The following is a 57,671-nucleotide window of genomic DNA, read 5'->3' as shown; positions in this document are numbered from 1 at the left end:
ATCAATCAGAGCATTCAAATCGTTAAGAGTACCGACTAAGATGATCGAACCGGTGTTGTTGCCGTTAACCATCACAGTCGTCCCTGCTGGGAGTACTACATTCAATGTGCCGTAATCCACTGTCAGCGTGACTGTCATTAAGTCATTAGCATAGGAATCAACATAATCGGGGTCAGTGACATTAATGCCACTCAACAACTGACCGGCGTCTTCGTCAATTAAATTAGTGACGTTGTCACCATTAACAATAGGCGTATCGTTAACGCCTTGCACCACAACACTGATTTCTGCTGTATCCGTTAGGAAGTCATCAGCCCCGTTGGTTGTGCCATTGTCTTCCACGGTGTAAATGAATTTAACGTCGCCATTGTAATCATCGGCCGCTGTGAATACCCAATATGGGCCGTTGATCGAGTTGTCATCCGCACCACCGACATTTTCGAACTTCTGAATCTGTCCCTGACCTTGGTCGATAACGACTCCAGTTACGGTAATGGCATCGCCCTCAGGATCAGTCGTCGCTGCAATCAGGTCTTCAGCTTTGATGATCAATTGGCCTTCTTCAAGCATGGTACCCAAGTCAACATTGGTTGCCACTGGCTGATCATTCACTTCTGTCACCACAACGCTGATTTCTGCAGTATCCGTTAAGAAGTCATCAGCACCGTTAGTCGTGCCATTGTCTTCTACGGTATAAGTGAACTTAACGTCCCCGTTATAATCATCTGCAGCCGTAAATACCCAGTATGGGCCATCAATCGAGTTGTCGTCCGCACCACCGATATTTTCGAACTTCTGAAGCTGCCCCTGACCTTGGTCGATAACGACTCCAGTCACGGTGATGGCATCGCCCTCAGGATCGGTCGTCGCTGCAATCAGGTCTTCAGCTTTGATGATCAACTGACCTTCTTCAAGCATGGTACCCAAGTCAACATTGCTTGCTACCGGTTGGTCATTGACTTCTGTTACTACAAGGCTGATTTCCGCATTGTCTGTTAGGAAGTCATCCACACCGTTGGTGGTACCATCATCGATGATGCTGTAATCGAATTTAACGTCACCGTTGAAATCATCAGCAGCCGTAAATATCCAAAATGGGCCCGTAATCGCAGCGTTATCAGCACCACCAGCGTTTTCAAAGCGCTGTAATTGACCTTGGCCTTGAGTAAGGGTCACACCCGTTACGGTGAGGTTATGATTTTCAAGGTCAGAGCTTGCTGTAATTAAATCACCTTCAACGATAACAAGCTGGCCTTCCTCGGCAATCGAGCCCAGATCAACGTTGTTTGCCACCGGAGCATCATTCACTTCCGTCACCTTAATGGTGAAGGTAGTTTGATTGGTTTGAGCGGTATTCGGATCACCCGCGTCAATCAGACCGTTATTACCACCGTCATCGAGCGTTGCATTGATCGTCACTAACCCACCCTGACTAAGGTAATTCTGGTCTGGGTCTGGTTTGAAGGTCACCGCTCCATTGGTCAATGCCGTATTGATGTCGGCCTCTTTACCCGTAATCACCAGCGAGCCATCAGGTTGCAATACAAACGTCACATCTGGAGAGCTTGTAAACTCAAATACGCCCTGTGCTCCCGGCAATGTTTGGTCAATTTCCAACGTCAGTACATACGGTGCATCCGGGTTATCAAAATTAGCGTCTACGTCGTAGATGCTAAAGTTGTCAATCGCCACACCACTTGAGTCTTCTTGCGTTTCAATGTTGGTGACATTCACAAACGTTGGTTGATCGTTAATAGGATCAATCACTAAATCAACATCGAAGCTCGTTGGAGTACCTAAGTATTCCGTGTTATCAGCGTCCGTATCAACAGAGCGAACGGTAATCTGTAGTGGGCCATTAATGCCCAGCACATTACCTGTGTCACTGTTATGCTCACCGGAGTTAAATACGATCTTATCTAGCGACTGAGCCGGAACATCAAGAGTCCAGATCTGTGTCACTGAATCATAGCTAGCCAAGGTGGTTCCATCTAGATGGTAGATAGAGGCATCTTGAGGAACACCAGCAACTTCTACTCGAAGTGTCTCGGGCGCATTCTCGGTATAAGTGCCGCTTCCGGTTGCAGATAGCTCTTTATCCAAAATCGTCGCATTGATTTCGATATCAATGTTTTGACCTTCATTGCCTGTCACAGAATCGGTTGGGTTGGTATCTACATCATCGCCCACAGGTACCACATGCAGTTTGAAGCTTGGTAGATTTGCCGCCGCAGTAGGCACACCCAACAAAGATTCTTGAGTGAAGACCTCAACGCCAAACTCAGCGGTACCACTGAAATTTTTAGGAGGTAAAATCGACAACTCACTCAAGTCAAATGACAGCCCTGAGGCTTGCGGTAGTTGAACACTCCATTCACCTCCACCGTTGTTCTTTATCGTGTAAGCTGAACCCGAGTCTGCACTCATCAAGAAGCCGTCTGGCACACCTGTAAACTTAACCGAAACAAACTGCTCAGAGCCATCGAGGTCAGTCAATGCAATAGATACTGGCCCTGTTCCAGACAGTGAAATAGGCTGATCTTCATTACCCGTAATCTCAATCACATCAGGGTCACTGCCCGGCCCTGTGACAAGTACATCATCGACAACCGGAACAACATCAAAACTAACACTCGTATTGAAAGTGTCTGAGTCTGCTGCAGTGCCTACAGGAGAAGCAGGATCATTATAGGATGCTGTATCTGTCACTGTGCCGCTGACATTAATCTGCACTTGGTTAATATCATTTCCAGTTGGATAATTCGCTATTGCCCTAAAGAGCACGTTATCGAGTGCACCAGCCGCGATTTCAGCTTGATTAAACGTCACAGTTGTTCCTAATGACGCGCCCGTATCGTCATAGAATGCCCCTACCGAAGGATCATCCAAGGTCAAGGTAATGGACGTAAACTCTTCTTGACCACCTTCTAAACCTGAAACTTGATCCGAAATGGTCGAGTTGAAGTCGAGCTGAATATAGGTGTCTTCGTAACCTACTGGATCTTGTCCAGCCTGGCCGTCGTTATCAACAGGATTGAAGAGATCATCAAGAGAGCCTACAACATTAACTTCAATTGTTGGGTCCGTTTCTGCATCTGGTGCTACCTTAATAACCACCTCTGTGTCTAACGTCTTCTCATCACCCGATAGAAGGTCTTTAGTCACGATCGAGATTGGCAACCTAAAGTCACCAGAATAGTCTGCAGGTAAATTGAGCAGCAACCCAGCAAAGTCTGTTGAAACACCCTGTTCTACGGTTGTCTCAAATACATATTTTCCGTTAACGAAATCAATATCACTATTGCCAGATACGCTGATTGGGAATGTAACTTCATTTGGCGTTCCTGGATTTATAGTGATGCTGTCGTCGATAACAATCGTTACTTGGTCAGTCGAGTCGTCTTCACCCGAGAAGGTAATCAAGCTATTTAATGCTATACCAAGATCGAGTTGTGTATCTTCAATGGCATCAATAACACTGTCTGGCACTAGAGCAATGTCAGCAGCAACTTTATCTGGGGCTGTCAGCACTTCAGGATAAGAAAGCGTGACCTCTCCCGTACGTTGCACTTGAGCAGACGTCTCATTGTTAGCATCACCAGGATCTGATACCAAGGTGAAAATTGTCATCTTGATATCATTGAAATCAGTAACGACATCATCTGCATCATTGGCAGGGGTGAAATCTAGCCCACGAGGAGCACTGACGCTGAAGGCATCTTCATTGGTTACAACCCAACGGCCACCACCTTCGTATGCAGCCCCGTTAACGACGAGTTGTCCCAACACTTCATCAGACAGCGCACTTCCGTCGGTATTAGTTAACTGGACTATCACTTCATCGACTTGTTCTTCTACTGTGCTTAAATCTGTTTCTTGGTATCGGACAACGTATTCATCCGAAATTGATGTGTTATCACTGTTCGTTGTAAATTTAATTACGCCATTAGCATCAGCCGTAATCGTAGTGAGATCTCCAGTGCCATTTTCGTTTGAAACAACAATCTTGTTGTCGGCATCTCCAGGTTCAACAACCGGTCTTACACGCACATCAATCGAGCCCGTGATTGTGGCTGTTGCAATCCCCTGACCAGGATCAGTTGCATCAACATACTCATGATCTCTTTCTTCAATCATTACAACCGTATTAAGCGTAAAGTCGGTGCTCGAATCTTGAGCTGGCGTTATCTGGATAAAGTTATTGTTCAGCGCGATCTGAGTAAAGTCTTCTGCCGTCTGACCACTCTTCGGAGTGATGGTTAAAGTACCTGCAGCGGCATCGTAAGCCCATGTAACATCGCCATTAACCACAACACTTTCAACATCATTCGGAATGTCACTGATGACTATCGAGGTGAAATGTTCATCATCATCAATATAATCAGTGCCCTCTGGATGCCAATCAATGTTGATCGCGGTATCTTCATCACCATTAGTAACCGTGTTGTACGTCGCAGAAGTATCGATTTTAGGTTCGACTAGCACTCGAATTTCTTGATCGAACGTAAGCGTGTGACCATCGTTCTCAGTCACAATCACTTTACCTTGAATATGAATATTCTCAGTTGAAGAGTCCACAGGTCTGATACGGATCCCTGACGTTTTACCCGCCTCAGTAATATTAGCTTCATAGATAGGTTTAGATAAGTCAGGGCTACCACCCGGCCCGGTTTCGTAACCGACAAAGTTAAGGTCAATAACCGTACCGTCCCCATCCTCCAGAATTACGCCATCAGGAATACCCGAAAGGATAACGGTTATGGATTCTGAACCATCGTCCGGTAATGGTGTGGTGCCAGTCTCCGGTTTTCTCTCACCCGACAATACGGTGAAATCAAGCTCGGCATAGCTATCGCCATTTTGGCTCTCTTGAATCGTCGTTTGCACACCATTTACAGAGCCGTCTGTAATAGCACTCCAAGCCGTGCCATTCGTTCCGCCATAAGGAGTATCAGCAACACCTTTCACCTCAACATTAACCGTTTTAGTCCCCAGGATTTCTTCATCGACTTGAGCACCCGTTGATAGGTTTGCAGTGTCTTTGACTACGCCCGTTACATCGAAGGTGAAATCTACATTGCTGTGTTTGGTTGGAACAACCTCAACGTTTGCTAAATCGGAATACGCTATTTCTTGGTAATCGATACCATTAATAGTGACCGTTGGAACGACATTCGTGGTCCCTAGGAAATAGAGCACCGCACCTTCAGTAATATTGCTGATACGAACAAACAACTCTTCAGAGCCGTCAGCGTCCACCGAGCCGTTCATGGTGATCACTTCGTCCAGCGTGAAGGCATCTTTGTTAGCCAGAGGACCGATATAATCTGGATCATCAATGTTGTCTTCGTTAATACGAATCCTGTTAACACTGAAGGTTCCCGGATCGGCATCGGCAGTCACATCAATGATAATATTCTGTTCGACAGAGCGAGCAGTTGTCTTATCGTTTGCTCCACCATTCGCCGAGTCATCGTATGGGTTGTGTGCCTCTTCTGTAATGGCTGTCGCTTTGAATTCAATTTGCCCAGAGAAGTTATCGATTGGGTTAACCACAGTGCTATTAATATCTGCAGCAGCGATAACGTAAACACCATTAACTGGTGTTAAAACATTGCCGCTTTGATCAAGTAATTCAAACTTGCCGTCGCCTTGAACAGCTTCAAGCTCATAAGTGATGGTTTCCGTTTGGCTATTGTCTTGTGACTCTGCATTCAACTGCAGCGTGACATTGTCTTCATCTTCATTCACTTGATATTGATACGTGCTATTGGCGTCATCCCAAGTCGCGATGTCCGCCACCGCTTCAATTTCGATTCTGAAGTTTGAATTGATAGTGTGATCCAGTGAACCATTGTTATCAATTTCGAGTTCATAGCGAACTCGGCCACCAGTTTCATCTGAACTAGCGTGTTGATCAGGGACGAAAAATAGGTTTTCTATCGTCGCGATAGTTTGTCTTGGTTCATTCGGATTTGGAGCAAAGCTTTGTTCGAGTTGAGGAGGACCAAATATAATGCTCCCATTTGGCTGAGGCACTAATTCAATGTACTTAGAGCTAACACTATCAAAGTAATAAAAAGTACCTTGGTGACTGTCACCTCCATTCGGGCTTTTAATCGTCAACTGCCCAATAGATTCATTGTTATCTTGGTCGTATAAGTTAACTTGCAGAGCAACTTGCGCTGGCGCATTAGGCAGACCACTTTGGTTATCTTGATCATTCTCAAAAGCGGGTTCGTCACCCGATGCGTAAGGTATCGTTAAATCTCTACCCGCATCCTCAAACGTAGTCACTTTCAGCGAGATAGCTGACGAATTTCGATCTGTAATAGTGATATCTAATGGTGTTTCTGATGTATCTAAATCCCCATCTGTTGCAATCACATTAATAGAGAAATCTATTGTCTCACCGTTATGCTCTAGATAACTGTTAGCTCTAAACTCAACCTCACCATTTGAGTTAATACGCAATCGACCAAGTTCACGGGTATCAACACCTCCATTGGTCTGCTCGTATACTCGAACCTCTTGACTACCATTGTTTAAATCGAAACCATCACTGTAAGGCCCACTATTTCCTGTACGGAAAACGATATCAGCGCCATTGCTAGTAATACCTTCAATTCGACTCAGAACAGCACCATCAGCACCCACATCCGTCGCATTGGCAAACATGTCGACTTTGGAGTTACCATAGCCCTGACCTTCAAGACGAGTAATCGACTGGGTTGTCACCAGTGGAACATCATCAGTCACGGTAATTTTCAAATCGATAGCATTCGACTGGTCTTGGTCGAAATCTTCGGCCACGACAGAGAAATCAAGCTCTATGGTGTTTTCATCCGTGCCATCAGGGTGTTTAAGTGGTTTGAACAACTCAAATTGATAACTGTTATTTGAGGTATCAAAAATGATTTCAAACACAGGCTGATTGCTGGTTACCGTCTGAGCAACATAAGTGAAGGTTGTGCCGCTTTGTGAAACAGGCAGCCACTCTAAGCTTTCTCCATCAGAGGTTAAGCCCGCGATAACTAAGTCTTCATCGACCAGTTCATACTTAACAACGCCATCGGCACCTTCATCAACCGTGAATAGTCCGTTAATAAAGGTATCTTCGGATTGATCCGAACCAACCCCAGCAAGATCATCTTCATCAACAACCGTTTCACCTGTTGGCGCACTCATTACTGGCACATCATCGAGCACTTCGATTGGCAATACATATTGATTAGAGTCATCACCGTCACCATCAACCGCAACGACATCGAATGGAATCGTTAAGGTATTGGAATTCGGGCTTGTTGGATGGTTTAGAGGACCTAACAACGTAAACGTATAAGAGCCGTCATTCGCTAACGCGAGCGTGAAGATAGGAGTACCGCTTGTCGTCGTACCTTGATAGGTGGTTGTGTTCGCGGCTCCTGTGACTTCTGTAATAGAAATCGCTTCAGTTCCAGAGGTCAATGTCGCTTCAAGCGCAGAGATATTGCGCAGTTCGTAAACCTCTACTTGGTCAGCACCTTCTGTGGTAACAAATGCACCTGTCGCTTGTGAAACCACAGAGCCCAAGTCATCTTCATCAACCACAAACGTACTCGCAACCGTCGTATCAGTTATGACTGGCACGTCATCAGTAATAGTAACCGTAAGAGGTTTCATCACAGAATCGGTATTGTCTTGGTCGACTGCGATCACTGGTAAAGTGAAGATTTGATCGTTGTTGCCTTGCACAGGCAGATGATCGAGCTCTTCCAATAAAGTGAACGTGTATTCGCCTAGCACCACACTACTAAAAGTGATAGTGAAAATATCGGTTTGGACACCACCACTTTCAACGTAACCAATATAATGATCGCTATTTAGAGGATCTTCTTTTAACTGAACCACCAAACCATCCGCTTTCAAATCGCCCGACGTGTTGAACTGGGTGGTATCAATACGGAAATGACGCACATCATCACTTCCCGCTGTGAAAGTAATCGTTTCAGTTTGGCTCACAGGTAAGCTCGGAGATGAGCCATCCACAAGATTCGCTTCTTCCAATGCAACCGTTGGTACCGTATCAATTACCGGTGGAGCACCATCTGAAATCGTCAGTGTCACAGTCGAAGTGACACTATCGCCGTCTTTATCTTCTGATGTCACGGTAATGGTCTTAACGATGTCACCACCAGAATGATCCAGATTTCGATTCGGCTCAAAGCGCATATCACCTTCAAGCGTGATAAACAGCGAACCTTCCGTAAATACGAACTCTTGCTCACCAGTATTGCTTTGCACCAGAGATTCTTCAGGCTGACTACCATAAGTAAATTTGGTTATGGTGGCGCCATCGGCACTTTGTGCAGGCATCACATCAAATGTCGTTGTGGTAGGCGTGCCCGTACTTGGCTCTGTGATGCTAAGAGCACCAGATTGCATCAATTGAACGTCATCACTGATGGTCACAGAAAGCGGTTTAGACGTTGAAATATCGCCATCGGTGTCTTGTGCATACACAGACAAATCAAAGCTGAGATCGTTGTTTCCTAATCCGTCTACATGATCCAAACGCTCTAACAAAGTAAACGTGTACTCACTCGGGTTGGTGTTATCAAATTCTAGAGTGAAGATAACTTTCTCAATACCCGAGCCATCCGTTGTGAATGCTATGTAGTCACCTGAACCAGCAGGCTCTTCACGCAAGCTCAACTCAAGGCCATCAGACTTCAATACACCGCTGTTATTAAACAACCCTACTTCGACGACAATTTTCTCGATGTCATCACTGCTTGCAAGTGAAGTAATGGTTTGGGTCACGCTGACTGGGCTGCCACTCGGCGTTGAACCATCAGCCAGTAAGCTTTCAGACAAGCTAACACTCGGCACTACATTCAACGTTGGTCCATCACCATCAACGATAGTGAGTGTGACCGTTGAAGAGGAAATATCCTTATCAAAATCAGATGAAGTAAATTCAATCAGCTTAACAATGTCGCCTGCAGAGTGGTCAAGATTACGATTTGGTTCAAACCTCACATCGCCATCCAAAGTGACAAACAGCGAGCCTTCAGTGAAAACAAATTCCTGCTCACCGCTGATGCTTTGATCCAAAGTAATCGCAGCTCCACCGTCATAGGTGAACTGTGTAATAGTTGCCCCATCAGCACTTGGCGTAGGCAAAACATCAACGGTCGAGGTCGTTGGTGTGCCAGTATTTGGCTCTGTGATGGTTAACGTGCCATCTTGCATTTGTTGCAGGTCATCTTGAATGGTGACAACAACATCACGCTTAACTGAGTCATCACCATCAGTATCCACTGCATAAACAGGCAAGTTGAAGTTAAGGTCGTTATTGAGAGCGCCATCAACGTGATCGAGTGCCTCAATCAGCGTGAAGGTGAACTGACCTTTATTGACACTATCAAAATCAATGGTGAATACATTGGTTACGTTACCCGCCCCATCATCAGTAAATCCGATGTAATCGCCAGGTGAAGCAGGATCTTCTTTTAGCTGAACAACAAGACCATTTGATTTCAGAACATCACCAGGGTTGAATTCGTTGGTCGCAATTCTAAAGTGGCTTAAGTCATCACTACCCACGGTGTAGGTAATGGTTTGTGTTGAACTCACCGCAGAACCACTCGGCGTTGAGCCATCTGCTAGGTTCACTTCCGATAAGTTCACGCTAGGAACAACATCGATGACCGGATCAATCCCATCTTGGATCGTTAATGTGACATCCGCGGTATCAGTATCGTTGTCAAAGTCGCTGGTCGTTACAACAATCGTTCTAACAATATCACCCGCAGAATGATCCAGATTTCGATTTGGCTCAAAACGAACTTCGCCTTCAATCGTGATGTACAGTAAACCATCGGTTACGGTAAACACCTGCTCTGTCGATACATTCGGATCTAACGTGACGGCTGTACCACCATCGTAAATAAATTGGGTGACCTTTGCGCCATCAGCACTTTGAGTCGGCATTACATCGATGGTTGGCGTAGTTGGAGTGCCCGCCACGAGATCCGCCAGTGAAGGCTCAACAATATTCAATGAACCGTCTTGTACACCTTGTACATCATCGGTAATGGTCACTGTCATTGGTGACATCGCAGACTCATCACCATCGGTATCCACAGCTATCACAGGTACATCGAAGTTTAAGATGTTGTTCTGCAAGCCATCTGCATGGTCTAACGCTTCAAGCAGCGTAAACGTGTATTGCCCTAAATTGGTGGTTGAAAAGCTGATCGTGAAGACGTTGGTTTCTACGTTAGCACCGTCTTTTACAAATCCAATATAGTTCCCAGAGTTCGCTGGCTGCTCTTTAATCTCAACCTCTAAGCCATTCGACTTCAAAGCCCCCGAAGTATTGAACTGAGCAGGGTCAATTCTGAAATGACTAACATCATCACTACCCTCGGTATAGGTAATCACTTGAGTCATCGATACTGGATTGCCCGTTGGCGCAGAGCCATCAGCCAGATCGACCTCAGAAAGACTCACACCAGGAATGACGTTGATGATTGGTAGATCGCCATCGGTAATGGTTAGCGTTACTGTCGAAGTCACCACATCACTATCAGAGTCGCTTGAACTGACGACTATCGACTTGACGATATCCCCGCCCGAGTGATTAAGGTCGCGGTTCGGTTCAAAGCGCACATCGCCTTGCAGCGTGATATAGAGCGAGCCTTCAGCAACCACAAACTTCTGCTCTCCCGTATTACTCTGGTCAAGCGTAAACACTGTGCCGTTGTCGTAATTGATTTGGGTGATGGTCGTACCGTCTGCACCTTCTTGATCAAGAACATTCACAGTCGTGGTTGTCGGTGTGCCCGAGGCTAAATCAGCCACAGTCGGCTCTTCAATGCTGAGAGCGCCATCCACCATGACTTGAATGTCATCGGTAATCGTTACAGCCAGAGGCGACATCAGAGAGTCATCACCATCACTATCAACCGCGTACACAGGCAAGTTGAACGTTAGGTCGTTATTACCTTGAATTGGTGTGTGGTCAATCGCTTCTAAAAGAGTGAAGGTGTATTCACCTAAAGTCGTGCTGCTAAATGCAAGTGTGAAGACCGTGGTTTCTACATTTGAATTGTCGGTGGTGAAGCCAATGTAATTACCCGATCCCGCAGGCTCTTCTCGAATCTCAATCACAAAGCCATCAGATGTCAGGGTACCGCCAGTATTAAACTCACTCGGCTCTAAGCGGAACTTTTCAACATCATCACTTTGATTCGTGAACGTGATGGTTTCTGTTTGGCTAACCGCACTACCACTTGGTGATGAGCCATCAGCCAGATCCGCTTCTTCAAGTGCCACACTCGGAACAGCATCGATAGTCGGGTTATCGCCATCGGTTATGGTCAAAGTAACGGTTGCTGTCACCGGATCGTTATCAAAGTCATTGGATGTCACGACTATCGACTTAACAATGTCTTCACTAACGGAATGGTCTAAGTTACGGTTGGGCTCAAAGCGCATCTCACCTTGAAGGGTGATGTACAACTCACCTTCTGTGAAACTGAATTGCTGTTCGCCTACGATGCTCTGATCCAACGTTTTAACGATGCCACCAAAAGAAAACTCAGTAACCGTTGCACCATCAGCACTTTGGTTTGGCATTACATCAATGGTATTGGTTGTTACCGTGCCATCAACCAGATTTGGCTCAACGATATCTAGAGTGCCATCTTGCATGATTTGAACATCATCACCGATGGTTACATTAAGTTGAGACACCAAAGAATCATCGCCATCGCTGTCTACCGCATAAACCGGAAGATCAAAGCTCAGATCATTGTTTGCTAGGCCATCCACATGGTCTAACGCTTCCAATAAAGTAAAGGTGTATTCACCAAGGTTCGTGGTCGAGAAGCTAATCGTGAACACCGGAATTTCAGCATTTGAACCATCAGTAATGAAGCCGATATAAGTGCCAGGATTAGCAGAATCTTCTTTTATCTCTACCGCAAACCCATTCGATTTGAGAGCACCGCCGGCATTGAACTCGGTTGGTTCAATGCGGAAACTGGTCACATCATCACTTTGACTAGTAAAGGTAATCGTCTCAGTTTGACTTACAGCACTACCACTTGACGCTGAGCCATCAGCAAGGTTGCTTTCAGACAGAGTAACGCTTGGCACCGTATCAATGGTCGGGATATCACCATCGGTAATCGTCAGGGTGACGGTAGAGGTCACTGTATCCTTATCGAAATCGCTTGAGGTGACCTCGATCTGTTTCACGATATCTCCACTAGTATGGTCGAGATTACGATTCGGCTCGAAGCGAACGTCACCTTGGATAGTGATATACAGTGAACCTTCAGCAACAACGAACTTCTGCTCACCAGTATTGTTCTGGTCAAGCGTTAATACAGCCCCGCCATCATAAGTGAATTGCGTGATGGTCGCACCGTCTGCCCCTTCTTCATCAAACACATTAACGGTCGTTGTTGTCGGTGTTCCCGCCGCTAAATCAGCAACCGTCGGCTCGACAATATTTAGAGCCCCATCTTGCATGATTTGAACATCATCACCGATGGTCACATTCAACTGTGACACCAATGAATCATCGCCGTCGCTGTCTACCGCATAAACAGGAAGGTCAAAGCTCAGATCGTTGTTCGCTAAACCATCCACATGGTCTAACGCTTCCAATAAAGTGAAAGTGTATTGGCCTAGGTTAGCACTAGAGAAACTGATCGTGAACACGTTGGTTTCGACGTTCGAACCATCAGTCACAAAACCGATATAGCTACCTGGTGTGCTTGGGTCTGCTTTTAGCTCAACCACCAGCCCATTTGATTTGAGCGCCCCACCAACATTGAACTCTGTCGGTTCAATACGGAAACTCGCCACATCATCACTTTGATTAGTGAAGGTAATCGTCTCTGTTTGACTTACTGCAGCACCGCTTGGCGTAGAACCATCACTCAAATTAGTTTCGGATAAAGTAACACTCGGGACATTATCAATCGTTGGGATGTCACCATCAGCAATAGTCAACGTGACCGTAGAAGTAACAACATCATTATCTGAGTCGCTTGAAGTCACAACTATCGACTTAACGATGTCTCCACTTGTATGGTCGAGATTACGGTTTGGTTCAAAGCGCACATCACCTTGCAGCGTGACATAGAGCGAACCTTCAGCAACCACAAATTTCTGCTCTCCCGTATTGCTCTGGTCAAGCGTAAACACTGTGCCGTTGTCATAATTGATTTGGGTGATGGTCGTGCCGTCAGCCCCTTCTTGATCAAGAACATTCACGGTCGTGGTTGTCGGTGTGCCCGTGGCTAAATCAGCCACAGTCGGCTCTTCAATCGTAAACGCGCTATCTGCCATGACCTGGATATCATCGGTGATCGTCACTGCAAGAGGCGACATTAGAGAATCATCGCCATCGCTATCGACTGCGTACACTGGCAAGTTAAACGTTAGGTCGTTGTTACCTTGAATTGGTGTGTGGTCAATCGCTTCTATCAGCGTAAAGGTGTATTCGCCTAATGTCGTGCTACTAAATGCTAGTGTGAAGACTGTGGTCTCGACATTTGAATTGTCGGTGGTGAAGCCAATGTAGTTACCCGATCCCGCTGGCTCTTCTCGAATCTCAATCACTAAACCATCAGATTTTAGAGTACCGCCAGTATTAAACTCACTCGGCTCCAAGCGGAATTTTTCAACATCATCACTTTGGTTGGTAAAAGTGATGGTTTCTGTTTGGCTAACCGCACTACCATTCGGGTTCGAACCATCACTCAGATGAGTTTCAGATAAGCTAACCGTTGGAATAACATCAATGGTTGGGATATCGCCATCAGTGATGGTCAGTGTAACCGTTGAAGTAACCGAATCTTTATCGAAGTCACTTGAGGTCACCACAATCGACTTCACGATGTCTTCGCTCGTGGTATGGTCGAGATCGCGGTTTGGTTCAAATCGCACCTCACCTTGCAGCGTGATGAACAACTCGCCTTCAGTGAAACTAAACTGTTGCTCGCCAGTATCATTCTGGTCAAGCGTTCGAAGTTGACCGTCATAGGTGAACTGAGTAATCGTCGCGCCATCTGCACTTTGATCCGGCATTACATCGATAGTATTCGTTGTAACCTTACCGTCAGCCAGATTAGGCTCAACAATATCTAATGTGCCATCTTGCATGATTTGAACATCATCACCGATAGTCACATTAAGTTGCGAGACCAATGAGTCATCGCCATCGCTGTCTACCGCATAAACTGGAAGATCAAAGCTTAGATCGTTTTTATCTAGGCCATCCACATGGTCCAACGCTTCCAACAAAGTAAAGGTGTATTCACCAAGAGTGGTGGCCGAGAAGCTAATCGTAAACACTGGTATTTCAGTATTTGAACCATCGGTAATGAAGCCGATGTATGTGCCCGGATTCGCTGAATCTTCTTTTATCTCTACCACAAAACCATTCGATTTGAGTGTACCACCTACATTGAACTCGGTTGGCTCAATGCGGAAATTCGCCACATCATCACTACCAGCGGTAAAGGTAATCGTATTGGTTGTGTTTACTGTGCTTCCACTTGGTGTAGAACCATCAGCTAGATTCGTTTCAGATAAAGTAACAGGCGGAATCAGATTAATCGCCGGGTTTTGACCATCGGTAATGCTTAACTCAAGCGTTGAAGTATCAGTGTCCCCATCGCCGTCTTCTGCTAAGAATGAAAACTGTTTTACTATAGTTTCACTACTTGAGTGGTCGATATCACGAGCGACTTCAAAACTGAAATCACCGTTTAATGAGATAGTGACGACACCCTCAGTAAAACCGAAAGTTTGAGTAGCATCGAGGAGCAGGCTTTGATCTAGCGAGTAATCAACACCATCATAATTAAACGATTGAATTGTAGAGCCATCTGCACCTTCAAAGTTGAATAGGTTATACGAAACCACGGTATCGCCCGCTAAAGTCGGCTCAGTGACAGATTCAACCTTATCGACTAACTCAACAACATCATCTGTGACATTAACGAGAATCTCAGCAGCTTCTGGTGTGTTCGAACCTCCAGATAGTGCAGAGCGGTCGCCATCTGCATCAACGGCATAAATTGGCAATGCAAAGGTCAACAACGCGTCTTCAGCGCCTTGGTGAGAAAGCTCTTCATACAGATTAAATTCGTAGCTGCCTAATGAAGGGCTATCGACTTTAACGTCAAAGACTGTAATTCTCGAACCATTGACCTCAACATAACCTTCGTAAGTTCTTACACCGTTGGTTTCATCAATCAACTCAAGTAGCACAGCCTCGCCATTTGAAACCAAGCTGCCACCAGTATTAAACTCTGCTGGTTCAAGTTCATAATGGTCAATGATATCACTTTCAAAAATGTCCGCGGTGATACTGCCGCTGCCTGAAACTGGCGCCGTGCCCTCTTGTGAGCCGCCAACAATGCCCGCTTCATCAACATCAATACTGTCAACATTAGTGATAACAGGGCTATCACCATCAGTGATGGCAATGTTGATGGTATTGGTTACAACATCTTGGTCAAAATCGGTAACCGTGATTGGTAATGCAAACAAAAGAGTGTCGGAGCTCACTTCTTCGATTGGCTTAAACTGTTGGAAATTGTACGTGCCATCGGTATCAAGCGAGATAGTGAGAACAACCTCACCTCGGCCTTGGATGGACAGAGTAATCGTTGTTCCATCATCAGAAAGTCTGGCAAGCGTGTTTTGATTATCACTAAGCAACCCATCAAACTGGTCCAGAGCACTAACATCAAAGACTGCCGATTGAAGATGATCACTTCCAATAATCGAAAAGGTTCCTTCGATAGCTGCACTACTAGTTTCAACGTTAGTGATAGTCACGCTTTCTGCTGACGGGTCCTCCCAGTCAAACACCGTAACTTGTGCGCTGATTGGTGCTGCTATCGGGTTTCCTGCGGAATCTTCACCTTGAACATCAAAGGCAATATTAATTTGATCGCCAGTATAAGAAACCTGGCCACCACCAATAGAAGGCACATGGTCAATAGGTTGAGAAACTGTTGTGGTCAGCGATAGTTCAATGTTATTTCCAACACTGATAGCTTCAATATCAATGCGTAGTACTTCGTCCGAACCTAGAACACCGACGATAGAATTGGTCGCCGCATCATAAGTGAACGTAACGGGCTGACCACTTGAGGTAATATCACTGTTTAGTTCATTGAGTAGTGAAGCAAGGGATAGTGCTTCTGGAGCGAAGGAATCAGGAGAGAGAGCCAAACTACCAGCAACAATCGTTTCGATAATCGTTAAGGATTGAGGATAGGTATTGCCTGATATCGAGCCTTCATGGAGCTCTTCACTAATAGATTGACCACCAGCTGAACGGGTTATCGTTCTGAACTCTTCTCTGTCTTCATCAACGGTTTGTTCTGCTAGACCAGCGGTCTCAAAGAATGTCGATGGCTGAGTTTCGGTGTAGTTATAATCAATCGTCACAAAGCCAGCATTTGCAGAACCTAATCCGCCACCAGCAGCCGTTGCCTCTAAGATTTGAGTCGGATCCGCACCACCTAAAATGGCTTCTTGAATTGCAGCAAAGTCGTCTTCGGTGAAGGTTTCTGCGTCTGTTTGCTGTAAGTCAAAATTAACCTCACCGGCGACTGGAGCGTCTACCCATGCGGCAGTCTCATCAACACAGCCAACACAATTCTCTCCAACCGGAATCGAATCATTCTGAACGCCTAATACAAGCTCTGACTTGTTGGCCGTAATCACGATCTCATTTTCACGGATGATATCGCCAACTGAAATCTTTCTTGCGCTGCCGTCAGGCTTAACTACGACGACATCTCCACTAGTTGCTTCAACTACCGCAACCTGGCGCGAAACTTCGATATCCATATATCCCCCGTTGTCACAAAGCACTATTCTCTAGAGCTGTGAAAATTATTTGTAATAGCAATTTCAGGTTTTAATTAAACACATATTTAGCTCTCATCAATGGCAATCCATTGTTATGCCCAATCGGCTTGAAAAGAGAGAAGTATTTCACCTGTTTTTTTATAGTTTACTTACTCTTAAGCCTAGTCTTCCCCATAAAAAATGCCATGTCTGTGCGACGAGACGTCTTTTCACAAATCTAGGTATTGTGGCTGGGATTTGAAAACCTGAGTTAAAAGTTAGTAGGATGCTGATTTATATGCAAATAAACGCACAATGTAATTGCACCTCTTCGTTTTATAAATATATACAGTAATAAGGTTGATAAATCATTAGCGAATATGGGGTATTAATAGAGGTGAGATATGCGTTAATAGCAAAGCAGAGGTAAGTCCCATATTTGAGACAGTAAGCAGGCTATTGATTTATAGAAACCACAAAAAAACCAATAAAATAAGTTGCATAAGAGATATTTGACAGCAGATTAACCAACTTTTCCCATAAGCGTTATGGGGCTTTGTGATGGCTCAGTCAGTTGGATAGTTAGAAAACAAAAAAGCCCACTAAGTTGAACCTTAGTGGGCTTTAGAACCAGTATATAGCGTTATGCTGTTACCGATGAAACATTATGATTTAGCGAGGCGATTTGCAGTCCAAACATAAAGCAGCTCAAGCGCAATCGTCGCACCAGCTAACGCTGTAATTTCGCTTTGGTCATACGCTGGAGAAACCTCTACAACGTCCATACCAACCATGTTGATGCCCTGCAAACCGCGGATGATTTTCAGAACTTTATCTGAGTTCAAACCACCACACACTGGCGTGCCAGTACCCGGCGCAAATGCAGGATCCAGACAGTCGATATCAAACGTCAGATACACTGGCTTGTCACCAACAATACCTTTCACTTGAGCAATGATCTCGTCCACACTCATGTCATTCGCTTGCATCGCATTAATGACGTTGAAGCCGTGACCTTCTTGCTTATACTCCGTGCGAATGCCGATCTGCACCGAGTGTTCTGGCGAGATAAGGCCTTCGTTTGGTGCATGGTAGAACATGGTGCCGTGGTCGTAACGGCTGCCTTGGTTGTAGGTGTCGGTATGCGCGTCGAAGTGGATCAACGCCATCTCACCGTACTTCTTGCCGTACGCTCTAAGCAAAGGCAGTGTAATGAAGTGATCGCCACCTAAACCTAACAAAGTTTTACCACTGTTTAGAATCGCATCAGCTGCTGCTTCCAAACGTTGAGTTAGGTCTTCTGCATCACCACAATCAAATACAAGGTCGCCAGCATCAATCACCGAGGTGTGTTCAAATACATTGAAGTCCCAAGGGAATTTTTTGCCTTCCCACGCCAAGTTAACTGACGCACGACGAATCGCATCAGGGCCCATACGAGCACCCGGTCGACCAGACGTCGCCATATCTAACGGCGCACCTAGCACAACCACATCAGCATTATTGTCGATTGGGTTCTGCACCAATGGACGGCGCATAAACGTCATCGCATTGGAATACAGCGAGTAATCTGGTTTCGTAAATAGATCGTTCATTAAAAATCCTCAAGATAGGTATAACCCATCAAGCCTTGCTCTAACTCTTCAAGTACGCTTTGCTGCTCTTGAGCTGGTACTTTAGCCGTTACCAATTCTTTGTAGTTCTGACGAATTAGGTCCATATCAATGTGAACGTAACGCATCATGTCTTCTACTGTGTCGCCTTCGTTGATGTAGTCAATGTTCGCTTCTCCGCTCTCATCAACATTCACCACAACACTGTGCGTATCACCAAATAGGTTATGCATATCGCCCAAGATCTCTTGGTACGCCCCTACTAGGAAGAAGCCCATCAGGTATGGTTCATCTGGGTTCCACGCTGGTACTGGCAAGGTTGTTTCAATGCCTTGACCATCAACATACTGGTCAATCGTACCGTCAGAGTCACAAGTGATGTCCAACACCACAGCACGACGCTCATCCGCATTGTCTAAACCGCTCAGTGGCAATACAGGGAACACCTGATCAATACCCCAAGCGTCTGGCAATGACTGGAATAGTGAGAAGTTCACGAAGAACTTGTCTGCTAAACGTTCGCTCAACTCATCCAAAATTGGACGGTGGTAACGGTTCTTTGTGCTCATACGAGTGCTTAGCTCGTAGTTGATACGCAAAGACATCTGCTCAGCCCAAGCACGGTGCTGAAGGTTCAGCATACCGGTCGCAAATTGGTTGTGTGCTTCGGCAATATCACTCTGCGTGTCGTTGTAGATCTCAATCAACGCACGGTCATCGTTACCAGCATCGAGCTCTAAGAAGTTCTTCCACATGTTGTTAAGCAACAGTGGTGCGTCTGCTTCTGGCGCTGCCATATCTTCCGGTGAGTAGCTTTCAGTACCAATCACGTTGGTGATCAACACAGCATGGTGCGCAGTCAGTGAGCGACCAGACTCAGAAATGATCACAGGTTGTGGCTGATTATAGAGCTTACAAATGTCCCCAACTGTCATCACGATATTACGAGCGTACTCAAGCAAGCCGTAGTTCATTGAGTTTGAAGATTGGCTGCGCGTGCCGTCGTAATCGACCGCCAAACCACCACCAACATCTAAGAACTTCAGTTGAGCGCCAATATCACGCAGTTCACAGTAGAATCGAGCTGCTTCACTCACACCGTTGCGCACGTCGCGAATATTCGCCATTTGCGAACCTAGGTGGAAGTGTACGAGCTCTAGAACATCCAGCTGGTCTTCTGCTTTCAAGCGTTCGATAACGGTAAGCACTTGTGATGCAGACAAGCCAAACTTCGACTTCTCACCACCGCTTGCTTGCCATTTACCTGCACCTTGAGAAGCAAGACGGATACGTAAACCCAAACGAGGTTTCACACCAAGCGCTTTCGCTTCAGAAAGAACAAGATCAAGCTCAGACAATTTCTCTAGAACGATAAATACCTTGTGCCCTAACTTCTCGCCAATCAGCGCAAGACGGATGTATTCTCTGTCTTTGTAACCGTTACATACGATCACAGAGCTCGCTTTTTGAGCCAACGCCAATACCGCTAATAGCTCAGGCTTGCTGCCCGCCTCTAGGCCTAGCTGCTTCTGCTCTAATTGAGCTTGGCTCGCTAAGATCTCATCAACCACTTCTTTTTGCTGGTTAACTTTAATCGGATAAACAAGTAGGTAACGGTTGTCGTACTGATACTCTTCGATCGCTTGGTTAAATGCGTTACAGATATTGTGCACACGCTGATGCACGATTTGAGGAAAACGCACAAGAGCAGGCAAACCAATATTTCTTTGCTCTAACTGTTTTACGATCTTACTTAGTGGGACTTGATGATCCGTTTCGCTCGGTGATACATACACTTCACCGTTATCATCAATGCCATAAAAACCTTGGCTCCAGTGCTTTACATTATACTCAGCACGGATGCGTTCCAAATTAACCGAATTTTCCAATTCTAGAGACCTCACACTATAGGGCCATCGACAGAAGATACCTCTTTGGAATAGCGAGGTATAACCCAACAAAAAGCGTTCAAAAACGATTTGTTGGCTGCATTAACCGATATTATTAAGAGTGAGTCCAACCATTGATATTTGTGGTTACGATTACGTTTTTTTATCGACAGATCGACTTAAAGTGGCAGGTAAGGAATTACAAGGTTTTAGGGTAAAAAACAGGCTGAAGCGCATTAAATATAAAGCAATTTCTCACATAAAATTAGGGAGACAAAAAGTGTAGGAACCATAAGATTCTTAGTAAATTGAGTGAGGTTAAGTCAGAGTTGTGACAAATATAAGCACTTCCCAATCTGAACTTTCACTATCACTGCCATAGCGGGTGTCCCCTAATTCAATGCCGATTAATACTTCCTTCCTCCAACTAAAAATCGCTCACTTCAATGTTTTAACCGCTCAATTATTGAACTTTTCTTGCGCATATCTTGTATTCGGCTAGATATTCTTGTAATTTCAACCGACCAACCAATCGGTCAGCATTCAAATTTAGGGGATACTATGAGTCATAATCTAGACCTTGAACCAAACACGTCGAACACCAACGACATGGATCAACTGTTCAACCGACAAAAAGATCACTACCGCAATAATGTAAATCCGACACTAGGACAGAGAAGAGCCGATCTCGCAACGCTCAAGTCATTACTAATGCGTTATCAAGAAAAGTTGATTGAGGCAGTATCAGAAGATTATGGCCATCGAGCAAAGCACGACAGCTTAATCGCTGACATCACCCCTTCCCTACACCAAATCAATTACAGTGATAAAAACCTTAAGAAATGGTTGAAGCCTTCACGACGTAAAGCCGGTTTGATGCTAACACCAGCTAAGATTACTGTTCATTATCAGCCTGTGGGCGTGGTCGGTATTATTGTTCCTTGGAACTTCCCGGTGATGCTCTCTTTAGGTCCTCTGATCACAGCGTTGGCGGCAGGTAACACGGCAATGCTTAAGATGTCTGAGTTCACCCCTGCAACCAACCGTGTGTTAAAAGCGATGTTGGCAGAAGGGTTCAGTGAAAATCAGGTTGCGATTATCGAAGGCGAAGCGGATGTTTCCGCAGCATTTAGCCAGCTGCCGTTCGACCATATTCTATTCACTGGGTCGACGGCTGTAGGAAAGCACGTTATGAGAGCTGCAGCCGCGAACTTAACGCCAGTGACACTTGAGCTAGGTGGAAAATCTCCAACCATCATCGCTCCTGATTTCGATGTCGCTGACGCCGTTGAACGTATCTTGTTTGCCAAGAGCTTGAACGCAGGTCAAATCTGTGTCGCACCGGATTACATCTTGCTGCCACGAGAGAAAGTCGAGGCATTTATCACCGCTTACAAGCGCTACTTCAAGAAGCTCTATAAAGCGGGAATTGAGAGCAAAGACTTAACCTCAGTGGTTAACATGCGCCAGTACAATCGATTAAAAAGTGTGGTTGACGATGCGAAGTCAAAAGGTGCTGTGATACACACCGTCACCGAGCAGGCACAAGACGACGTGAACCATAGAATGACACCGCACCTTCTCACCGAAGTGAATGATGACATGGTGGCAATGCAAGAAGAGTTGTTTGGCCCTGTGCTTCCTGTCGTGCCTTATGATTCGATTGAAGAAGCGATAAGCTACATCACCACTAGAGAACGTCCACTTGCGCTGTACCTAATGAGTCACGATAAACAGACTCAAGACCGATTCTTATCAGACACACACTCAGGCGGTGTTTGTATTAACGACTCTCTAGTACATGTAGCAGCAGAAGACGCACCGTTTGGTGGTATTGGCCCTTCAGGCATGGGACACTACCACGGCATTGAAGGCTTCAAAACGTTTAGCCATGCGAAAACCGTGTTGACTCGAGGCAAGATCAACTTCACTAAGTTGATGCACCCTCCATACAACAACCCAATCAAAAAAATGATGTTCAAAGTACTGAATCGATGATTACAAAAAGGCAAAAAATCCTAGATGCTGCGCTCCTACTCTTCTCTCAACAAGGGTTAGAGGGCACATCTACTGGGCAGATAGCGAAGACCGCAGGTGTAGCAAAAGCGACGCTATTTCATCACTTTGAAAACAAATCTCTACTGATTGATGAACTGTTTCGTGAACTGAAAGTAGAGCTATTTTCTACTCTTGACCAGCACGCAGAAGTCGCTGAACAAAACCGCTATCAAGCCTTTAAATTCATGTGGATGACAGGGATTGAGTGGGCATTAGAAAACCCAGTCGCCATGAAGTTCTTCACCAATGTTCATTTTGACCCAACGACTCAAACTCGTGAAGTCATCGTGTCGCAGATGTTCGCATCACTCGATGACATCGTACTGAAAGGACAAGAGGCTGGTGAGTTAATGGTGTTAGACATTAATCTTGTTAGACACTTCATTCACAGCCATTTTTTGATTTGTGCAAACTGGCTAATCGAACAGGACGAGTTATCGCAAGAGCAATCAGCCAAGTACATCAATGATAGCTTTGATATGTGTTGGCGTGCCATTGGTGGTCAAGCGCAGTAACTCCCAAAGTGCTACAGCTCGATAAAGCAGACAGGCACCTAAACAGTTAGATTAGTTAGGCGAGTATTGTTGCGGATACTCGCCTTTCTCAATTGAGACAAGTAAACTACGCGCCTCGAACATCTATTCATAAGGCTAAGGTTTGCATACTCTAGAACAATTAAAATCAGGGCAACTTAAAGGTATTAAGCGCTTAAAACTATCAGAAGGTCTCACTGAGTTTCCATTAGAAATATTGGATCTCGCCGATTCACTAGAAATTCTGGATCTTTCGGGGAATCAACTATCAGACTTACCTGAAGAGTTATCACAGCTGACTCACCTGCGTATTATCTTCGCGTCAAATAACCTATTTACGCACCTTCCTGATGTTCTTGGGTCACTTCCTAAACTTGAAATGATCGGTTTCAAGACCAACCAAATCAAAACCGTGAGTGAAGAGTCTCTGCCACCTCAATTACGCTGGTTGATCCTGACAGATAATGCAATCGAGGTTCTGCCTAACTCACTGGGTGAAAGACCAAGACTGCAAAAGCTGGCACTCGCAGGCAACCAGCTTCGCGCTTTACCTGAGAGTATGGAAAAGCTATCCAACCTCGGACTGGTTCGCTTGTCTGCAAACCAACTGACGGAATTCCCAGAGTTCCTTATTAAGCTTCCGAAACTGGCTTGGTTAGCCTTTGCGGGTAATCCATTTTGCAAACACCCGAGCAGCTTAGATAGCGTGCCAGCGGTGAGCTCGCAATGCTACTCATTGAACCAAGTGCTTGGCCAAGGCGCATCAGGCGTGATATCTCATGCTAATTGGTCAAACAGTGATTTTGATTTCCCTCAGGAAGTGGCAGTTAAAGTATTCAAAGGCGAAGTAACAAGCGACGGCTACCCACATGATGAACTGGAAGCGTGTCTTCAAGCTGGTCACCATAGCAACCTAGTGAAGTCTATCGCTCAAGTGGACGAGCAAGATTACCTTGCGTTGGTAATGGAGCTTATCCCAAGCAGCTATTACAACCTAGGCTTGCCACCGACACTCGAGACTTGCACCCGTGATACTTTCCCAGAAGATTTCGAACTTCCAATCGCGCAAATCGACAACATCGTTACTCAAATGATTGATGTATTTAATCACCTACACGACAACAAGGTGTGCCACGGTGATTTGTATGCGCACAACACCCTAGTCAATAAGCAAGGCCAAATGATCTTTGGTGACTTTGGCGCTGCAACTATCTATGGCTACCTAACTGAAGAACAGCAACAAGGCATTCGTCGTATCGAAGCTCGCGCATTAAAGTACTTTATTGATGACTTGCTAACGGTTTGCGCGAAACAAGATGTTGGAAGTGAACTGCACTCTCGCCTAACAAACTTTGAAGCGTAAACGCCGTAGATAAACAGAACTTAAAGAATGCTAACGCTTAGTTAGCTTCGCCAGAAACAACAAAGCCAACATCACTGTTGGCTTTGTTGTTTCTGGGAATATTGCTCACTTTAGTAAGCTCGATGAAAGGAGTTAACACTCAGCTTGCACTAGCTTCAGATACGAATGCAGGTCGCCGTTCTTATGTTCCACCGCTGAATGGATATTAAGATCTGCCCTAGCAACAACCGCAAATTGATATCGGTTATCGCCCTTAGTAATCTCAACGTGCAATAAGCCGTCTTTTAACTGCCATTGCCCTACCGTTTTAAAGCGGTCAAACAAACGGTACTCCGTTAGAGTGCCATCCGCTTTAAAATGCACTTCAGTAATGTAACCACCCGGGCAGCTTTTTACCCAAACACGGTTTTCAATATCACTGATAACAAAGTCGCGCTTGGTTGCACGCCAAACTAAAAACGCTTCGCTGTCGTAAAGATCGATGTCGAGATCGGTACGAGGAATTAACGGCTGGTCAGTTTGCTCACGACAATAAAGTTGAAGCAAGATTTGCTGCTTAGTGTCGCTCGAGAACTCAGTCATAATCCCTCCTATCTATCCAAGAACTGTACTAAACGTGCGTTGTTAGCGATTAAACCAGCTCGTAAGAGACAACGTAAAGCTGAGAAATACCTGGGTAGATATCTTGAATCACATCTTTCAGAACTTGCAGCGTCATGTTCTCTTGTTGTGCATGAAACTCACCCAGTTCATCGAACAGGATTGGTTCTACGCTGATGATCTTAAGATTACAGAACACGCGACCTTCTTCTAACGTTGATACTTCAACAACGCTACCGGGTTGGTAATCGCGTTCAGATTCATCGCGAATGGTAATGGTCTTTTTGCCAGAAAGGATGTCAGCTTCAAAACGTCCAAAGAACGTCATAGTAGTTGGTGCGGTCATTTATATCGGTCGCTTAACATTTAAAGGTTAGGTAGATGTTTATATACCAGAATGCCAGATCAAGCGAATAAAAATTAGATGCGAGAGAATATGGCAGAGCCAAATAGCAGGCAATAAAAAAGGAGAACCGAAGTTCTCCTTTTCTTAAACCTTTAAGCTAACTCTAAATTATAGAGATGCTTTCGCTTTTTCAACTAGAACAGCAAATGCTGCTTTGTCGAATACTGCGATGTCAGCAAGAATCTTACGGTCGATCTCGATAGATGCTTTCTTAAGGCCATTGATGAAACGGCTGTAAGATAGACCATTTTGACGAGATGCCGCGTTGATACGTGCAATCCAAAGTTGACGGAATTGACGTTTCTTGTTGCGACGGTCACGGTAAGCGTATTGACCAGCTTTGGTAACTGCTTGGAAAGCTACGCGGTAAACACGTGAACGTGCTCCGTAGTAACCTTTAGCTTGTTTTAGAACTTTCTTATGACGTGCACGAGCTTGTACACCACGTTTTACGCGAGGCATTATGCTTCTCCTAAACTAAACGAATTTATAAACTAAAAAGAATTAAGCGTATGGCATCATACGTAGAACTTGAGCAACTTCACATTTAGGAAGGATCGAGTTCGGACGTAGCTGACGCTTGTTCTTAGTAGTACGCTTAGTCAGGATGTGACGTTTACCAGCGTGCTTAAACTTAATACCACCAGCAGTTTTCTGGAAACGCTTAGCAGCACCTTTGTTGGTTTTCATCTTAGGCATGATGAATAACTCCGCATTGTTGAGTTGTTAATAACATAGTAATTAGGGCGAATAAAACCCCGCAACCTGAGGCTGCAGGGTTTAATTACTTGCAAAGCCGTTAATTACTTCTTTTTAGGGGCCAACACCATGATCATCTGGCGACCTTCAATTCTCGTTGGGAAAGATTCGACTACTGCAAATTCTTCAGTATCCGCTTTCAAACGATTAAGAACGTCAACACCGATTTCTTGGTGAGCCATTTCGCGGCCACGGAAGCGAATTGTTACCTTCACTTTGTTGCCGTCTTCTAGGAAACCAGTCAGGTTGCGTAGTTTTACCTGATAGTCTCCAATATCAGTTCCAGGTCGGAATTTAATTTCCTTGATCTGAACCTGCTTTTGCTTCTTCTTCTGCTCTTTCGCAGCTTTGCTCTTCTCGAAGAGGAACTTACCGTAGTCCATCACACGACAAACTGGCGGCTCGGCGTTAGGGCTGATCTCTACAAGATCCATACCAGCTTCATTTGCAGCTTCCATCGCTTCAGCGATTGATACTACACCAACAGCTTCGCCGTCTGCGCCAGTTAGACGCACTTCACGAACGCCACGAATGTCACCGTTTAAACGGTGCTGGTTTTGTTTGGCCGGTTGTTGGCCACGTCTTCCGCCTTTAATAGCTATTCCTCCAGATTGAGCTTACGGCTTGAAACCTCGGCTTGGATGTATGAAATAAAGTCATCCACTTTAAATTTGCCAAGGTCCTTACCTTTACGTGTACGTACTGCAATTTCGCCGGCTTCCATTTCTTGGTCACCACACACAAGCATGAACGGTACACGTTTCAAAGTATGTTCGCGGATTTTAAAGCCAATCTTCTCATTTCTCAAGTCTGCTTTGACTCTAAATCCACTTTTTTGCAGTTTTTTCGTAATTTCTTGTACATATTCAGACTGTTTGTCTGTAATGCCCATTACAACTGCTTGTTCTGGCGCCAACCACGTTGGGAAGAAGCCAGCGTATTCTTCAATAAGAATACCGATGAAGCGTTCTAGTGAACCTAAAATCGCGCGGTGGATCATAACTGGCGTGTGACGCTCGTTATCTTCACCTACGTAAGTCGCACCTAAACGTTCTGGTAATGCAAAATCGAGCTGCACTGTACCACATTGCCAAGCGCGGTCCAAACAATCATGCAAAGTAAATTCAATCTTAGGTCCGTAGAACGCACCCTCGCCTTCTTGAATCTCGTATGCAATGTCCATTGCCTCTAGCGCTTGCTTAAGGTCAGCCTCTGCACGGTCCCACATTTCGTCTGAACCTACACGCTGTTCTGGACGAGTAGATAGCTTAACAACGATGCTTTCGAAGCCGAAAGTTGTGTAAGTATCGTAAACCATTTCAATACAAGCTTTAACTTCTTGTTGAACTTGGTCTTCAGTACAGAATACGTGAGCATCATCTTGAGTGAAGCCACGAACACGCATAATACCGTGAAGTGCGCCAGACGGCTCGTTACGGTGACATGAGCCGAACTCAGCCATACGTAGCGGTAGATCACGGTAAGATTTCAAACCTTGGTTGAAGATTTGAACGTGACCAGGACAGTTCATTGGCTTGATAGCGTATTCACGGTTCTCAGAAGAAGTTGTGAACATTGCTTCAGCGTACTTATCCCAGTGACCAGAGCGTTCCCAAAGAACACGGTCCATCATTAATGGGCCTTTAACTTCTTGGTAATCGTACTCAGTCAGCTTCTGACGAATAAATACTTCTAGCTCACGGAAGATAGTCCAACCGTTATGGTGCCAGAACACCATGCCTGGTGCTTCTTGCTGCATGTGGAATAGGTCAAGCGCTTTACCGATTTTACGGTGGTCACGTTTAGCCGCTTCTTCTAGGCGCACAAGGTGAGCTTTAAGCGCCTTCTTGTCGTGGAATGCAGTGCCGTAGATACGTTGAAGCATCTTGTTGTCACTGTTACCACGCCAGTATGCACCTGCTACGTTAAGTAGAGTGAAGTGCTGGCAGAAGCTCATGTTAGGCACGTGTGGACCACGACACATATCGATGTATTCTTCGTGATGGTACAGGCCTGGACGATCGTCTTTAGAAACGTTCTCGTCCAAGATTTCAATCTTGTAAGTCTCGCCGCGAGCTTCGAATGCGTCGCGCGCTTCCTGCCAGCTAACTTTCTTCTTAACAACCTGGTACTTGGTCTTCGCTAGCTCTTTCATGCGCTTTTCAATCTTTTCTAGATCTTCTTGCGTTAGAGAGTGCTCAAGGTCGATATCGTAGTAGAAGCCGTTATCGATAGTAGGACCGATCGCCATTTTCGCTTCTGGAAAAAGCTGCTTAACCGCGTGGCCTAAAAGGTGAGCACAAGAGTGACGAACGATCTCAAGGCCATCAACTTCATCTTTAGCTGTGATGATTTCTAGGCTTGCATCGTTTTCGATAAGATCACAAGCATCAACACGCTCGCCATCTACACGACCAGCAATGGTTGCTTTCGCAAGACCAGGACCGATTGATAGGGCAACATCTAGAGTTGATACAGGGTTGTCAAATTGACGCTGACTACCGTCAGGAAGAGTAATAATTGGCATTATTTGTCCTTTACAGTGGTGTTGCACACCAAGCAACACATGAAAATTATTTAATATATTCAATTCAAAAAGTTAGAAAACTTAATGGGGATATATGTAAGAATTGGTACAAATTTAGGCACAAATACAGATGCGCCTTTATAAGTACCGGGGCATTGTAGCGAATTAACATGAAATAACAATGCTGCACTTAAAGCAAAGCATGAGAACTATGTCTTTATTTCTTTCTAGGCTAAATCATGTTTCAGCAAGTATTGTACTCTATTGGGAAGAAGTTTCTTCTACAGCAGGGTCGGTTTTGGAATTGGCCCTCTCGCGATAGTTAATGAAGTTCATATACTTAGGCATAGTCGATCGCAACAAGACACCACCATTTTTCTTCTCTCCCGCGACACCGAACATAATAAAGTGAGAGCCCTTAAATCGTTCTAAGGAATTCAGCTTATAAACTCTCATAACGTCTTCTTTTAGCTCTTTTGGCAAGATTAGAGATGGATCTTTAGGCCCCCCATAATTGAGAAATAGGGTCCCATCTTTATTCTCTTTATAGTTATTAATCTCTCCCCAAAAAATCTGCTGAGTTCTAAAGTCATCTTCTTTGATTTTTGAGACTTCAACTAAGTTGTCCCTAAGCATACCATTGAGAAGCTCACGCCCTGAGTCGGCGGTAATCTTAATAGTTTTACCTTCACCATATTCTGGGTTTTTAACCAAATAACTTAATATCTGACGTAAAGATTTACTATCCGGAAAATCACTATTCTTACCTCCTGCTTTTACGGCTTGTGGAGACGGGGTCCAATTATGTTCCTCATCTTGATGCTTGTCCGCTGGCGTTGATACTTCAATAGAGTCATGTTTAGTTTTATCAAGGTTTACATGTATATCGGTATTACTTTTTTCCAGATCATCGTCGTGAGCTTCATTTTCCATATCTTCAGCAACTAACATCGATGTTGCCTTCTCACACCCTTTTAGATGATGTGCATTAAAGCAGGCAGCGCGAGTTACCTCTCGAACTGTATAAGATTTGGTGTGCCAAGCTTTCTTTTTGCACTCTAAGCATCTAATCAAGCCTTGATACTTATCGATATCTTTCTCGAAAGTTTCGGTATCAACTACTGAACCATCAGATTCAAATTCCACATATCTCATACACAGCCCCTAAAAATCATCTACATACATATATAACCAAAACGAAATGAATACATCTAGTTTCATACATTTATATAATTTTAAAAAACTGTGTCGATCACAATTTGAGCTAATCCTTAAACTCACTCTTTAAACTCAATCTCTTGATTTAATGCCTTCCTAGCCTCATAATTAGACTTCACTGGCAAAATCCAGTGGCGGGATTGGTCCCCCGTTTAGAGTTAAATCTCATTGTACAGGCGCATAGACGCCAGCTTATTGCTGGTTTTTTTATGCGTGCGATTCAGCACACCCAAATAATGGTGGGCTGATCGGGGCAGCTTCGGCTGGCCGTTCCCTGTGCAGCGGTAGGACCAACCTCGGTCAGTTCACCACCCAAAGATTGGTCCCTTTGTGTGGTGGTTAATACCTGCTATACACAGGAGGCAATCATGCCTAACCAAATCAATGTACCTTTCCACGGTTCAAACCTAATCGTTATCAACCACGATAGCGAGGCCCACATACCAATGAAGCCAATTGTTGAAGGTATGGGTTTAGATTGGAGTTACCAATCCCGCAAACTTGGTAGTAATAAAGAGAGATGGAGTGTTGCTGTTATAGCAACAGTTGCTCAAGATTCTAAAAACCGCGATTTACTCTGCATCCCGCTTCGAAAACTCTTCGGCTGGCTCCAAACACTCCAACCTAATCGAGTCCGCAAAGAAATCCGCGACAAAGTGATCCAATACCAAAATGAATGTGATGATGTTCTTTGGCGATACTGGAACCAAGAAACCAACCAACTCCCCACCCCAAGTACAATCCCTGTTACCACCAAATTTTTAATGACATTAGAAAATGGCCGCGTGATCGGTACTGTCCCGATGGGTGATGATGTGATGGTATTCGAGCGTTCAAGGCTTCCAGAATTGCTACGTGAGCCTGGTTACTTTTCTATTGAGGATTACGCGAAAATTGCTGAGACGGCGAATTCTAGGTTGGCAATGTTGTTAGCGGCGAAGGGAAAGAATTGTTGAATTGAGTAAATAAAGGCACCAATTGGTGCCTTAGTCGTTTGTATGACTCTTCTACTTTCAACAACTTACATAACTCGCCTCACAACATTCGGGCTAGCTTCATCAATCTTTACCCAAGTAGGAATAAATTGGGCATCTTTAAATGACAGTTTACTTTATGTTCATTTTCTGGCGACCAAATGAAGATACTCTAAAAATCGCCACACTGATTATTAGATTTCACTGTCATCATCATCTGACACTGTTGAACGGAGATCTCCGCTATCTACCAACTCATCAACAGAAGAATTCGGATAGCGCTTAGCATCCTCAGCAGCCCTCATAAGAGTAGAAGAATGTAATAATCTTTCTGCATTTTCTAATGCTCTCTCAACCGCCGATGGATGCGCCAAGTAATTTGCATTCTCTAATGCCCTCTCTAGCGCCGATGGATGCGCCAAATAATTTGCATTCTCTAATGCTTTCTCAACCGCCGATGGATGCGCCAAGTAATTTGCATTTTCTAATGCCCTCTCTAGCGCCGATGGATGCGCCAAGTAATTTGCATTTTCTAATGCCCTCTCTAGCGCCGATGGATGCGCCAAGTAATTTGCATTCTCTAATGCTTTCTCAACCGCCGATGGATACGCCAGATGATTTGCATTCTCTAATGCCCTCTCTAGCGCCGATGGGTACGCCAAATGATTTGCATGTTCTAATGCTTTCTCAACCGCTGACGGAGACGCCAGATAATTTGCATGTTCTAATGCCCTCTCTAAATTTGATGAGTATTTCTTATTCGTCAGCTCTTCCTTGGCTACCGCATCAAGATATTTACGACTGGCAGAGAGAGCTTCAGCTTCAACTCCTACACCTTCAGAAACTACATTAACTTCGTCTATTGCTTCTTCAGACACACCCTCTTTTAGGTATCGTTGAGCACTAGCTAAGAAACTACCGAGAGAGTAAGCATTAAAACTCTGTAGCTTAGTTTCACTATAAATTTCGTCTATTAACTCCATCCTAAATCCGATAGTTTTGCCTTGACTGATTTGCCACCAGTCCTCTTTATTATCGTCGGTAACAAAGATTAAATGAGTTTTATCTTCATTGTTTACATACTGGAGGATTTGCTTCCAAACGATTAAATCACCGAATTGCCGTTCATAGCTCACCCCTCCGTAAACATATTTATTATCTACCTCTTTCTCTTTTATGGCATCTTTATAACCTGGGGGCGTGAACGCTTTATAACGAGCCCGACCATCATCCATAATTGTTTTAATTGCATCTTTGTCAGGCTTATTTCCAACTCTTCCAGTCAACAGCTTTTCGATACGTGAAAGCAAATGATCTTCCGATTCAACTTTTAAACACTCATTTTCTTGAGTATCTAGTTCTTTTAGGTAGTCATTTTTGAGCTTGTTGATGCCGTCAAGCAAAGAGTCAGGATTAATATGGCTATGACGCTTTTTCAACTGTAGAGCACTTAACTCTTTAGTTAATGTATTGACTGCTTTATCAATTGCTTTACGAGTTTCATTGAACTTTTTGTGTTGCCCACTAATTACGCTCAGACGATTACGATGGAACTCCAAAGCTACATGATATGGTATCCATATACGCTCTTGTATTAGCTCCATTAACTTTAAGACTTCTTCACATGTAGTGGATTGATACTTATACACACTATGAAGAACGTTGGTATCTAGAACGAACACCGCATTTTCCCACAACTCTTTTAGCTCATCTTCATTTGGCTTATTGAAGCTACGAAATAGATCCTTCATTTACTTTTATCCCTGCGTTATGCATCACGTTTATGCATTAAGAATAAATGCATGCGTTCTATAACTCAATGGTGGTGGTGACCATACAACCCGAAAAATTTTTATTTCGCGCGGTGTGGGCCCGTTTGAGAATAAAAGCGGCCCCAAAGAACCTAGATCGTAACAGTGCTGTGTAATATTGTTATAAAACAATTAGATAGATAAAAAATGTGTACTAATCTTTTCTGTTCGGATAAGATCCGTCATGTACAAAGGAGCGGCATCACCTTTATCCAGAGAAAAATTATGAACTTAGCTAACATAGCCAATTTTGAGTTTCAAACATCAGACTTCATAGCTCTTCACCTCAAGCAGACAGGTATAAAACTAAATTGGGATAGCGCAAATGAAATTCTTTCTGAACTTTGTGCGCCAGCTACCTTACCATCAAATATTAAGAATAAAGTCTGGTACAAACGTCCGCCAAGGCCAGTTACAAAGAGAAACTTTATGGGCCAGCATACATCTCGCAAATAACGAGTTTCAACTCTTACTATAAATGAACGTCATTCCACCCTCCTGTGGGATGACGTTAGTTCTTTTTAGATATCTCCTTTCAAACAATGTTCTCAATAAAGAACTTGCCCAACTCGGTGACAAATCACATCGCTCAGCAATAAGTTGCGCTGTCACTTCTTCACCCTGCTTTATTGAATCCAATACTCTCAATTGTGTCTTACTCAACCTCACCCATTTCACCTGGTGCGGAGCTAGCCGCGCAGCAGCCGCTAAAGCGTGACTAACCTCACATTTTCTCTCAAAATTACCCATACTAATACTGTCCCCTGCTATTCATATTTAAATGTCTTTTAATGATTGATCTAGATGATCTTTTTGCCATGACAAAATTATTCAAATGTAGGCAAATAACATGACCGCCAGCAATTTTTTAGCCATTGATGATAGGATCTTAGTGCTTCAAGTTTTTGCAGTTCAATGTGAGTATGGATGTATGCCTGGTCTAGTTTTCCTTTGGCATGGTTGAGCAGCGTTTCACCAACTAGGTAATCTATACCTATATCAGCCCAGATAGTTCTCGCTAGCTTCCTTAGGTCATGAGCACACCATTTACCCTTTGATACCGTTTTAACTAACTCCGTAGCGCTGACGCGAGATATTGGTGCTTTATCTCGTTTGGTTTGTGGAAAGACATGGTTACCCTTGTAATAGTTAGCTAACTGCCATGCTTTAAACGCCTTTAACAGTTCAACCATCTCGTCTGTTAATGGGTAAATGACCTCTCGTTTTGTCTTCGTATCATGCTTAGGGATTTTCCATCGCTTAGTTTTAAAACAGACGTTGCACCATTTGGCCTTACGCGTTTCACCAATACGTGAACCATGGCTAAGCATCAGTAGACCTAGAACTCGGGCAAAAGGATCTGATGTGCAAAGCCCTTCCAATAACTCTTGAACATCGCCTGGTTTAAGGCTGCATCCCTTTGCTTCAATTTTGGCCGTGATGAAATCTGTAAACACCATATCGGTTAATGGGTTATGCCCTATCATCTTTAACTTCTTCGCCTTTTTGAAGGCAACCTTTAAAGCCTGAAAGATAGATCGAATATAACTGATTGAGTAGTGGTTCTCCCTTAGCGGTTTCATCAACAACTTCTCAATTTTCCGATGAGTCAGCTCAGCAATTCTTTCCCCATGCAGTCTGGGCACGAGGTGAAGGTCAACCATACATTTGAGCGAGATGATCCGCTCTGCAGATAAGTGCTGCGACCGGTTCTCTCTGTCTAGATGCCAAACCAACAACTCATCAACGGTTTCAAACTCATTAAATATCGCTCTTTTGCCCTGAGCGAGATCTAAGACGTAATAATTGAGTACATCAAACACATGAGGGGCTGAAAGGTTCGGGTACTTCCCTAGCGTATGAGGCCTCTGAGCACCGTCTTTATATTCCATATAAACCCACGAACCCTGCTCTCGATTCTTACGAAAACGCAAGTAAAGCGAATAACGCTCATCTTTCAACTGCGTCACTCTTAGGTCTTTCGAGTACTTTCTAATTTGCGCTTCGGAAATCTTACAGCGAACAGTAGCGGCATGATGAACACCGGCATTCAACTTAATCATTTTATTCTCCTGTTAAGGTGGCTTTAATACTCATGCGCCTTGGTTGTAAGCCTTGGCCTGAAAACGAAACGCTGTCTATTGAGCACGTCCCTTGGAATACACCAGGGAAAGAGCTATCGAGAATCAATAGCCCCTCCGCAAATACCGCTGGGTTTGGCGGCGCTTCGATACTGAGCTTTCGTCCCTCTCGCTGCATTCGTCTGAGTTCGCTCGCGCATGCCTGCTCTGCTTCTTGTTGACTGTTTCTGTCTTTACCTATCGATTTAAATGGCGCCTTACCTTTTCTCACTTCCTGTCGAGTACCGTCCTCAGTCGAAAGATAAAATGCCTTAACACCGGCGACATCCGTTCGTCCATCGAGGTCGATACTCACGTTGATGAAATTCGGAAGTTGTGGCTGATTACCGCTGGGCTGCGATAACATGATGGTTTCAATGTCTTTGCCACTGGCGCTTCTAGCTTCCCCCTTGGGAGCAAAAATAAAGCGACCATCGATAGGTTTAGCGACAGCATCATATTGCTTAGCAAGCCGGTACAAAAACGAAGGCGTACTTTCATCAGTGCGATCAACATGGGCGATTTCAATTTTTTGTAATCTCGGGTGCACAAAAGTTTGAAAGCCATGAGGGGTCACATTATCCGCAACAACTTGAGCCAGTGTTGTCTTGTCCCAGCTCATCGATTTACGCTCTCGATAACCGGTTTCATCTTTAATACTGAAAGGGGCGACAGACAACACCAAAGTCACTTCTCGGGGATGTAAGCTGATGGAACGTTTCGATATTTGAAATTCATCACGCAGCACTTCACCCAAATAGACTGAGTACTTTTCTCCCTTCGGGGGAATGCCGTCAATGTCATCAGAGTTGATCGTTAAAGAAAGGCTATCCCCCTCAATCCCGTTGCCATCAGATAGACGCCACGATTTAAGGCGAGCCAATAACAGTTCGCTATTTTTGCCGACTAGTTTAAACATTAGTCCCAAGACCTCGTAACAGATTGAGTGGGTTTCACCGTAGATATTTCAGGAATATGGACATGGGTATCTGCAGTGAAGGCATCTCCACGGACATGCGGATTAAGGCGATAAAACGCGGTCTCTAACTGATCGCTGTCTTGGCCTGTTTGTTTAAAAAGTAAATCAGTGATTAATTCTCCTTTACGCGCAAATATTTTCATCCACGATACTCCAAGAGCTGCAAAGACATATCCGTCACCATGGCGCGCCCATCATGAATAAGCTCACTGCGCCCCTCTTTAATCTGCTTGATCGTCCAACGGCCAAGGTTAAAACCTTGACCGTCACTCACTTGTTGAGGCTCATCAATCAAGGCACGAATCACGTCCACGGACTTAGCGGCGCTGTATTGAAGCCACTTTGCTGTAATATCTATCGTTTCAAGTGGTCTGCCCGTTCGTTCTGAACGCGCATTATCGATGAGGCCAACTTCGGAGTAAGCGCCTGCCGTTGTTCTATCAAACTTCGTTATGGGCGTTTTATCTCCAACCGAAAACACGAACTCCCCAATCACTAAATGATGCATGGTTATCCTCTATCAATGGCTGACACGTTAATGGAATCGTCGATGGTAAGCCCCGTTAAAGAGTCATATTGGGACTTCATTTTCTGGTCAATTTGAGCGGTAACCTGGGCTGCAATTTTCTGTTCATCCATACCTGGTGCGGCCTGAATAGCGACGTCAGTTTTAAAGATGACCTTGGGGGTTTGACGGATGAGAGATTCGTTTTTTTCTTTCTCGACTAACTTTTCAGATACCGTTTCCGAAGCCATGAGTTTATCGTCGGGCGAATCCAGCTTATCGCCAAACCATCCCCCTAAAAACTCACCACCAAGATCGCCTAATAACGAACCGGCTAAACCACCTATCACAGTACCGACACCAGGGAAGACCATTGTTCCGATAGTTGCGCCAAGACTGGCCCCTCCGAGGCTACCAAGTAGCCCACCACCTTCGGCCAAGGCGGTTTTGGTATCGCCTTCAGTGACGGCCGTTGCGATATTGCCGGCACTGATCGCCATATCAAGCGGCCTAAGTAATTTGCCTAAGCCTGCTTTACCCGCACCTTGAGCCACATCACCGGCGAGCGCGATGCCATCTTGCGCCATCGCAACGCTTGGCATCATCGCTAATGCACCACCGCCTAACGATAATGGCAAAGCGCCACGGTTGGCCGTCATCATTGTGCTCGCCATGTTGTAAGCTCGAGCAAGCGGGTTTCGTGAACGTAACTTACGTGGAGGCATTCGGCTTTTTGAACGACGACCACTGGCACCCAAACCACCGCCACTTCCTCTCCCGCCACGACCAGAGCCCATACTCATCATGGCTCGGTTTAACCGGCTAAGTTGTTTCGTTGCAAAAGCCGCTGCTCGGCCACTTTGTTGGGTTTCACGGTTTAAGCCCTTTCGAAACAAGCGCCCTTTATCGAGGGTATTACCAAAGATAAGGGAGGCGGCTTTGCCTGCTAACATCGCGCCTTTGAACGCCAATAAGCCAGCAACACCAATTCCAACCGCAGCCGTAACGCCCTGGTTAGCTTCGGCAAAATCCGCCAATAGATTGATCCCATCACCTAATGGCTCAAGTACCCAATTGAGCGCAGGTAAAAGAGCGGTACCAACGATCACGCTTAAACGGTTCACCTTGTTGATGAACTGAGAAATGCCGTTTTCACTGGTATTTATTCGCGCCTCATATTCGTCTTGTAATGACTGAATATGAACGTCTTGCCCTTGCTTAGCTAACTTGAGCGTTTTACGAAATAGATCCGTGTTACCCGCCAGTGAAGCCACAGCCCCTTTCGCTTCTTCACCAAAGATTTGAGTGATTAATGCACTTTGCTCTTCTAATGGCGCATCTCTTATGGCTTCAAGCACTTGTAATAACGTCCCCGAAGCATCATTTTGCATTGATGTGGCGAGACCTACTGAATCGAAACCTACGGTTGATAACGCGGTTTGCTGCGCTTTGGTTGCTGCACCGCCAAGAGTGAGGCGACCTGAAATATTCTTAAGTGCGGTTGCAGAGCGTTCTTCCCCCATACCTGCAGACAGCATCGACGCCGAAAGCGCCGCGGCTTCATTAGCGGAGAACCCCGCCATTTTGGCCGACGCGCCTTGCCTAGCCATTACGCCTGCAATGTCGTTAGCTTTCGCATTCGAGTTGTTCGATAAATGGTTGGCAAGGCCAGCAAGGCCCATCGCACCATTTTGATCTAGCCCTAATGCTGCTTTAAATACCGCGAGGGTTTCACCCGCTTGGCCAGCTTCCATATCGAAAGCGACACCCATTTGTGCAGAATCGAGCACGAACTGTTTTAACTCGGCTTTGTCTTTGATGCCGCTTTGCCCACCAGCTGCCAACATAGCGTTGATGTCATTGGCGCTCATCGGTGTTTCAGTGGAGGTTCTTAGCGACCAATTACGCATGGCATCTGCTTCTTCAGGGGTCATATCGACCACCTTTTTCACATCAGCAAACGAGCTTTCGTTCTTTACTGCCGACCACACCGTCGCCGCTATTGGTGCAGCAGCCATGGCAAGCGACGTCGCTTGACCGCCAATCTCACTCAATTTTGCATCGCGAGTATCAATTCGTGATTGAATTGATTTCATCTCTTTCAAGTGACGGTTTTGTTTGGCGATAGCCGCTGTGGCCTTTTCTGCCTGAGCTTCGAGCTTTCTTTGCTCATCACTCATACGGCCAGTATTGATCCCAGACTCTTTTAACGCGGCGCCCAGCCCTCTGAGTTTATCGCGCTGCTTGTTTTGGCTATCGGTTAGCTGGGTAACCCGTTTACCTGCCGCTTTATAGGCCGCATTCAACTCATTGGTTTTCACCTTGCCTTGGTGAATCTCATCGTTAAACGAATCTAGCCGTTTTTGCGCTTCGTATAACCGATTCTTTAAATCAATGGCCCCTTCGCCCGAGGCCTTTTTCAGTTGAGAGTTGAGGCCTTTTATCTCCGCTTGTGTCTTACTGTATTCAACCCGAAGACCCGAAGTTCGCTGTTTGTTGTCTTCCAGTTCTTGACTAAGGCGAGTCACCTTTGCTTTAGCATCATCAAGCTGACCGGCTAACTTAGCTGCTCGCTTGCTGGCAGACTCAAAACCATTTAATTGCTTGAGCTTGCCATTAAGTGAGATCACCTCTCCACGCTGGCTTTCAAGTGCCGCGGTTAACCGCTCTGTGGCTGTGGTCGTTGAAACAATGTCCTCAAGACCATTGACGGTGGTATTAAGAACGAGGTTAATTTTCTCGGACATTATTTCACCCCAAGCTTGGCGAGAATAAGCTCATAACGACGCACCGCGACATCTTGTGGCCATCGCCTTAGTTCAGATTCAGATGTATTTCGGTGCATTGGAACGAGGTCGATTAGGCTCTCAACGTCATCGGGCGAAAGTACGCCGCCGATTGTTGAAAAAAAGCGCCCACCTGCGGTTTCAACGCCAGATAATCATTGATTGAGAGAAAATCAAGATCGGACCTTTGCAAGCCCGTGATCACCTCAAACATAAAATCTTCACGCGCTCGCTCTTCGGTGATGTCCGCCAACGCTTCGGAATGCGCGACTTTAGGAATGGCAAACTTCACCTTATTAATCTTGTCTCCTACTTCATTTTCGAAAGGATGCAGTAAGGCAAACTCTACCGACTTACCATTAAGCTGTTCACCCTGCAGTTCATCTGATGGTTTTAGAATCAAATCACAGATGTCGTCATAGAGCTGATTGAAATCAGGCACCGCTAAGGTTTCGAACTCGTCTTTGGTCACATCACTGCACGCCATAATCACGGCTTTACGTTGTTCGAAGAGCTGTTTAGCCGTGAGTTCTTGTTCGGCTTCGATGTGTGGCAGCTTACGGAACTGCGCAACAGGGATCGTTTTAAGGGTCACGCTTTCACGCGAGAAAAAGGTCAGTTTGCTTTGATTTTTCATGAATTTTTCCCATAAAAAAAGCCACCCGATTTGGGTGGCTTAGGTTTTGATTGGGTAAGGTTAGTGAGTCTGACAAACCAAATGTCTTAGCTTACGCTCTTGAAAATCAGCTAGCTGAATAACACCTTCAATAGCTGAGTACTGATCCGTTTTTCGCTCTTGGCCTTCAAGCACAATACAGAGCATTGAAGAAATACTGCGAAATGATATCAGAGCGTGCTCAATATCTTCCCATTCTGGGTGAGCAGTTTTACTCATGCAGCCACCAGTTTCTTACCAAGCTTAAGGTGGGTGTACTCGCCATCCCAATTCTTCTTCATTGGTAACTTACCCTTTAGATACAGCTCATATAACTTGGTAGCGCCTTTTTGTAGCAAGATTGGCGTGGCAGTTACAAAAGAGTCGTACCCATGCATAGATATTACGTTCTCCTTTTCTGTCATATAGTTATCTCTTGCATAACTCGCAACACGATAACCAGATTTTTTACCACGCTCTCTATACAGCCACCCTAACTCAACAAGAAAAGCGTTGATTCGTTGGACGTTAATACCATTAAGCATTCGGCCAAACTGTGGAGCGGTCAATCCACCTTTAAATAGATTTTCAAGCCCTTCGATTTTTTCAGCTTGTTCTTTGTTTTCTACCCTAAGAACATCACGCTCTTTTGAGGCTTCTAAAGCAATCTCCAATATCTCGGTTGTGGTTAGTTCAGGGCGTTCTACTTGTTTAGAGTCTAAAAATGCTTGATTGACTGTTAACTGAAAACGGGGGCTAAGCCAACCTGCAAAAGAAACAGCTATTAACTCATGAGCAAATGTTCCTTGGCTCTTCCCACCTTTTATAATATTCAAAGGCGATGTGCAGATCTGCATATCGGTCACTTCTCGAACGATCTCTTTCGCTTGCTGAGTCCTTAACCATTGAGCTGGTGCTTTATTGCTACCAAAGCCACTCGCTCTATGTAAATTATTTAAGTTGTAACGGCCCATATCATCGACACGTATATCTATACCTGCAATGACAGGCATCTGATTCGGTGTTAGAATATTAACTTGTTCATTTCTCATATTTCCCTCCAAGGAATATTGAATTGAATCTAAACCTCAGTGTTAGCGCACTGGGGTTTTTTCGTTTCTACACTTGTGATCACCCACCATCTTTCTCCTGCTCTATAATAGTAGCCAATTGCTACCATTGAAGAATAGTAGTAAGTGGCTATTATTGCCAAAGATTGTTTTCAGGAATTTTATATGAGCCAACGTCCTCCCCAAATAAACGTACGTATGCCAGAAGATCTAAAGCAAAACCTTCATTTAGCAGCAAACGAACACAATATCTCCGTAAACTCCGAGATTGTTAGTCGTTTGAGCACTTCATTTTTAAAAGAACAACCTACGCAATCGAAACTTCCAAACGCAAGCGAAGCAAAAGAAAAAGCATTAGCGAGTAAAGACTCTCTTCAGTTGAATTTACTGAACCAAATTACGAATGAAGTCCACCGCCGCTCCGCACTTGGGCTCTTTACAGCTTACATTTCTCTAGACGAGTTTGAACTATGCGATGGTGAAGAGCCTGTCGTAGAGACCGTCATAAAACCCATAATCTCATCATTGGTAGATTCTGGTTACACGCTCCCGTACGACTGGGATGCGGGTGGCTTTACGATAGCTTGGGAATAAACTCTTTTGCGCAAAAATAACCAATAGTTATTCGCATTAACAAGCTCAAAGCAGTCGAGCAAAACAAAAACAAACGACCATTTCCCATGCCATTGATCGAGGTGTCTTAACACCTCTCTTAACTAATACCCGCCGTCCCCATCAAATCCACACCGCCAACGACGGTCTTACCCGTATCGACATTAATGTCGTGAATGACATTACCCGTATCGGTGAGTTTGTATGCTTTACAGGTACCTTCAATGGTTACGGTTGGCTTTTCGCCCATCTTCACTGCATCTTTTTTGATGTTGGTGATTGGCCCGTACATCGAGTAAACCTCTTGGTACTTCGCCTGATCGGTGTCTTTTCCTTTTTCCGTCACGTTAATTTGAGCGTTATCCATAAAGAAGCGGCCAAGGGCATTTTGGATTTTTTGATGATCACCACGTACTTTAAGCGTCCACTTAAGCGGCTCAAAGCCCACGACATCTTCAGACTCGACAAACGAGCCCTCGTTAGACACCGTCTTGGTTTTAATATCAACCGGAGTGAACTCCACGATTTCGTTCATCATCGGCACAGATTCAATCTGCGCCGAGAGCCGCATGCGAATACGATCAGCCATTGACGACCTCCTCTAGCCACGCTTCGATAAGCCCGTTGTCTACACTCATTTCATAGACCATGTGCTCATTCGGAGCATAGCGACCATAGTTAACACACAAGTACCAACGCCCAGAGGTATAATTCTCTAGGTTGTTTTTGCTTGGGTGCAGGAATGCTTTGAATACCGGGATAACGCCCTGAGCCACCAAGTTTTGGCCCCAGTTCGTTAAACGGTCAACAACTTGATCCATGAACTCTTCGGTAAGCTGCTTACCCATCAGCGGTTGGCTGGTTTCTTCCAGCTTACGCGCCATCAAATCTTCCAAACCGACATGAGAGAGAAAGCACCCGGTATTAGAGCGGTTGCCAATGATAGACATTCCCCCCATTCGTGTGCGAGCAATCGTCACCACACCATGCTTATTCAGGAAATTGGCTTGAGTGGTTTTATCGTTGATTTTGTAGGACACATTACGAGCAGTTTCATCACAAAGTACCCCTCGATTTTGCGGACTCTCCCAACCTTCAACCGAGGCCATCGCTGCCACCAAAGCAATAGAAGCAGGCATAAGAGATTGCACACCGTCATAGGTTTTCAAAAACCATGGGTCGATAATCGACAGCTTATCTTGTCCTGTCCCTTCCGAGCCAAATTCAGCGGCAAATTCTGCAGCTTCCATATCATTCGTATTCGGACCATCAAGAACCGGACGACAGCGAACATCACGACCAATAAGCGCAAGCTTTTGACCCACGGTTTTCGAGTTAAACCCTGGCGCCGCAATGATGGTTGGCGTTTCAGCGCACGCCTTAACGGTTTCAAGGCCGGTGATCGCTCCTGTAGAACTGTTTACCCCGCCGATGATATTTGCTTCAGTCACGGATGCGTCCGTATTGGCTTCTACAATCGTTACGTACACAATGCACTTAACGTATTCAAGTAAGTAGCGAACCACATTAGGCAATGTGCCTTGCCTGGTCCCAACGCTATCAAGCGATAACATCGCATGACTGTAATTCCATAAACGCGTTGGCTCGTTATAACTCAAGCCCGTATTCTTATTTGGCGCAGTACCAATTAAATGAACCACCTGCAATGCAAGTGGTCCCATGCTTGGTTGAGGCTCAATGGTGTTAACTTCTACCCCATTGAGTTCAAAATCTTGGATTGGCGTGAGCATTACTTGCCCTCTTTTTCCGTGGATTTAGACGACACCTTGACTTCAATCGCTGGCCCTAATTTCCCATTTTGGATAAGGAAGGCCGTTTGTTGAGGCAAAAGATGGATAGTTTTTTCATTTGGAGACACCCAACGACCATTCAATCGAAACTCTTTGATGATCGGGTATTCCAGTGTTTTTACTTTTGATTTCTGCACAAAGAAACGCTCCAATAAAAAAGCCCTTCACATTGCTGCAAAGGGCTTTGTCTAGATACAAAAAAACCGCCTTATTAGAAGCGGTTTATTGGGTTGGCTTTTCTGGCCAAATGACGTCATTTGGATTGGAAAAGTTTTGGGGTAAATCGCGAAGCGCTTGACGGTACGCTGCAAACGCAAGCTTCTTTTCTTCTGTAATTGGAGCATCACCCACTTGAGTAAAATCCGTCTCCGTGAGCTTTGAATGACGCTCTGCTCGAATTAGCTCCCATAGAGCCTCATGTTCAGCCTCTAGGCAAATCTCAGAAGCTCGAGCTTCACTAAAACCCATGTCAATCAAAATTCCAAGTTCTGCCGGCACATTGTAAAGTGTCTCTCCATTAGAATAAGCCAACTCTTTGATATAGTAACTCATGTCGCCCTCAGTCTTTTCTTGCATAACGTTTATCGTAATCTAACGCATAAGCTAGACGACGCTCTCCATAGTCAGGACCAAGAAATGGGTCATCGATATGATACGCCTTAACTTTCCATTCAATTTCTAAATTTGCAGGCGCATATATTCCTGCTGACACCTCCCCAGCTTCTCGGCTATACCACAGCTGATTATTGAAACTTTTTCTTACGTGATAAGTCAGCCCGCCTCTTAGGTAGCACCCACTTCGTTGACCATGGTATACAATACTCCCGGAGGAAACCCCTCCATATAAAGGCCTAGTATTATTAACGGGGTAAGCAATACATTTCATGCCCAAATGAACGGCTCGGACAGTTTTTCGGAAGGTTTGAGAAAGTCGTTTGATGGTGAGGTAATTTGCATCCCCATGAAATTGACATCCCACGCCTTCCATTTGCAGATTTAACCCTGCAATAAAAATCCTTTGCCCGAAAGGAGCCAGATCTCGGTCTTCCGAATGCCCTCTTGAAATAGTGATTCGTGATCCTCCCTCTTCATTACCTGGCATTCTCCACCAGACTGGATAAAAATAGTCGGTACTCAACCCCGTTAAATCAATCACCGACTTATAGTCACTTTGGCCATTGATGTCTTTTGCTTGAACTTCACCACGCCAACGATCAAAGCTATCTTTGGCTTCAATAACTTTTTGATCAATCTCCCCCATTATCCCTGCAACTTCTTGCGACAACGCTTGTGAAGCTGCTGTCTGCTCTGCAGAAATTCGCTGTAAATCTGTAATCTTTTGTTCAATACCCATTAACCCAGCTCCGTTCTTAGCCGCTCACTAAGCAACAAATGCTGATGAGCTATTTTAATTTGTGTTGTTCCTAAAGAGATCGTTGCGATAGCAGCAGTCAACACCTCTTCAGACATCAGTAAATTGACATTCTCGGTCCCGACCTCGATTGTCACGCTGCTGCTCGGCAGTGGAGACACATCCAGTGTGAACCTCTGTAACCAACTCGAATTCGCCGATTTGTATGTCAGTAATGTCCTCGGGGCGGAATACACCGCCAACAAAGTACCGGATTCTAAAAAGAACCCCACTTCACGAACTTCATATTCTTGACTGCCTTTGAAGACGGCGCCCATTCTCAACTGTGTTGGGCTGAGCTCCTCCCAGTCCAAAATGACTTCGCGTTGAAGTTCGTTTTTCAACGCATTCTGATCTGTCGTCGGTGTATAACTACGATCCCCCACAGCAATGTATTTGATTGCTCCTTTTAGCCCTTGGTGGCGAGCGCTAATAAGCTCAGCGAGCCCCGCATCGGTGTATTGCACGACATAACTCATGCTACTGCTCCAAATTCAAAATCAGTTGTAATAATTAGGCGTGTGGCTGCGCACCAATACAGAGGAGCAAAGCCTGATGAGGCTTTAATGTTACCGCTGCAGTGATCGTCTTTCGCAATAACGCTATTGTGCTTCACCGCTGAAAATTCAAACCCAAATTCAGCGCCAAGGGCCATAATGAAATCAACCGTGTCTCGCTCAGACTTAGTGCTCTCAATACGACTTAAGACTCGGGTTGTCGCCGCCTTATCAAGCGGCTGATTTCGTTGCCATGCGATACATTCAATATGATACGGCGCGTGTCTTGGTTGCATTTGATGCCAAGGTGTCACTTCCACATCACAATCAATCGCATCCAATGCAATAGACAAACCAAATCGCGTTCCTGCTTTTCGATGAATATCAAACGCCTTATCCACCGTTTTACGTTGACTTTCTAGCGTGTCTTTTGGCTGCCAATCCGTTACACCTCGCTCACCCGCAAGCAAAGCCACAAAGGTTTTATCCGTCAATAAGGGTTGTTTAAGGTTGGGATACGGACAAAAAGTGGATTGAATAAGTTCTGTCCAAGCAAACTCCAAAGCCTCTTCAATAAGAGAAGCATTATTGGGCTGGACCGATAGAAACGCCTTATTCAGATCGGACATTCACCATCACCTCCGTACAATGTGGCGCTTCATCCCAAGCGCACACCACATCAACCGCCGGCGCTTGAACCTTGGCCCGTTTCGCACCCAGCTCATAAAAAATATGGGCCACTTCTTCCCGGTCAATAATGCCGCCAAGCCTTTGTGCTTTTTCGGCAAACTGCCAAGCCACAACGACCGCCGACGCTTTGTCGACCTCATTGTTGGGATCCGCTCCTGTAAAAAGCGTCACTTCAATTTGATAAGGTTTAGGCGTTGCCGCTTTTACCGTGATCTCATCCGACTCTTGCGCGATGTCATCGCGGTTTAAGTATTGTCTTGCTCTTTCAAGCAAGGCCGAACTTGGAACACCATTGAGTGATGTGCGGCTTAATAACGCCACACAAACTTTGCCTGAATTAGGTTCAAGCATCCTGGCTTGCGCATCTTTGATAGGGTTAGGTAAGGATGTTTCAGGAAACTCATAACGCATCACCAGAGCATCTTTTTCAGAGTTCACCGTAATGATTGGCCGCTCTTCTAAAGTCATGGCATGAAAACGATAACCAAGCCGAGTGCCAGTGGTATGAAACTGGAAAGGCGCCAAATCAAAACGCTGAAGCAAACTTTCATTAGACTCCATTACCGCAGGCTTTGCGGGAAAAACAGTCTCATCACCGGCTTCTATGACCTGACGCTTTAAACTGTATTGCAACGCCAACAGATCCACCATTTCGGTATCGGTCACGTACTTACGAAACATCTGCAAAGCTTGATGATTCTGCTCTCGTATTTCAGCGGTTCGTTTTAAGACAAACGCTTGTGTCACCTGAGCGAGCAGCTCACCTTGATTATTAAAAGCCTCGCGTAATTGTTTCGCTTTATCTTCATCTCGCTGAGCGCAATATTCCACCGCAAAATTGATGTATTCATTCAACAGAGATTCAAAGTTAGGCTCACTGAAAGCTTGAGGTTTATTACTCATAATGCACCACTCAATTGCAGAGGTTCACCGCGCCATGTTCCCGAGACTTTCACTCTAAATCCATTCAAGTGTGGGATGGCTTGGCACTGAATGCCTTGATAATCCGTTAACCCATTCAATGGGTTGGACAAAGCCTCTAACGTTAGATTTTGAACTATCATGGATTCGGTGGGTGTCTGCTGCTTTCCCAAACGCGAGACCGCTCGATTTCCAACGCCTCGACGTTTTACTCGTGAACTGACTTCTGTCGTTAGTACCTTTGCAAAACGACAGTTCAAGGCACTGGCTCCGGTTACGGTTTTTCCTGTTTTTGGGTCAATACCAATCATTGCTGTTGCTCCGTTGGCTTGGTTTTCGCAGGACCAGGAAGTATGCCTGGATGCTCGTGTTCGTTATAAATCTCTCGGTCAGCTTGCATCGAACGAGTATGATCGGTGACCTCTCCCGTTGCTTGATAATCCCCATTTTGCCAAGTATCACCGTAGATCTTCATGCCCCCTGGATACCGGCAAATAATAGAGCCGTCATCGAGGTTATAAAGCTCTGACATGCCGTTACCGTAATCGGTCATCACCTCGTTCTCTTTGAGTGTTGGGCTTTGAAAGTGAGTAGAAGGTAATCCCATTAACGCCACGGCATTGTTTAAGCTGTCACCGCTTCCCAAATTCATCAGCAAACATTGCTCGTTAACTGAAGGGCGCCGATAATGGCTGACTCTTCCTGCCGCAAGCACAAAAAAAGGGATCCTCTTTACAAGATTATCCCCTGTCTGAATATCGACGGTGTTTGCCTCTGCTTTCACAACAACACCTAGGCGCAGTAGATTAGCCGAAGCGCGATTGTTCTCTTCTAACTCTTCATGTAATTCAAGAACCTTCTTCTCTAATGCGCTCACATGTTTCATCAGCTTGGTTAGCATGGTGGGAGCCCCCATCAATGTAATGCCAGCTCTCTTCCACTGGGCCTAATCGAATACGCTGTTTCATCGTCACGGTTCGTGCAAACACACCATTTTTTGGATCAAACTTGCTAGGAAGATTAGACACCACTACCGCACCGTCTAAATCGCTCGACGCACCAAATTGTTGATGCAGCAATTCTCGCTCTACACGCGTTGAAGCGTCCAACGCTTCCAAATCAAACCCATCCATGGATATAGGTACTTCAACCAAGAACCTTAATTCAATGTCATGAAGGTGACGCCCGTCGTTGGCATATTCATTAACCGGCTCGGCCTCGCCAATGTGATAACTGATGGTGGTGTTGGCCAACTCAACCGCTTGGCGTCGATAAACAGTATCGACCTTAAGCGTAAGCCGCTGCTCTAAGTGATTGAGCACCAATAAGACCCACTCACGCGGCGAGCGAAAGAACGTGTTTGAATTCACGATGAAAAAACGCCTCAAATTTACGATTAATATCGGGTAAGTAGTTCTCAACAATCGAATCAACATCATCCGCAATATCGATTTCGACTCTTTCTATGGGAGATCTCGACTTACCGCGCCTTCGCCATACCAAGAGTTCATCGCTATCCATCGGAGAAATAAACGCGCCAGCAAAAAAATGCTCACCCACTCGGACACCTAAGCGGTTTTGAACGGGCTTACCCAATCGGTGAACACCAATGTCACGCACACCAATCCACAGCTTCGACACACGACCGTTTTTGTACACTCGAAATCGCGAACGCAGCGCTTTGTTATCAATACTGAGCTCATAGCCAAGCTCTGCCATCGATACTCCTCGTAACCATCGAGAGGTGAGCGAAGCCGCTCGAAGTACTGCTTTCGGAATTTCTTCTTCAAACGCTTCATAACGACGAATAAACTCCGTATCTAAAAGCAATTGGGAACGACTAAAATTCAGACCACTCATGCTGCGCACCTTGGGTATCTAATACCAGGACATATTCCCTCATAATCTGACTCGTGCCGTTGGGGCTTTTAGCCGCTGTATCAAACACTAACCGGTACCGTTTATCGCGATAAAGCAAAGTACAGCTTTCAGGGAGCTCAGAATCCGTAGCCAGTAAATGCACTTGATTCACGCCCTTCTCGTGACTTCGGATGTATCCGATCACTTCAATCTGCTTCCCTTGTGGTGTCATCACAAAAAGAGGACGACCAAAACAGCGTTGGATAGATTGACGAATAAGACGCCGAGCCGATTCAAACTCACTCATCACGACTCGTTAAAGTCACAAACTCAGTGAGTACACCACCAGTCAGAAGCACCCCACCATCAATGAACACCCCGACCGGTTGAGACACATCCCCCACTGCCGTGGGCTTTGTCTTGGTAAACTCACCGTTTTTGAAGTAAGCCGCTTCAGATTCAAAGCTCACGCTGTCACCGGCTTTAATCGGGCCATCAAAATGACCTTGTGTGTAACACACCACCGTCTCGCCGGCTTTCGCCGTAAAGTTAGGCACCACTAATAAAGCCCCAAGTAGACAAGGTACATCTTTCTTAAAGCCACCCGTTGGCACGGTCGCCACAATCTTATTCCCATCGCTTAAACGCATATTGTCACCATTAAAAAAGGGCAAGCCATGCTCACCCTATCAATCAAATTAAACTGTTCTTCCAAGCTTTACTTAAAGATCGCTTGGGCAATACCACGGCGGTCTAATACCTTCGACATTAAGTCGTAAGTAATACGGAACTTGGCACCATCGCTGCTCCAACCGTCGCCCGTTTCTAACCATGGGTCTTGCTGGCCATCTAAGAAGCCCATCACTACGGTATCAAAATCTTTACCTGTCAGCGCCAGTGCGCCATTCACCTCGCTTAAACGCGCAGTTTCAATCACTTTGCCGAATTTTTTATAGGCTGGGTTAAAGGCATCCGGTTTGCTCGCGGTGTTCAAAACCGCTTCAAACATTGAAGCATGATCTGGACTCGCAATCAGGAGCTCACCACGAAGATCTAACGCATCGCCTTGACCCGCTTCACCATCTAGTGGGATGGTGGTTGCCGTCGCAAAGACCTTATGCAGAGCCATAATCATCGCCGCGTAATCGCCTGCTGGAATGTCATTGATGAAGTTACCCCAGCCTTTGTCTTTGCCCGCTTTAAAGACATTTCCACCATCGGCCATCTTGCCTGCGAGGATAGAGTTAAACATCAGCTTGTCTGACAAACGATAACCGGACTGCATAAATTTACGAGGCACCTTCGCCACTAAACCAATTTCGTCATTAATGATGGCATGACGAGTGAACTGAATTTCACGCCCAAAGGTCGCAAGCTGAATGCGCTCACCGCTGCCTTTTAAGACCGCCGCTTTGTACTCGCCATCTTCCGATATTTTCATCAAGTCCGGCGCGTCATTAACCATCACTAGCTCAGTTTCACGAAAATCCGTCAGGTTCTCCACGTTAGCCAGTTCACGCCACATCGGGGCTCTTGCTTGCGCTTCATCGCGCATCACGGTTCGGATACCTTCAGTAATGATGTCGCCAAAATCACCGGAGTTAAACGCTCGGTTCACCAATTCATTCTTGGTGATGGCGCTTCGGGCATTCACATCGAGGCAAGCGCGCGCCATATTCAATAATGACTCATGACCGAACGCGTTGTCTTTTTCTAAATCCTCAACACCACAACGTGCATTCAACGCATTTTGCAGTTCGTCTTTTACATGGTTACCGTTGCCAAGTCTCATGTGCGTAGCCGTCAAATTCGCTTCAGGCTCTTGTTGACCTGCCGCTGATTGGCTGCCAATACTTTCTAAAATCTTAGTGGATGCCTGTCCCACTGAGCACGATAAGTCAGCCAGCATTTCATTGGTGAGTGCCTCGCTGACTTTATGTTGAGCACACAACGCACGAATATCTGCTTGGCGTTGGTTCTCTGCTTTTACAGCGTTTTGTAATTCTTCATTTGGTGTCGGCATGTCGCTTACCTGCTTGGATTTGTTTATTTGAGGTTCATTTGGCTGAGCAGACGCTGCCAAAGATGTCGGTTCAGTCGCCTGTTGCGTTAGCGAATTCATCAGCTCGCTTGGCGCTTGTTTGAAATTCTTAAAATCAGATTCATCGAGGTTTTGTAATGCGTTACTGAGGTCGACCGCTTCAACTACCTCATCAACAAGCCCCCACTCTTTAGCGGCTTGCGCCGTGAACCACGTTTCTTTCTCCATGGCAGTCAGTACCTCTTCAAGAGGTTGACCCGACTTTTCAGCGTACGCTTCAGAAATGGTCTTGGTCGCCGCTTGCAACTGTTGGAACGCTGAGTTGATTTCCTTCTCACCGCCCCACGCTCCGATAGTAGGGTTATGGATCATCAACATGGCATTTTCAGGCATACGGATAGAGTCACAGGCAAGCAGGACATAAGTCGCAATGCTCGCGGCCATGCCATCGACAATGCCCATCACCTTTCCTTTATGCGCCTTCAGGGCGTTATACATTGCAAGACCTTGGTAAACGCTGCCCCCACCACTGAGCATTCGCAATTCAACCTCTTTATTGTTGGCCACTTGCAACGCCGCAATGATTTCCATTGCATCAATATCCCAAGCACTGATATCTCCATGCACCCAAATCTTAATCACATCGGCTTCGTTCTTAAGCGTGTACCAGCTATTCTTTGGTTTTGGCATGGTTTGCCTCTTCTTTTTGATTGTTGAGCTTCACCGCATGAGCAGGGTCCGACGTACTCACGATGTGCATATCGTTCATTTGTTGACGTTCAGATTGAATTTCGCGACGAGTCGACAACGGGTTAATATTACGTTCACGTTGTGCATGACTTAAGGAATGCAAACCTAAACGGGTTCCTTTTTCGACGCCTACCATTTCTTTGCTAGGGTCAATCCATGGCATCACTGGCGCCTGATAGATCGCATTTAAAATAGAGTCTCGCTTAACCCCAGCGGGTATGTTTACTTCACCGGCTAACATCGCCATCTGCAAAGCATGTCGATACTGTGGGCGAGTCCAACCTAAAACGAACTTTCGCTGCAGCACTCGATAACGACTAAACGAATCGATTAACTCTTGGCGCTGAGCGGAATAACTGCCGTTGCTGTAGTCTCTGGTTACGCTTGAGTTGTTCACTCCTGCGCCCCCACTGGCTAATCGAAGCTGGGCATTTCGGAAAGGACTGCTCATGGTTTCTTTTCGGTTGTTCTCCACCACTCCTGCATCTTCACCAGGTGCCAGTTCAAACGAATTCCCCATACCTAAAAACAAATCACCACCGCGATCGAACGCGTCCGATGTGTTTGAATTCAATGTCGGATCTCGTTTTATGAAATAAGCAAAACGACTCGCTATCTGGGCACTAATACGTTCAGATTGGTCGTAATCTTCGATGTCATCGACCAAATCCAAAATGGAATGCAAAAGGGAAATGCCACGGTTTTGATGAAAGCGCCGAGTAAACTTTAAATGGCAGACAAACTGCGCATCGACATCAACGAACTCAAACCCTCTTGAGTCTCTCTGAATCAGATAGCTAATAGCCTGCCCGAGCTTGTTTCGCTTGATACCTTCAAACAGCCCTCCTTCAGCTTCCGTTATATGCGAAGGAATAAAATCAGGCTCAAAGGGCTGCACCGCAAAGGGCGTATCTGTTGGGTAATTCAAATCACTGTGCTTACCCATGAACATTCGACAAAACACCTCGCCATCACGAAACCATGTTCGACCCGCAAGCCACTCAGTTTCCGCGCGAGAATGTTCAGCATCGATGTTTTGATTTAAAGAAAAGTTCTCCCACCAGATCATGATCGCCTGAGCACATTCAATATGAACCTCACCTTTATGGTTTAGAGGCTGAGGCTCCACCATGATGCCATTCGGACCAATCACATTGGCGCAAAGCTCATCCAAAATAGCTGTAACAAACGGGTTATTTTCATCCATGTGCCTTGCACGTTGATACACCGCTTTCGCGCCTTTGTTCAACGAATTTGAATCACCTTTCGATTGTTTATTTGTCTTTTTGGTGTGCGGATTTCGGGGAAGTGCTGCGTTGTATTTATTCAAAAGCCGTCTGTCGTAGGCACGTTCCAACCCTTTCCTTGGACTGAAGATGGCCACAAGCTTGTCGAGCAAGTTTTGGCTACTCAAGATAATTTCTCCGTATCATAGAGCGTCGTCCCCCTTGAACTTGCAAAGCAATAATGCGCTGCAAACGCTCTATCTCTTTACGCACCGTCGCTAAACTCGCCAAGGTCAACTCTTCATCTTCTGCCGTCTTAACCGACTGTTGCTGTAAGATTTTCTGTTCGGCTTCAAGGTACCACTGCAAACGTTCTTGATTGGTCGGTATTACTAAACTCATCCGAAAATACCTCTTGAGTGGTTATAACGTTTCTTAAGTTTGCGCTCGAAAACAGGCTGTAAGTCAGCATCAATCACATTCGGGTTAATCTGCCATTCAGACGCCCAAGGTGGTGCGCTTTCCCAATGGATGTCATCACCACCAAGAAAGTGCATCCCCGCTTCGGCATATGCGCATAAATCAAAACTTTCGTTACGCGTCTTATCAGGGCAAATCCATTGGCCTTTTTCATCGATGAATTCCGCCGTCAGTTCATCAAACCACTCTCTTTCCGCCCATGCGGGCAAATGGAAATACCGAGAGCCAAATTCTTCACGGGAATAGCTGGCCACCACACGGTTTTTTAGTCGATTGGTGTGCAGCAGTAATAAAGGGATCTCACCATGCGCCAGTTTGCTGCGCTTATCTGGGTAAGATTCTTTAATCAGTGAATCCATGTCTTTGTTGCTGGCCCCTTTCACAAGTCGAAACAAGTGGGCCAACCCTTTCGCTTTAAGGCGGTTATAAAACTGGTAAGCAAAATCGGTCACTGAGGTTTTCTTACCGTCTTTTTCAGAAGCCGAACCACCAGAATCACACAGTGTTAATATCGATTTCATGACTCGTCCACTGCCATCAGCAACGGGGTATGTTTTCTTGATCACCTGATCGATGAGTAGGTCCCAATCTTCAGCGTAAATGGCAGGGTTAATACGATCACCATTTCGATGTGGTGTCGTTAGAATTTCAAAGCGGTCGATCACCCAACGCTGCAGACCTTCGCCAAACACTTGAGCTTGAACCACAAACCGTGCATTGGATTTACCACCTTGAACATCAATACTCATGATCAAGAAGCGACCACCAACAGGCACCACACCACGCAAATAAGGATTGCCTTTGGCTTTTTCCATCAGCTCATGAGCACCAATATCTTTTCCTTCGATTTGTAAGATATAAGGACGGCCAACATCAATGTTATAAAAAGACATCAAAGAATCTTCATCACCGCTATCTTCATACAGGGTTTGAGCCGTGAGATAACGATAAACTAAGTTCTCCCAACTCTGGTAGGCAGCTACGACACCTTCAAACCCAAACGACGCCCATTTAGACTGGCGTATTTTGTCTTCATCCGTGACCTCTTCACCAAACGAGTCAACCGCCCCTTCACGAAACCAACGGGCCGCTAAACTTTTTTCTTGTTTTTGGTGCTCATCAATACGGTGCAAACAACGTGGACATTGACAATAGGTAGACTTGGCCACATCTTGAGGATCTGAATACTTGTCTTCCCAATTCAAAGTTTCAAAATCAGGAAGGAACCAAAAACCACAATCATCACACTGCCAATAGAAACGCCGACGATCACCTTGATTGTAGAGCTGAGCAATTCCCCCACACGGCTGGGCTTCATGAGGGCCGAGCTCTGCCGGTGACTTAGGTTGGCGAACGATACGCCCTGGTGAACTTTCTGCCATCGCCATCCCAGAAGACTTCGCATTCTGAATCCGCTTAAGCATCAGCTGAAATTTGCTCCCTTCTTGCCCTACGCCATCATCGGCCCGATCGTAATCCGAACAACCGGCATAACGAAACGTTTCGGCAGATAAACTGCTTTCGGTCGCAGAGTCCAAACTCAAATTCATCCCATTAAGAAAGTGCTTAAACGTTAGCGTATCGTCGGATTTCCGCCCTGTTCGTAGCTTTTTAATCTCTTCCGTCGCAGCAAAACAACGAGCAAGATCCTTTTTAGACATACTCTCTGCTTTCTTTTTTGTTGAATAGATCAACAACATATCGCCAGGGGCTTGCGTTACTGTGTAATTAATCCACCCTTCAACCAACCCTTTAGTTTTACCTGACCGTGCTGGTCCCATTAAAATCACCGCTTCATAAATACGGCGCGATAAACACTCCATCGGCTCTCGAATGTAAGGAACTTGACTCGATAAGAACTTCGTCACATCCGTCCCATCGGAAATCCACAAACCCTCATCAGCGGCAAGAACAGGACTTTTATTGACAGGTCGACACAAATAAGCCAACTTTCTTCTTATTTCTGCGGCATCCGCAAACTGAACACCTAAACGGGGATCAAACGTTTTCAAGCTCATCGGCAATTGCCTTCAAATCGAAATTCAATAATTTGTCCAAATATTCAAGATCTTGTGGGGTGACACTGGTTATCGCAGACTCAACGCGAGTGATCACTTTCTCTTTAAAACTCTTCACACTGGCAAGGCAAGTGCCGATTTCAAGCTCATAGTCAGCTTTATCCACACATTCACCGGTATCATTCAAAAGCGCCAATTTTTCACGTTCCGACTGGATATAAGCCCTAAGCTCTGCGGCCGTTTTAAAACCCATCAAATCCGGAGCATCACTTTCTTTAATCATTGCTTTACATAAATACGGGGCAACTTGAACCACATCGTAAAGGGGGGTATTGCCTTTGTAGGCGATTGGCTCAATCCCAGCAGACTTAAGCTTTTTTCGGATCGTAGAGCGGTGATAATCGAACGCTTCCAACTCGGTCAAATTCCAAAGTCGTTTTTCATTATTCATTGAAAGCCCTCTGAACGAGTCTTGTATCTCCGTGTGTCACGCCCTCGTAAGGAATAAATTTACGGACAACAACGGATGACGACCACCCAAGTAGTCAGTGTTATTCGCCCATATTTGTTATCGCACTCTCGTAGCCATAAAAGCCACGTAAATGCTCGATTTGATCAGCGCAATTGCGCCAGGCTTCTAGCCACATAGGGTCGCGCTCTACCGCTTCACCGTAGGTTTTAGGCGGAGCAGTAAAAGGTTGTGTGCAAGAAGTCAGATAAACCGCAGGAGGAAGAACTAAGCGGTCTTGGTATTCAGTGATGACCTCAGTGGTAGTACAACCACTCAGAAAAATCAGGAATAGGCACATCTGCACATTCTTCATGAACCAGTACCTCTTTTATTTGGGTCACTGTGCGAATCGTTTCAGTATTCCGCTCGGCCTTAGCTAGCAATAAAACATCAGCGGCCCGTTGCGCTTGCCGAACTTCATCGCTTAAGGTTTTAACGGTGATAGACAATGATTTATTTTTGTTAAGTGAGTCTTGAAACTGTCCCTGAAGCTCACCGTAGCGCTTTGCTTGCACCTTGGTTAAATCAAGTAGATACGCAGAGAAAGCGAAGCTACCAAGCAGCAAAATAACCAAACCTATCAACAAAGCATTTTTGATAGAGAAGTCCATAAAGCCCCTTATTACCAGCCGTTAAGGCAAGCTTGTTGCTCTAATTCGCGACGTTTCACGATCCCTGAACATTGGCTATCAGGGTCCCTACAGTTTTTGCCGTTAACATAGACCCAACGTGAAAATTCGAGGCATGCTTTTAAGGGTTGGTTTTGGTTAAATAACTTAAGCATGGTGGAACGTTTAAAGTTACCAACGCCAAGGTTGAACACAAAGCTCACTAGCACATCAAATTGGGCTTGTGTCACGTCGCCCGTTAGATACTTGTTTACAGAATTTTCGGCAATTTTCACATCAGCGATGAAATTACGGGCGATTTGCTCTTGGGTCACAGTATCGCCTTGCTTGACACCTTGAGTATGGCCGAGGCCATGAGTCCAGACTTTAGCACTGCATCGGTAAGCTTGAGTTCGACACCCTTCGAAATTGGCAATATGCCTTAAGCCTTGTTGGCTAGTTTGCAAATTCGAAATTAAATTAAAAGCAAGCGCGAGCACGACAGCGACTGAACACACACCCTTAGAAATCGCGCTTCGCATAAACTTTCACCGCTTTTTCTGGATTCGCTTTGATTATCTCTACGATCTTTTTTTTGTAATACCGGTTAGTAAAATAAGTCACTATCACAAAAACCAAACCTATTACGCTGACCCAATCTTGCAAAGTGAATGCACCAAAGCCTGCATAGGTCAGAGCACTCACGTATGAAACGAAAGAACTGATTTTCTCTTGCATATTGCGCTCACAAAAAAGCACCCGGCTTTCACATGAAAACGGGTGCTTTGTCAATTATAAACAGTAGAAACGAAAAAACCCCGCCGATAAGGCGAGGTTCTCCAATATAGGAATATTGCCACATTCAAAAGCCAAGTTCAATATTTGAGCGATTAAATATCTATCGTAACTAAAAGTAAAAAGGCTACACGTTTGCTTTCCATTTGTGGACGCTTACATTCAACCTAATGACGAAATGGAACTTTAGAAGGAATTTGACTATCCATTTCAAAGTAATATTGAATTTAGCTTTTCCAAAAGCAACATACTGTTAGACGATTTATAATCATAATTGAAAACAGTGTTTTTAATTAACATCTTTGAAATAATAGAGCAATAACTCTAATCTCTTTGTGAACTTGTCAGGCCAAATGCTGACAAATTAACCCTGAGATCAAATCATGAAAAAAACACTTATCACACTTGCAATCATTGCGGCGGCTCCAGCTGCTATGGCCGGAACATATAGCCCGAAAATCGACAATCAAAGCGTAACAAAAGCTTTAGTTAATCCAAACCATCTTTCTATGCTAGATATGGGCGCATTACAAATCAAGCTTGCTCACATGAACAATGAAGCTGCAACAACAGCGGACAACATTAAAATCTTTAACTCTCAAAATCATCTATTTCATGAAACAGGCGCCGCGACATACAAGATCCCGTCTTTAGCCGTTCCAATTGAACCTAAACCGACTCTGCAAGCGCAAGTTCCAA

Annotated in this window: 49 protein-coding genes (1 of these 49 running past the window's edge); 6 read left to right on the top strand and 43 right to left on the bottom strand. The window is 45.2% G+C overall.

Translation table 11 applies throughout. The annotated features are described in order from the left end of the window. From QQ041_RS15465 to speA, 3 genes are all read right to left on the bottom strand, one after another. Positions 1 to 16,899, bottom strand: the 5' portion of a protein-coding gene (locus QQ041_RS15465; RefSeq protein ID WP_285954382.1) for a retention module-containing protein. 1,068 nt of this gene lie to the left of the window's left edge; only the first 16,899 of its 17,967 coding nucleotides appear in the window; it begins with the start codon at positions 16,897 to 16,899; its stop codon lies beyond the left edge, outside the window. 641 nt (positions 16,900 to 17,540) lie between these two features. Continuing rightward, entirely contained in the window at positions 17,541 to 18,470 is a 930-nt protein-coding gene (gene speB, locus QQ041_RS15460) for an agmatinase (RefSeq protein WP_285954381.1), read from the bottom strand. Then, a complete protein-coding gene (gene speA, locus QQ041_RS15455; RefSeq protein ID WP_105057850.1) occupies positions 18,470 to 20,377 on the bottom strand; it encodes an arginine decarboxylase in 1,908 nt (635 codons plus the stop codon). Before speA ends, speB begins: the two co-directional genes overlap by 1 nt. A 561-nt stretch (positions 20,378 to 20,938) precedes the next feature. On the opposite strand from speA, the gene QQ041_RS15450 reads away from it, so the two are divergent. The 3 genes from QQ041_RS15450 to QQ041_RS15440 all read left to right on the top strand — a co-directional run bounded on the left by QQ041_RS15450 (position 20,939) and on the right by QQ041_RS15440 (position 24,331). Further along, complete coding sequence (locus QQ041_RS15450) at positions 20,939 to 22,375, top strand: coniferyl aldehyde dehydrogenase (protein ID WP_285954380.1); 1,437 nt, start codon at positions 20,939 to 20,941, stop codon at positions 22,373 to 22,375. Then, on the top strand, positions 22,372 to 22,950 hold the full coding sequence (locus QQ041_RS15445) for a TetR/AcrR family transcriptional regulator (RefSeq protein ID WP_146489905.1): 579 nt from the start codon (positions 22,372 to 22,374) through the stop codon (positions 22,948 to 22,950). The genes QQ041_RS15450 and QQ041_RS15445 overlap by 4 nt, the downstream gene beginning before the upstream one ends. Before the next feature lie 142 nt (positions 22,951 to 23,092). Further along, positions 23,093 to 24,331, top strand: a complete 1,239-nt coding sequence (locus QQ041_RS15440; RefSeq protein WP_285954379.1) for a leucine-rich repeat-containing protein kinase family protein — start codon at positions 23,093 to 23,095, stop codon at positions 24,329 to 24,331. Between the two features lie 132 nt (positions 24,332 to 24,463). Here the strand turns inward: QQ041_RS15440 and QQ041_RS15435 are convergent, their stop codons facing one another. From QQ041_RS15435 to QQ041_RS15405, 7 genes are all read right to left on the bottom strand, one after another. Next, the gene (locus QQ041_RS15435; protein ID WP_285954378.1) at positions 24,464 to 24,913 is read right to left on the bottom strand and encodes a hypothetical protein; all 450 of its coding nucleotides are present in this window, start codon (positions 24,911 to 24,913) and stop codon (positions 24,464 to 24,466) included. Between the two features lie 49 nt (positions 24,914 to 24,962). Next, complete coding sequence (gene yqfB / locus QQ041_RS15430) at positions 24,963 to 25,277, bottom strand: N(4)-acetylcytidine aminohydrolase (RefSeq protein ID WP_017055195.1); 315 nt, start codon at positions 25,275 to 25,277, stop codon at positions 24,963 to 24,965. Positions 25,278 to 25,445: 168 nt separating this feature from the next. Further along, on the bottom strand, positions 25,446 to 25,799 hold the full coding sequence (gene rplT, locus QQ041_RS15425) for a 50S ribosomal protein L20 (protein ID WP_004733517.1): 354 nt from the start codon (positions 25,797 to 25,799) through the stop codon (positions 25,446 to 25,448). A 42-nt stretch (positions 25,800 to 25,841) separates the two neighbouring features. Further along, positions 25,842 to 26,036, bottom strand: a complete 195-nt coding sequence (gene rpmI, locus QQ041_RS15420) for a 50S ribosomal protein L35 (protein WP_004738430.1) — start codon at positions 26,034 to 26,036, stop codon at positions 25,842 to 25,844. Between the two features lie 104 nt (positions 26,037 to 26,140). Further along, the gene (infC, locus tag QQ041_RS15415; protein ID WP_076654893.1) at positions 26,141 to 26,692 is read right to left on the bottom strand and encodes a translation initiation factor IF-3; all 552 of its coding nucleotides are present in this window, start codon (positions 26,690 to 26,692) and stop codon (positions 26,141 to 26,143) included. A 2-nt stretch (positions 26,693 to 26,694) separates the two neighbouring features. Next, positions 26,695 to 28,623, bottom strand: coding sequence for a threonine--tRNA ligase (gene thrS, locus QQ041_RS15410; protein WP_016768282.1), 1,929 nt, complete (start codon positions 28,621 to 28,623; stop codon positions 26,695 to 26,697). A gap of 261 nt (positions 28,624 to 28,884) precedes the next feature. Then, the gene (locus QQ041_RS15405; RefSeq protein ID WP_171762483.1) at positions 28,885 to 29,778 is read right to left on the bottom strand and encodes a hypothetical protein; all 894 of its coding nucleotides are present in this window, start codon (positions 29,776 to 29,778) and stop codon (positions 28,885 to 28,887) included. Between the two features lie 431 nt (positions 29,779 to 30,209). Between QQ041_RS15405 and QQ041_RS15400 the strand changes: the two genes are divergently transcribed. Then, complete coding sequence (locus tag QQ041_RS15400) at positions 30,210 to 30,797, top strand: phage antirepressor N-terminal domain-containing protein (protein WP_285954377.1); 588 nt, start codon at positions 30,210 to 30,212, stop codon at positions 30,795 to 30,797. A 212-nt stretch (positions 30,798 to 31,009) separates the two neighbouring features. Here QQ041_RS15400 and QQ041_RS15395 read toward each other — a convergent pair whose 3' ends face one another. The 10 genes from QQ041_RS15395 to QQ041_RS15350 form a co-directional block, all read right to left on the bottom strand. Beyond that, positions 31,010 to 32,566 (bottom strand): PIN domain-containing protein, encoded by a 1,557-nt coding sequence (locus tag QQ041_RS15395; protein WP_285954376.1) that lies wholly within the window; start codon positions 32,564 to 32,566, stop codon positions 31,010 to 31,012. A gap of 522 nt (positions 32,567 to 33,088) precedes the next feature. Further along, on the bottom strand, positions 33,089 to 33,376 hold the full coding sequence (locus tag QQ041_RS15390; RefSeq protein WP_285954375.1) for a helix-turn-helix domain-containing protein: 288 nt from the start codon (positions 33,374 to 33,376) through the stop codon (positions 33,089 to 33,091). 77 nt (positions 33,377 to 33,453) lie between these two features. Continuing rightward, positions 33,454 to 34,689 (bottom strand): site-specific integrase, encoded by a 1,236-nt coding sequence (locus QQ041_RS15385; protein WP_285954374.1) that lies wholly within the window; start codon positions 34,687 to 34,689, stop codon positions 33,454 to 33,456. A 1-nt stretch (position 34,690) separates the two neighbouring features. Beyond that, complete coding sequence (locus tag QQ041_RS15380; protein WP_285954373.1) at positions 34,691 to 35,665, bottom strand: hypothetical protein; 975 nt, start codon at positions 35,663 to 35,665, stop codon at positions 34,691 to 34,693. Next, on the bottom strand, positions 35,665 to 35,868 hold the full coding sequence (locus tag QQ041_RS15375) for a hypothetical protein (protein ID WP_048663552.1): 204 nt from the start codon (positions 35,866 to 35,868) through the stop codon (positions 35,665 to 35,667). The genes QQ041_RS15380 and QQ041_RS15375 overlap by 1 nt, the downstream gene beginning before the upstream one ends. Further along, positions 35,865 to 36,233, bottom strand: coding sequence for a phage tail protein (locus tag QQ041_RS15370; RefSeq protein ID WP_048663553.1), 369 nt, complete (start codon positions 36,231 to 36,233; stop codon positions 35,865 to 35,867). Before QQ041_RS15370 ends, QQ041_RS15375 begins: the two co-directional genes overlap by 4 nt. Positions 36,234 to 36,235: 2 nt before the next feature. Then, positions 36,236 to 38,977, bottom strand: a complete 2,742-nt coding sequence (locus tag QQ041_RS15365) for a phage tail tape measure protein (RefSeq protein WP_285954372.1) — start codon at positions 38,975 to 38,977, stop codon at positions 36,236 to 36,238. A 112-nt stretch (positions 38,978 to 39,089) separates the two neighbouring features. After that, positions 39,090 to 39,653: a hypothetical protein gene (locus tag QQ041_RS15360; RefSeq protein WP_048666407.1), complete on the bottom strand. Its 564-nt coding sequence runs from the start codon at positions 39,651 to 39,653 to the stop codon at positions 39,090 to 39,092. 60 nt (positions 39,654 to 39,713) lie between these two features. Next, positions 39,714 to 39,911, bottom strand: a complete 198-nt coding sequence (locus QQ041_RS15355; protein WP_285954371.1) for a hypothetical protein — start codon at positions 39,909 to 39,911, stop codon at positions 39,714 to 39,716. Next, positions 39,908 to 40,723 (bottom strand): KilA-N domain-containing protein, encoded by an 816-nt coding sequence (locus tag QQ041_RS15350; RefSeq protein WP_285954370.1) that lies wholly within the window; start codon positions 40,721 to 40,723, stop codon positions 39,908 to 39,910. Before QQ041_RS15350 ends, QQ041_RS15355 begins: the two co-directional genes overlap by 4 nt. Positions 40,724 to 40,906: 183 nt before the next feature. On the opposite strand from QQ041_RS15350, the gene QQ041_RS15345 reads away from it, so the two are divergent. Next, the gene (locus QQ041_RS15345) at positions 40,907 to 41,335 is read left to right on the top strand and encodes an Arc family DNA-binding protein (RefSeq protein WP_285954369.1); all 429 of its coding nucleotides are present in this window, start codon (positions 40,907 to 40,909) and stop codon (positions 41,333 to 41,335) included. A 118-nt stretch (positions 41,336 to 41,453) separates the two neighbouring features. On the opposite strand, the gene QQ041_RS15340 is transcribed toward QQ041_RS15345, so the two are convergent. From QQ041_RS15340 to QQ041_RS15230, 23 genes are all read right to left on the bottom strand, one after another. Further along, positions 41,454 to 41,942, bottom strand: coding sequence for a phage major tail tube protein (locus tag QQ041_RS15340; RefSeq protein ID WP_285954368.1), 489 nt, complete (start codon positions 41,940 to 41,942; stop codon positions 41,454 to 41,456). Beyond that, a complete protein-coding gene (locus QQ041_RS15335) occupies positions 41,935 to 43,104 on the bottom strand; it encodes a phage tail protein (RefSeq protein WP_285954367.1) in 1,170 nt (389 codons plus the stop codon). Before QQ041_RS15335 ends, QQ041_RS15340 begins: the two co-directional genes overlap by 8 nt. Next, on the bottom strand, positions 43,104 to 43,301 hold the full coding sequence (locus tag QQ041_RS15330) for a hypothetical protein (RefSeq protein WP_171762549.1): 198 nt from the start codon (positions 43,299 to 43,301) through the stop codon (positions 43,104 to 43,106). Before QQ041_RS15330 ends, QQ041_RS15335 begins: the two co-directional genes overlap by 1 nt. Positions 43,302 to 43,386: 85 nt before the next feature. Beyond that, a complete protein-coding gene (locus QQ041_RS15325; protein ID WP_171762588.1) occupies positions 43,387 to 43,716 on the bottom strand; it encodes a tail fiber assembly protein in 330 nt (109 codons plus the stop codon). Between the two features lie 7 nt (positions 43,717 to 43,723). Next, positions 43,724 to 44,518, bottom strand: a complete 795-nt coding sequence (locus QQ041_RS15320; protein ID WP_285954366.1) for a hypothetical protein — start codon at positions 44,516 to 44,518, stop codon at positions 43,724 to 43,726. Further along, positions 44,518 to 45,054, bottom strand: a complete 537-nt coding sequence (locus QQ041_RS15315) for a phage tail protein (RefSeq protein WP_171762551.1) — start codon at positions 45,052 to 45,054, stop codon at positions 44,518 to 44,520. The genes QQ041_RS15320 and QQ041_RS15315 overlap by 1 nt, the downstream gene beginning before the upstream one ends. Beyond that, positions 45,051 to 45,701: a phage tail protein I gene (locus tag QQ041_RS15310; RefSeq protein WP_285954365.1), complete on the bottom strand. Its 651-nt coding sequence runs from the start codon at positions 45,699 to 45,701 to the stop codon at positions 45,051 to 45,053. Before QQ041_RS15310 ends, QQ041_RS15315 begins: the two co-directional genes overlap by 4 nt. Further along, positions 45,685 to 46,665 carry a baseplate J/gp47 family protein gene (locus QQ041_RS15305; protein ID WP_285954364.1) on the bottom strand — a complete coding sequence of 327 codons (981 nt, stop codon included), beginning with the start codon at positions 46,663 to 46,665 and terminating at the stop codon, positions 45,685 to 45,687. Before QQ041_RS15305 ends, QQ041_RS15310 begins: the two co-directional genes overlap by 17 nt. Then, entirely contained in the window at positions 46,662 to 46,994 is a 333-nt protein-coding gene (locus QQ041_RS15300) for a hypothetical protein (RefSeq protein WP_004733471.1), read from the bottom strand. Before QQ041_RS15300 ends, QQ041_RS15305 begins: the two co-directional genes overlap by 4 nt. Continuing rightward, on the bottom strand, positions 46,991 to 47,584 hold the full coding sequence (locus QQ041_RS15295; protein WP_285954363.1) for a phage baseplate assembly protein V: 594 nt from the start codon (positions 47,582 to 47,584) through the stop codon (positions 46,991 to 46,993). Before QQ041_RS15295 ends, QQ041_RS15300 begins: the two co-directional genes overlap by 4 nt. Next, positions 47,532 to 48,008 carry a hypothetical protein gene (locus QQ041_RS15290; protein WP_285954454.1) on the bottom strand — a complete coding sequence of 159 codons (477 nt, stop codon included), beginning with the start codon at positions 48,006 to 48,008 and terminating at the stop codon, positions 47,532 to 47,534. Before QQ041_RS15290 ends, QQ041_RS15295 begins: the two co-directional genes overlap by 53 nt. A 10-nt stretch (positions 48,009 to 48,018) precedes the next feature. After that, complete coding sequence (locus QQ041_RS15285) at positions 48,019 to 48,543, bottom strand: phage tail protein (RefSeq protein WP_136984875.1); 525 nt, start codon at positions 48,541 to 48,543, stop codon at positions 48,019 to 48,021. Further along, entirely contained in the window at positions 48,524 to 48,850 is a 327-nt protein-coding gene (locus tag QQ041_RS15280; RefSeq protein WP_285954362.1) for a hypothetical protein, read from the bottom strand. The genes QQ041_RS15285 and QQ041_RS15280 overlap by 20 nt, the downstream gene beginning before the upstream one ends. Continuing rightward, positions 48,843 to 49,193: a capsid cement protein gene (locus QQ041_RS15275; protein WP_285954361.1), complete on the bottom strand. Its 351-nt coding sequence runs from the start codon at positions 49,191 to 49,193 to the stop codon at positions 48,843 to 48,845. Before QQ041_RS15275 ends, QQ041_RS15280 begins: the two co-directional genes overlap by 8 nt. Positions 49,194 to 49,261: 68 nt before the next feature. Then, entirely contained in the window at positions 49,262 to 51,274 is a 2,013-nt protein-coding gene (locus QQ041_RS15270) for a ClpP-like prohead protease/major capsid protein fusion protein (RefSeq protein WP_285954360.1), read from the bottom strand. Continuing rightward, on the bottom strand, positions 51,255 to 52,748 hold the full coding sequence (locus QQ041_RS15265) for a phage portal protein (protein WP_285954359.1): 1,494 nt from the start codon (positions 52,746 to 52,748) through the stop codon (positions 51,255 to 51,257). Before QQ041_RS15265 ends, QQ041_RS15270 begins: the two co-directional genes overlap by 20 nt. Next, positions 52,741 to 52,962, bottom strand: coding sequence for a hypothetical protein (locus tag QQ041_RS15260; RefSeq protein WP_048663569.1), 222 nt, complete (start codon positions 52,960 to 52,962; stop codon positions 52,741 to 52,743). Before QQ041_RS15260 ends, QQ041_RS15265 begins: the two co-directional genes overlap by 8 nt. Further along, positions 52,959 to 55,058, bottom strand: coding sequence for a terminase gpA endonuclease subunit (locus tag QQ041_RS15255; RefSeq protein WP_285954358.1), 2,100 nt, complete (start codon positions 55,056 to 55,058; stop codon positions 52,959 to 52,961). Before QQ041_RS15255 ends, QQ041_RS15260 begins: the two co-directional genes overlap by 4 nt. After that, the gene (locus tag QQ041_RS15250) at positions 55,039 to 55,509 is read right to left on the bottom strand and encodes a hypothetical protein (RefSeq protein ID WP_285954357.1); all 471 of its coding nucleotides are present in this window, start codon (positions 55,507 to 55,509) and stop codon (positions 55,039 to 55,041) included. The genes QQ041_RS15255 and QQ041_RS15250 overlap by 20 nt, the downstream gene beginning before the upstream one ends. Positions 55,510 to 55,609: 100 nt before the next feature. Then, entirely contained in the window at positions 55,610 to 55,867 is a 258-nt protein-coding gene (locus tag QQ041_RS15245; protein ID WP_285954356.1) for a hypothetical protein, read from the bottom strand. Next, positions 55,824 to 56,180 (bottom strand): hypothetical protein, encoded by a 357-nt coding sequence (locus QQ041_RS15240; RefSeq protein ID WP_285954355.1) that lies wholly within the window; start codon positions 56,178 to 56,180, stop codon positions 55,824 to 55,826. The genes QQ041_RS15245 and QQ041_RS15240 overlap by 44 nt, the downstream gene beginning before the upstream one ends. An 11-nt stretch (positions 56,181 to 56,191) precedes the next feature. Further along, positions 56,192 to 56,719, bottom strand: coding sequence for a lysozyme (locus tag QQ041_RS15235; RefSeq protein ID WP_285954354.1), 528 nt, complete (start codon positions 56,717 to 56,719; stop codon positions 56,192 to 56,194). Continuing rightward, on the bottom strand, positions 56,700 to 56,915 hold the full coding sequence (locus QQ041_RS15230; protein ID WP_285954353.1) for an HP1 family phage holin: 216 nt from the start codon (positions 56,913 to 56,915) through the stop codon (positions 56,700 to 56,702). The genes QQ041_RS15235 and QQ041_RS15230 overlap by 20 nt, the downstream gene beginning before the upstream one ends. 440 nt (positions 56,916 to 57,355) lie before the next feature. Between QQ041_RS15230 and QQ041_RS15225 the strand changes: the two genes are divergently transcribed. Continuing rightward, a partial coding sequence (locus QQ041_RS15225) for a hypothetical protein (RefSeq protein ID WP_285954352.1) occupies positions 57,356 to 57,671 on the top strand: 316 nt, incomplete at its 3' end.

It is taken from the genome of Vibrio sp. TMPB1044 (assembly GCF_030442075.1).
GTDB lineage: Bacteria > Pseudomonadota > Gammaproteobacteria > Enterobacterales > Vibrionaceae > Vibrio > Vibrio satsumensis.
This window is presented reverse-complemented; position numbering and strand designations above follow the sequence as displayed.

What these genes read in the sequence shown, in the direction of transcription:
- rpmI (WP_004738430.1), bottom strand. Translation starts at nt 26,036, where the DNA reads ATGCCTAAGATGAAAACCAACAAAGGTGCTGCTAAGCGTTTCCAGAAA.
- QQ041_RS15280 (WP_285954362.1), bottom strand. Translation starts at nt 48,850, where the DNA reads ATGAGTGAGTTTGAATCGGCTCGGCGTCTTATTCGTCAATCTATCCAA.
- QQ041_RS15445 (WP_146489905.1), top strand. Translation starts at nt 22,372, where the DNA reads ATGATTACAAAAAGGCAAAAAATCCTAGATGCTGCGCTCCTACTCTTC.
- rplT (WP_004733517.1), bottom strand. Translation starts at nt 25,799, where the DNA reads ATGCCTCGCGTAAAACGTGGTGTACAAGCTCGTGCACGTCATAAGAAA.
- QQ041_RS15305 (WP_285954364.1), bottom strand. Translation starts at nt 46,665, where the DNA reads ATGAGTAATAAACCTCAAGCTTTCAGTGAGCCTAACTTTGAATCTCTG.
- QQ041_RS15270 (WP_285954360.1), bottom strand. Translation starts at nt 51,274, where the DNA reads ATGCCAAAACCAAAGAATAGCTGGTACACGCTTAAGAACGAAGCCGAT.
- QQ041_RS15375 (WP_048663552.1), bottom strand. Translation starts at nt 35,868, where the DNA reads ATGAAAATATTTGCGCGTAAAGGAGAATTAATCACTGATTTACTTTTT.
- QQ041_RS15360 (WP_048666407.1), bottom strand. Translation starts at nt 39,653, where the DNA reads ATGAAAAATCAAAGCAAACTGACCTTTTTCTCGCGTGAAAGCGTGACC.
- QQ041_RS15235 (WP_285954354.1), bottom strand. Translation starts at nt 56,719, where the DNA reads ATGCGAAGCGCGATTTCTAAGGGTGTGTGTTCAGTCGCTGTCGTGCTC.
- QQ041_RS15340 (WP_285954368.1), bottom strand. Translation starts at nt 41,942, where the DNA reads ATGGCTGATCGTATTCGCATGCGGCTCTCGGCGCAGATTGAATCTGTG.
- speB (WP_285954381.1), bottom strand. Translation starts at nt 18,470, where the DNA reads ATGAACGATCTATTTACGAAACCAGATTACTCGCTGTATTCCAATGCG.
- QQ041_RS15310 (WP_285954365.1), bottom strand. Translation starts at nt 45,701, where the DNA reads ATGTCCGATCTGAATAAGGCGTTTCTATCGGTCCAGCCCAATAATGCT.
- QQ041_RS15365 (WP_285954372.1), bottom strand. Translation starts at nt 38,977, where the DNA reads ATGTCCGAGAAAATTAACCTCGTTCTTAATACCACCGTCAATGGTCTT.
- QQ041_RS15285 (WP_136984875.1), bottom strand. Translation starts at nt 48,543, where the DNA reads ATGAGTGGTCTGAATTTTAGTCGTTCCCAATTGCTTTTAGATACGGAG.
- QQ041_RS15450 (WP_285954380.1), top strand. Translation starts at nt 20,939, where the DNA reads ATGAGTCATAATCTAGACCTTGAACCAAACACGTCGAACACCAACGAC.
- QQ041_RS15345 (WP_285954369.1), top strand. Translation starts at nt 40,907, where the DNA reads ATGAGCCAACGTCCTCCCCAAATAAACGTACGTATGCCAGAAGATCTA.
- QQ041_RS15385 (WP_285954374.1), bottom strand. Translation starts at nt 34,689, where the DNA reads ATGATTAAGTTGAATGCCGGTGTTCATCATGCCGCTACTGTTCGCTGT.
- thrS (WP_016768282.1), bottom strand. Translation starts at nt 28,623, where the DNA reads ATGCCAATTATTACTCTTCCTGACGGTAGTCAGCGTCAATTTGACAAC.
- QQ041_RS15335 (WP_285954367.1), bottom strand. Translation starts at nt 43,104, where the DNA reads ATGCTCACGCCAATCCAAGATTTTGAACTCAATGGGGTAGAAGTTAAC.
- QQ041_RS15295 (WP_285954363.1), bottom strand. Translation starts at nt 47,584, where the DNA reads ATGCTAACCAAGCTGATGAAACATGTGAGCGCATTAGAGAAGAAGGTT.
- QQ041_RS15355 (WP_285954371.1), bottom strand. Translation starts at nt 39,911, where the DNA reads ATGAGTAAAACTGCTCACCCAGAATGGGAAGATATTGAGCACGCTCTG.
- QQ041_RS15275 (WP_285954361.1), bottom strand. Translation starts at nt 49,193, where the DNA reads ATGCGTTTAAGCGATGGGAATAAGATTGTGGCGACCGTGCCAACGGGT.
- QQ041_RS15245 (WP_285954356.1), bottom strand. Translation starts at nt 55,867, where the DNA reads ATGTGCCTATTCCTGATTTTTCTGAGTGGTTGTACTACCACTGAGGTC.
- QQ041_RS15320 (WP_285954366.1), bottom strand. Translation starts at nt 44,518, where the DNA reads ATGGGTATTGAACAAAAGATTACAGATTTACAGCGAATTTCTGCAGAG.
- QQ041_RS15435 (WP_285954378.1), bottom strand. Translation starts at nt 24,913, where the DNA reads ATGACTGAGTTCTCGAGCGACACTAAGCAGCAAATCTTGCTTCAACTT.
- yqfB (WP_017055195.1), bottom strand. Translation starts at nt 25,277, where the DNA reads ATGACCGCACCAACTACTATGACGTTCTTTGGACGTTTTGAAGCTGAC.
- QQ041_RS15250 (WP_285954357.1), bottom strand. Translation starts at nt 55,509, where the DNA reads ATGAATAATGAAAAACGACTTTGGAATTTGACCGAGTTGGAAGCGTTC.
- QQ041_RS15325 (WP_171762588.1), bottom strand. Translation starts at nt 43,716, where the DNA reads ATGAGTTACTATATCAAAGAGTTGGCTTATTCTAATGGAGAGACACTT.
- QQ041_RS15315 (WP_171762551.1), bottom strand. Translation starts at nt 45,054, where the DNA reads ATGAGTTATGTCGTGCAATACACCGATGCGGGGCTCGCTGAGCTTATT.
- QQ041_RS15260 (WP_048663569.1), bottom strand. Translation starts at nt 52,962, where the DNA reads ATGAGTTTAGTAATACCGACCAATCAAGAACGTTTGCAGTGGTACCTT.
- QQ041_RS15395 (WP_285954376.1), bottom strand. Translation starts at nt 32,566, where the DNA reads ATGAAGGATCTATTTCGTAGCTTCAATAAGCCAAATGAAGATGAGCTA.
- QQ041_RS15350 (WP_285954370.1), bottom strand. Translation starts at nt 40,723, where the DNA reads ATGAGAAATGAACAAGTTAATATTCTAACACCGAATCAGATGCCTGTC.
- QQ041_RS15255 (WP_285954358.1), bottom strand. Translation starts at nt 55,058, where the DNA reads ATGAGCTTGAAAACGTTTGATCCCCGTTTAGGTGTTCAGTTTGCGGAT.
- QQ041_RS15240 (WP_285954355.1), bottom strand. Translation starts at nt 56,180, where the DNA reads ATGGACTTCTCTATCAAAAATGCTTTGTTGATAGGTTTGGTTATTTTG.
- QQ041_RS15300 (WP_004733471.1), bottom strand. Translation starts at nt 46,994, where the DNA reads ATGATTGGTATTGACCCAAAAACAGGAAAAACCGTAACCGGAGCCAGT.
- QQ041_RS15370 (WP_048663553.1), bottom strand. Translation starts at nt 36,233, where the DNA reads ATGCATCATTTAGTGATTGGGGAGTTCGTGTTTTCGGTTGGAGATAAA.
- QQ041_RS15400 (WP_285954377.1), top strand. Translation starts at nt 30,210, where the DNA reads ATGCCTAACCAAATCAATGTACCTTTCCACGGTTCAAACCTAATCGTT.
- QQ041_RS15390 (WP_285954375.1), bottom strand. Translation starts at nt 33,376, where the DNA reads ATGGGTAATTTTGAGAGAAAATGTGAGGTTAGTCACGCTTTAGCGGCT.
- QQ041_RS15230 (WP_285954353.1), bottom strand. Translation starts at nt 56,915, where the DNA reads ATGCAAGAGAAAATCAGTTCTTTCGTTTCATACGTGAGTGCTCTGACC.
- QQ041_RS15380 (WP_285954373.1), bottom strand. Translation starts at nt 35,665, where the DNA reads ATGTTTAAACTAGTCGGCAAAAATAGCGAACTGTTATTGGCTCGCCTT.
- QQ041_RS15405 (WP_171762483.1), bottom strand. Translation starts at nt 29,778, where the DNA reads ATGAGATATGTGGAATTTGAATCTGATGGTTCAGTAGTTGATACCGAA.